Below are 55,035 nucleotides of genomic sequence, written 5' to 3'. Positions count from 1 at the left end.
TGCGCAGGACCCGCCACGGGTCGGTGTGGACGAACTGGCCCGGCCCCTTGGTATCAAGCAGGTGCTGGTCCGACATTTCCACGGCCGCCTGCTTGCGGCGCAGCTCAAGGGGCCCCTTACGGCGCGGCTGGGAATTCTTGGCCGGATCTGCGTTGATGCTCATTCCCCTAGGCTAACCTCCCAGTCCAGGTATCTCTTGAATCACGATCAGCAGGAACTTGGGGTGATTGGCGTCATAACGCAGTGTTGTTCGCTAGATTCGTTCCTATGACTACTCATGTGCCCGGCGATGCCCTCGTCTCCCTGAACGCCGTTAACAAGCATTACGGCCAGCTGCACGTTTTGAAGGACATCAACCTGCAGGTCCGCAAGGGCGAGGTTGTTGTGGTCATCGGACCCTCGGGCTCCGGTAAGTCCACCCTCTGCCGGGCGATCAACCGCCTGGAAACCATTGAGGGTGGAACCATCAGCATCGACGGGAAAGTCCTCCCCGAGGAAGGCAAGGAACTCGCCCAGCTCCGCGCCGACGTCGGAATGGTTTTCCAGTCCTTCAACCTCTTCGCCCACAAAACGATCCTGGAGAACGTGACCCTGGGACCCATCAAGGTCAAGGGCGCCTCCAAGGCAACCGCCGAAAAGGACGCCATGGCCCTCCTCGAACGCGTGGGCGTGGGACACCAGGCCCCCAAGCTGCCGGCCCAGCTCTCCGGCGGCCAGCAGCAGCGCGTTGCGATCGCCCGTGCCTTGGCAATGAAGCCGAAGGTCATGCTGTTCGACGAGCCCACATCCGCACTGGACCCCGAAATGATCAACGAGGTCCTGGATGTCATGGTCCAGCTGGCCAAGGAAGGCATGACCATGATCGTGGTCACGCACGAAATGGGCTTCGCCCGCAAGGCCGCGGACCGCGTGGTCTTCATGGCGGACGGCCAGATCGTGGAGGATGCCACCCCGGAGGAGTTCTTCACCAACCCGAAGAGCGACCGCGCCAAGGACTTCCTGTCCAAGCTGCTCACCCACTGAATTACCGAACCAACCACACGTCAGTTCGCATCCAGGCCGCAAAACCCACGGCCATCAATGAAAGGAATGTCATGAAGGCATTTATGTCCAGGCGGAAATCCTTCGTCGTGGCGGCTACAGCTGCCCTCGCCCTGTCCCTGAGCGCCTGCGGCGGAGGGGACTCCGGTGGCTCCAGCAACCCCAGCCCGGTCGAGAAGCCGTCGTTCGCTGCCGGAACCACCATGGCAAAGCTGTCCTCCGCCGGCACCATCAAGATCGGCACCAAATTCGACCAGCCGCTGTTCGGCCAGGTTGGCCTGGACGGCAAGCCCGTCGGTTTCGACGTTGAAATCGGCAAGCTGATCGCCGCCAAGCTGGGCATCCCCGCAGACAAGATCGAATGGTCCGAGACCGTTTCAGCCAACCGCGAACCCTTCATCGAGCAGGGCAAGGTGGATCTGGTCATCGCCACGTACACCATCAGCGACAAGCGCAAGCAGGTTGTCGACTTCGCCGGCCCGTACTACGAAGCCGGCCAGGCCCTCATGGTGAACAAGGACAACGACTCCATCAAGAAGCCCGAGGACGTCAAGGGCAAGAAGGTCTGCTCCGTGACGGGCTCCACCCCCGCCGCCACGATCGTTGACAAGTACGGCGCCGAACTGGTTCCGGCCGCCACCTACTCCGCCTGCCTGGAGCCGCTGCGCAACAAGCAGGTTGAAGCCGTGACCACCGACAACGTGATCCTCGCCGGCTTTGTTGACAAGGAACCGGATGCCTTCAAGCTCGCGTCCGAGGAAACCTTCACCAAGGAGCCTTACGGCATCGGCCTGAAGAAGGGCGACACCGAATTCCGCAACTGGATCAACGACCAGCTGGAATCCTTCGAGAAGGACGGCTCCTACAAGAAGGCCTGGGAAGCCACCGCCGGTTCGGTCATCAAGACCGCACCCAAGCTCCCGGCCATCAACCGTTACTAAGCAGCGTCCGCCAGCTGCCGGGGCCACCCAACGGCCCCGGCAGCACAGCCTTCAATCCGTCCACGCTTACAGCCGAAGGATCTTATGGACGTCATCTTTGAAAACCTGCCCCTGTACTGGGAGGGTTTTCTCCGCACTCTTTTCCTGTCCGTCGTCTCCGGTATCTTCGCGTTGATCCTTGGCACCCTGCTTGCCGCGGCACGCGTCTCCCCGGTCGCGGCGCTCCGCGGTTTCAGCACCGTGTACGTGGAAGTCCTCCGCAACACCCCGCTGACCATCGCCTTCTTCTTCGCAGCAGTCGTACTCCCCCGCATCGGGGTCAAGTTCGAGCAGTTCGAGATCGCCGCCATCATCGCCCTCAGCACCTACACCGCCGCATTCATCGCCGAAGCTGTCCGCTCAGGTGTCAACAGCGTGCCCGTCGGCCAGGCGGAGGCAGCACGCAGCATCGGCATGAAGTTCAGCCAGGTGCTCTCGCTCATCATCCTCCCCCAGGCATTGCGGACGGTGATCCCGCCGTTGATCAACATCCTGATCGCGCTCGTCAAGAACTCTTCGGTGGCCGGCGCCTTCTTCGTCCTGGAGTTGTTCGGCTACGGCCGGCAGCTGGCCAACGCCAACGGCGACGCCGTCATCACCGTCCTGCTGGGTACCGCATTCTTCTATCTGCTGCTCACCGTTCCGCTGGGAATCCTCGCCAACACGGTGGAACGAAAGGTGGCGATTGCCCGATGAGCTCCGTTCTCTACGATGTCCCCGGCCCCAAGGCGCGCCGGGTCTCCCTCATTGCGTCCATCATCGGAGGCCTGCTGATTCTGGGCCTGCTGGCCTGGGTGGTCCTGATTCTTGCCCAGCAGGGCATCTTCGAGGCCCGCCGCTGGCAGATCTTCACCCGCGCCGACGTCTGGCGCCTCCTCGGCAACGGCCTGGGGTCCACGCTTTCCGCGGCGGCACTCGCGGCAGTCATCGCGTTTCCGCTGGGACTTATGCTGTGCCTGCTGCGCATCTCGGACGCCGCCTTCATCCGGGTGCCCATGCGGGTCATCCTGGAATTCCTGCGCGGCATGCCCGTGGTCCTGATGATGCTCTTCATCCTGCTGGGCTTCGGCACCTCGGCATTTATCGCCGTCGTCACCGGCCTGGTGCTCTACAACGCCGCGGTCTTCGCCGAGATCATCCGCGCAGGCATCCAGTCCCTGCCCAAGGGGCAGCGGGAAGCCGGCCTGGCGATCGGCCTGACCAGCTACAAGTCCCGCATGCTGATCGAACTGCCGCAGGCGATCCGGCGCATGATGCCTTCGCTCGTGGCGCAGATGGTGGTGCTGCTCAAGGACACGTCGCTTGGCTACATCGTGGCGTACGGCGAGCTGCTGCGCGCGGTCCAGGTCATGGCGGACTTCCTGGGCACGCAGTACCTGTTCCCGATCTTCTTCGTGGCAGCGGCCATCTACATCGCCATCAACATCTCGGTGTCACGGATTGCCGTGTGGATCGAGCGCCGGGGCTCCAAGAAGGCCGCGGGCGGTGTGGCGAAGGCCGAACCTGAAAAGGCCAACGCCCCGGTTCCCTAACCCCCTGCAGGCTGTTTCATGAAGCGGATGGCCCGGACCTTCTGGTCCGGGCCATCCTGCTTTAAGAAATGGGGCGCCCTTAAGTTCAGGCTGCGAGCCAGCTCTCCAGCGCGGCAAGGCACTTGCGGATGGCGTCGGCGTGGACGTGTTCGTTGTCCTTGTGCGCCAGCAGCGCGTCCCCCGGGCCGAAGTTCACGGCCGGGATGCCCAGCTCACTGAAGCGGGCGACGTCGGTCCAGCCGTATTTGGGCTTCGGCTCGGCTCCCACGGCGGCAACAAAGGAGGCGGCAGCCGGGTGCTGCAGTCCCGGCCGTGCGCCGGCGGCGGCATCGGTGCGGACCACGTCGAAGCCCGCCAGCAGCTCCCGGACGTGGGCCTCGGCCTGGTCCGGGGTCTTGTCCGGGGCAAAGCGGTAGTTGATTTCCACCACGCAGCGGTCCGGGATGACATTGCCGGCCGTGCCGCCGTTGATCTTCACCGCGTTGAGGCTTTCCCGGTAGTCGAGTCCATCAACATTGATGGTCCGGGGCTCATAGGCCGCCAGGCGGGCCAGGATCGGTGCTGCCGCGTGGATGGCATTGCTGCCCATCCAGGCCCGGGCCGAGTGCGCGGCTTCCCCCGCAGTGCTTGCTTCGAACCGGCTGGTACCGTTGCAGCCGCCCTCCACCGTGCCGTCCGTCGGTTCAAGCAGGATGGCGAAGTCCCCCTGCAGCAGGCCGCCATGGTTCCGGACCAGGCGTCCCAGGCCGCTCTTCACGGCTTCCACTTCCTCGTGGTCGTAGAAGACAAAGGTGACATCCCGCTTGGGCTGCGTGCCGCCGTCGAACAATCCTGCCGCCAGCGCCAGCTGGACCGCCACCCCGCCCTTCATGTCCGTGGCGCCGCGGCCATACAGGACCCCCTCCCCCGGAACGCCGGATTCCCAGCTCGAGGGAACAGTGCCCCGGGAACCTTCGGTGAGCGGAAGGGGCACCGTGTCCAGGTGGCCGGCGAGGATCACACGCTCACCCAGGCCGAGTTCGGTCCGGGCGATGATGGCGTCGCCGTCACGCACCACGGTCAGCTGCGGGATCTCCAGCAAAGCAGCCTCCACAGCGTCGGCGAGCTGCTTCTCGTTGCCGGACACGCTGTTGATGTCCATCAGCGCCGCGGTCAGCAGCACCACGTCCTGGCGCAGGTCGAGGGTGGACACGGAAGAGTCAGGGGCGGTTTCGGCAGTCACGAAGCCAGTCTAGTTCGAACCCCATGCCCCACCGTCGATAGACTGGGGCACATGACTGAGACCGCTTCCTCTGCCGTGCCCGAAACCCTGACCTCCAATGCTGATGACCGTTCCGCCTATGGCTTTGGCGTTGCCACGATAGCCACCGCTGACGCCGCCGTCCTGGACGTCTGGTTTCCCGCGCCGGCCCTGGGTGTTGCAGCGGAGAACCTCCGCTCGGTGGACAATGCTGACGAGGTCCTGACCCGGATCGCCGAGGATGGCGCTGATGAGGACCGCGGCACCGAGCAAAAGGTGGTCTTTGTCCAGATCAACCTCGACGAAGCCCCGGCGGACACCGCGGACGCCTACCTCCGCCTGCACCTGCTCTCGCACCGCCTGGTCCAGCCCAACACCATCAACCTGGACGGAATTTTCGGCAAGCTCCCCAACGTGGTGTGGACCAACTTCGGTCCCGCCGCCGTCGAGGGCTTCGAGCTGACGCGCGCCCGCCTGCGCCGCCGGGGTGCCGTCACGGTCTACGGCATCGACAAGTTCCCGCGCATGGTGGACTACGTGGTGCCCACCGGCGTGAGGATTGCCGACGCCGACCGCGTGCGCCTGGGTGCCCACCTCGCCCCCGGCACCACCGTCATGCACGAAGGCTTCGTGAACTTCAACGCCGGCACCCTGGGCACCTCCATGGTTGAGGGCCGCATTTCCGCCGGCGTTGTCACCGGCGACGGCAGCGACGTGGGCGGCGGCGCCTCCATCATGGGCACCCTGTCAGGCGGCGGCAAGGAGAAGATCACCATCGGTGAGCGCGTCCTCCTCGGTGCCAACTCCGGCGTGGGCATCAGCATCGGTGACGATTCCGTGGTGGAAGCCGGGCTTTACGTCACGGCGGGCACCCGCGTCCGCGTTCCGGGCCCCAAGGACGAGGTTGGTGAGGACACCACCCGGATCGTCAAGGCTGCCGAGCTCTCCGGCGTGCCCAACCTGCTGTTCCGCCGCAACTCCACGACCGGCGCGGTGGAGGCCCTTCCCCGCAAGGGCCAGACCGTGGAACTGAACGACGCCCTGCACGCCAACTGATTCCTTCGTGGCACGCAGACGCGGCCTGCGCCGCCTGGCGGTGCTGCTGCTCACCCTCGCGCTGGCAGCGGGCGGCATCTACACCGCCGTGTTCTTTGTGCAGCGTTCCGAGACGCTTGTTTCGGAACGCTGCACCGCCACGGCCGGGAACCGGAGCGGTGAGCTTGCGCCGGACCAGGCGGCCAACGCAGCACTGATCACCGCGGCAGCTGTCCGGCGGGGACTGCCGCCCCGGGCCGCCACCATCGCCCTGGCCACCGCCATGCAGGAGTCCAAGCTGCGCAACATCGGGCACGGCGACCAGGCCGGCCCCGACTCGCGGGGGCTCTTCCAGCAGCGCCCCTCCCAGGGCTGGGGCACCGAGGCCCAGATCATGGACCCCTACTATGCCGTCAACGCCTTCTACGACGCACTGGTGAAGATCCCGGAATACGAGGCGCTGGACATCACCGAGGCAGCACAGCAGGTCCAGAAGTCCGCATACCCCAAGGCCTACGCGCAGCACGAGGACATGGGACGCGCCTTTGCCTCCGCGCTGACCGGGCAGACGCCGGCGGGAGTCCTGTGCACCCTGCGCTCCCCCGTAGCCGGCGGCGATACCGCATCCGTAGCCACAGAGCTGGAGCAGGCCTACGGGGGTATGGATTCGCAGGTGGACGGGGCCACCCTGGTGGTGGACGCCGACGGGCCGTTGGCGTGGTCTATTGCGGAATGGGCGGTCGCCAGCGCCAAGGACCTGGCCGTCACCCGGGTGGACGTGGACGGCCGCACCTGGAACCGTCCCAACGGGGACGGGTGGCAGGTGTCAGGGGTCCCGGACGGGCAGGTGCGCATCACCGTACGGGCGGACGACGGCGGCAGCTGAGCGCCGCCGTCGTCCTGCCCTGCTGAGGGCTGACCCGCGCGAAGGCTTAGACCAGGATCTCCAGCACGGGCTGGACGTAACTGCGGAAGAGTTCGGGCTGCCCCATCAGATGCCGGCTCATGATGATTTTGTCCGGCTCCAGGTACCAGGCCCGCTGCTCGTCCAAGGGAAGTTCGATGATGGTGAGCTTGAAGTCCCGCGAGTCCCGTCCCACTTCCATCAGCCTGTCGTCCACCATGTCCTCGAGCAACTGGTCCGTTCCCGAGGCCACGCGTTCGGCCTCCAGCTCGGCATATTCGCTCCTGCGCTCCCTGGCCCAGGTGAGGGCGGAGCCAAAATGCGCCTGCAGGAGCCGCTGGAGCGCCGGAGAGTTGCCGAACGCTTCGAAGCTGGGCGGGGAGAGCTCCGGGGAGGTATGCGGGTAGGCCTTCAGCAGCTGCTCCCACCAGGCCTCCCACTCGGTCTTGAGTGCGCCGAGCCCGCCCACGTCCGCCGTCAGGTGCGTGTGGTCGGCGGAACGGACTTTGGGCGACGCATGGGACAGCATGGGATGCCCCACTCCGTTCAGGCCGGCCGCGTCCCGGACGTAGAGCGCGATCATCATCGGCCCGGACGTGTCGGTGGTGATCTGCCACCCTGAACCGCTTGCGTGATGCATCCCAAGTCCTTCCCTGGCCTGCCCCTGCCGGACGGCGTGAGCCGGTGCGCTGTACCCGGCTATCAGTCTATTCCCGCAGCCAGTTCACGGTAGTGCAGGACAGGCTGCCGATGGCCGGATGCTTACCCTGCCAGCCCGTCCAGGTGCCGCTCAAGCACGTCCCGGCACATCTGCGCGGTCATCCAGCCGGGCTGCAGCAGGGCATGCATGCACAGCCCGTCCAGCGTGGCCAGCAGCCGTTCCGCCTCCACCACCAGGTTCTCCTGCGCCTCATCCTCAGGGAGCAGGGAGGCAACCACGGCCCCAACGATCACGGCGACATCACGGTGGCTCCGGTCGGCTTCCGCGGCAAGGAACGGCCTGATCCGCGCAGCGTTCTTGAAGGCCAGCCACGCGCAGGCCTCCACGGCTGTTTCCTCATCCAAGGGAAGCATGGCGCCCAGGAGTGTTAAAACGGCCTGCCGCTGTTCCGGACTGGCCTGGGCAGCGCCCCGTACCGCCGGCAGCAGGGCCTTGAGCCGGCCCACCACCCGGTCCACCACGGTGCCGAACGAGAACGCCAGGAGTTCCTCGCTGCCTTCGAAGTAGTGCCGAACGGAACCAACAGCGAGCCCGGCCTCGTCCGCCACTTCCCGCAGCGAGGCGCGCTCCAGCCCGTCGACGGCGATGATACGGAGAACAGCTTGGACTACATCCTGGCGCCGGGCATCAGCGTCTACTATTTTGGGCACCATTCTTATTAGCACACTTGTGCTTCCACTGCCGCTTCCGCCGCCCTGGCTGCCTGCCCGCCATCCGGAACGCCGGGGCGGGCACCGCTCCCCGTGGGATAGCGTTGAGGCATGAAAATCTTGGTTACAGGGGGCACCGGCTACATCGGTTCCCACACTGTTCTTTCCCTGCAGGAAGCCGGCCACGACGTGGTCGTCATCGACAACCTGGTCAACTCCAGCGAAGAGTCGCTGCGAAGGGTGGCCGAACTCAGCGGCAAGGCCGCGGAGTTCCACCACGTTGACCTGGTGGATGAGGCCGCCGTCGAAAAGGTCTTTGCCGGCAGCGGCATTGAAGCCGTCATCCACTTCGCCGGGCTCAAGGCCGTGGGGGAATCGGTGCAGGAGCCGTTGAAGTACTACTACAACAACCTGGTGGGAACCCTGAACCTGATCCGCGTGATGGACCGGCACGATGTCCGCTCCATTGTGTTCAGCTCCTCAGCAACCGTCTACGGCGAGCACAACCCCATCCCCTACGTGGAAAAGATGGAGATCGGTGCCAATAACCCCTACGGGCGCACCAAGGAACAGATCGAAGACATCCTCTCCGACCTCGGGGCGGCCGACTCCCGCTGGCACATAGCACTGCTGCGCTACTTCAACCCGGTGGGCGCGCACCCCTCCGGCCGGATCGGCGAAGACCCCCAGGGCATCCCCAACAACCTGGTTCCGTTCATCGCCCAGGTGGCAGTGGGCCGCCGCGAGAAGCTCATGGTCTTTGGCGGCGACTACGACACCCCGGACGGCACCTGCCTGCGCGACTACATCCACGTGGTGGACCTGGCCGGAGGGCACGTTGCGGCGCTGGACCACGTTGCCGGGCGTACCGGCGTTTTCCGCTGGAACCTGGGCTCCGGCAAGGGCTCCTCCGTCCTGGAGGTCCTGCGCTCCTTTGAGAAGGCAGTGGGCAAGCCGATCCCCTATGAGATCACCGGCCGCCGCGCAGGGGACCTTCCCGCGTTCTGGGCGGACGCCACCTCTGCGCTGGCGGACCTGAGCTGGTCCACCACCAAGACCGTGGACCAGATGTGCGAGGACCACTGGCGCTGGCAGAAGAACAACCCCCAGGGCTACGCCTCCTGACCCCGTCGATTGCTCCGTACTTGTCGTTTTCACGTCCCGAAACGACAAGTACGGAGCAATGGATGGTGATTAACGCAAAAACGGCCGCCCACCTGTGGAAGGTGGGCGGCCGCCGTCGTTGCTTGCCTTTTAGCGGGCCGGGTAGTCCCGCTCCGGCTCGCCGATGTAGAGCTGGCGCGGGCGGCCGATTTTGGTGTTGGGGTCGCTGATCATTTCGCGCCACTGGGCAATCCAGCCCGGGAGGCGGCCGATGGCGAACAGGACGGTGAACATCTTCTCGGGGAAACCCATCGCCTTGTAGATGAGGCCGGTGTAGAAGTCAACGTTGGGGTAGAGCTTGCGCTGAATGAAGTAGTCATCGCTGAGCGCCTTCTCTTCCAGCCGCATGGCGATGTCCAGCAGTTCGTCGTTGCCGCCGAGCTTGCTGAGGATCTCGTGCGCCGTGGCCTTGACGATCTTGGCGCGCGGATCGTAGTTCTTGTACACGCGGTGCCCGAAGCCCATGAGCCGGACGCCGTCTTCCTTGTTCTTGACCTTTTCCATGTAGTCCTCGGGCTTGAGGCCCTCGGCCTGGATCTGGCGCAGCATCTTCAGCACGGCTTCGTTGGCACCGCCGTGGGCCGGGCCGAAGAGCGCGTTGATGCCTGCGGAAACGGAAGCGAAGAGGTTGGCATTGGAGGAGCCCACCAGGCGCACCGTGGAGGTGGAGCAATTCTGCTCGTGGTCGGCGTGCAGGATGAGGAGCAGGTCCAGGGCCTTGACGATGACCGGGTCCAGCTCGTACTGCTCGGCGGGCAGGCCGAAGCTGAGGCGCAGGAAGTTCTCCACCAGGTTCATGGAGTTGTCCGGGTACAGCATGGGCTGGCCGATGGACTTCTTGTGCGCGTAGGCGGCGATGACCGGCAGCTTGGCCATGAGGCGGATGGTGGAGACCTCCACCTGTTCGGCGTTGAACGGGTCCAGCGAGTCCTGGTAGAACGTGGACAGCGCAGACACGGCCGAGGACAGCACCGGCATGGGGTGCGCGTCCCGGGGGAAGCCGCCGAAGAAGCCCTTGAGCTCCTCGTGCAGCAGCGTGTGGCGCCGGATCTTCTGGTCGAACTCGTCCAGCTCGGTGGGCGTGGGCAGGTTGCCGTAGATCAGCAGGTAGGACACCTCAAGGAAGCTGGAGTGCTGCGCCAGCTGCTCGATGGGGTATCCGCGGTAGCGCAGGATGCCCGCATCGCCATCGATGTAGGTGATTGCCGAGGTGGTTGCTGCGGTGTTCATGAAGCCGGGGTCAAAGGTCACGGCACCGGTCTGCTTCAGCAGCTTGGAGACGTCGTAACCTTCGTTCCCTTCAACAACCTGGATGCGCGGGAGCTTCAGCTCGCCACCTGCGTGGAGCAGGGTCGCAGCATTGTTGGTCTCAGTCATGGAGTCCCCTTCATGAGGCTTCTGGGCCTCTGTCGAAAGCTTGATCCAACATCAGGTGAGCCGCGCACGAAGCCTGAGAGGACAGGTTCCAACACCCGGGCTGCCTTCTTGTAGAAAGCCACCATTGATAGTCACTTAAAAAGTACCGCTCCTTGGCGGGTGTCACTAATCCGCAGCCTTCAAATCCAGCCTAAATGGCGCTGGATGTGGGGCGAGTCACATGATTATTACGTCCCCTTAGGAACGGGATCCGGCCATGCGTGCCACTGCAGCGTCAATCCGTTCGTCGGATCCGGTGAGGGCAACCCGGACGTACCCGTTGCCCGCGTCGCCATAGAAGACGCCCGGTCCCACCACAATGCCGAGGTCGGCCAGGCGTGCCACCGTGTCCCACGTGGCCTCCCCCGCCGTCGACCAAAGGTACAGGCCGGCGTCGGAATCCTTGATCTGCAGGCCGAAGTCCAACAGGGCCGGCACCAGCCGCTCCCGCCGGCCACGGTACAGGTCCTTCTGGGCCTCGACGTGCGAGTCGTCGCCCAGAGCCACGCGCATGGCCTCCTGGACCGGATAGGGGACGATCATCCCCGCGTGCTTGCGGCTGTTGACCAGGTTGGGCATCAGGTCAGGATCACCGGCAACGAACGCCGCGCGGTAGCCGGCCAGGTTGGACTGCTTGCTCAGCGAGTACACGGCCAGCAGGCCCTGGTGCGAGCCGCCCGCCACCTGCGGGTCCAGGATGCTGGGGACCCGCCGGCCGCCGCGCTGGACGTCCCAGTCCCCCCATCCGAGTTCTGCGTAGCATTCGTCGGAGGCCACTACGGCGCCCAGTTCACGGGCCTGCTCCACGAGCGCTTTCAGGGATTCGACGTTCCGGACGCTGCCGGTGGGATTTCCGGGGGAATTGACCCAGATGAGACGGACACGGGAGCGGGTGGCGTCGTCGAGTTCGTCCAGGTTGTCCGTTGCCACCGAGGTCACGCCTGCAAGGGTGGCGCCGATATCGTACGTAGGGTAAGCCACCTTGGGGCGTACGACGACGTCCCCCGGCTTGAGGCCCAGCAGCAGCGGGAGCCACGCGACGAGTTCCTTGGACCCCACCGTGGGCATGATGTTCCGGGGGTCAAGCCCGGCCACCCCGCGGCGCCGCTCAAACCAGCCGGCGATGGCTTCGCGGAGTGCCGGGGTGCCGTGGACTGTGGGATATCCCGGGGCGTTCGCGGCAGCTTTCAGTGCATCCTGCACGAGCTGGGGCGTAGGATCCACGGGCGTCCCGATGGACAGGTTCACGGCTCCGCCGGGATGCTCCGACGCCTTGGCCAGGTACGGGGCCATGGCCTCCCACGGGTAGTCAGGCAGGTCCAGGCCAAACGAATTCACTGCTGCGGTCACGGCGTGCGTCCGCGTCAGTGGTCTTGGTTCTGCGGCGGCAGGGCGGCGATCATGGGGTGGTCCTTGCCGGTGTTGCCGATCTTGGCCGCGCCGCCGGGGGAACCAAGGTCATCGAAGAACTCAACGTTGGCCTTGTAGTAGTCGGCCCATTCCTCCGGGGTGTCATCCTCGTAGTAAATGGCTTCCACCGGGCACACCGGTTCGCAGGCGCCGCAGTCCACGCATTCGTCCGGATGGATGTACAGCGAACGCTCGCCCTCATAGATGCAGTCGACCGGGCATTCCTCAATACATGCCTTGTCCTTGACATCCACACACGGCTGCGCGATTACGTACGTCACGTCCCTGGCCTCTCCACGTTGGGTTCCGGCTTCCCGCCGGCTATTGCATCCGGCAGCGTGGCCGGACTATTGACATCTGAGCCTATTATCTCCCAGCCCGTTCCCGCGAACCTAGCCGGCGCCCCTAGTATGAACTGGTGAGTCAGCCATTACCTGCGCCCGCCCGCTTCCTTGCCTCGGCTGAGCCCGGGATCCGCGTGGTGGTGCGCTACCGGATCGAAGGTGGCCTCACAGACGCCCTGGGCAACCTGCTGGCCTGCGACTCCGGTTCCTGCACGGTCAGAACCCGGCAGGCCGACGTCGTCATTCCCCTTGCACAGGTCGTGGCCGCCAAGGAGGTCCCGCCCGCTCCCCCGCGCCGTCCAGCCCGACAATCGCCGCCCTCACTACAGGACTAAGACTTAACGCAGAATGCCACCGGCCTGGAGCCGGTGGCATTCTGTTAGGTCAGGGCGTTGTTATGCCTTGGCGCGGGCGCGGTTGGCCTTGGCGCGCTCATTGGTGTCCAGGATGACCTTGCGGATGCGGATGGCTTCCGGGGTCACCTCGACGCACTCGTCTTCGCGGGCGAATTCCAGTGACTCTTCGAGGGTGAGCTCGCGCGGCGGCGTCAGGTTCTCGAAGGTGTCGGAGGAAGCGGCACGCATGTTGGTGAGCTTCTTTTCCTTGGTGATGTTGACGTCCATGTCGTCGGCGCGGGAGTTCTCGCCCACGATCATGCCCTCGTACACCTCGGAGGTGGGCTTCACGAAGAAGGAGCCGCGTTCCTGCAGGTTGATCATGGCGAACGGGGTAACAACACCGGCGCGGTCGGCGACCATGGAGCCGTTGGTGCGGTACTCAATAGGGCCGGCCCACGGCTCGTAGCCTTCGGAAATGGAGGCTGCGATGCCGGCGCCGCGGGTATCGGTCAGGAACCGGGTGCGGAAGCCGATGAGGCCACGGGCGGGAACGATGAATTCCATGCGGCACCAACCGGTGCCGTGGTTGGCCATGTTGGTCATGCGGCCCTTGCGGGCAGCCATGAGCTGCGTGACGGCGCCCAGGTATTCCTCGGGCACGTCGATGGTCATGTGCTCCATCGGCTCGTGGATCTTGCCGTCGACGGTCTTGGTGACAACCTGCGGCTTGCCGACGGTCAGTTCGAAGCCTTCGCGGCGCATCTGCTCAACCAGGATGGCCAGCGCCAGCTCGCCACGGCCCTGGACTTCCCAGGCATCCGGACGCTCGGTGGGGAGCACCTTGATGGACACGTTACCGATCAGTTCCTTGTCCAGGCGGTCCTTCACCTGGCGCGCGGTGACCTTTGCACCCTTGACCTTGCCGGCCAGCGGCGAGGTGTTGATACCGATGGTCATGGAGATCGCGGGATCGTCCACGGTGATCAGCGGCAGCGGCTGCGGGTTCTCGGCGTCGGTCAGGGTCTCACCAATGGTGATTTCCTCGATGCCGGCGACGGCGACGATCTCGCCCGGGCCGGCGGACTCAGCCGGGACGCGCTCCAGGGCCTTGGTGGCAAGCAATTCTGTGATCTTGACGTTCTTGAGCTCACCGTTGGCCCGCGCCCAAGCAACGGTCTGGCCCTTGCGCAGGGTGCCGTTGTAGATACGAAGCAAGGCGAGGCGGCCGAGGAACGGGGAGGCGTCCAGGTTGGTGACGTGCGCCTGCAGGACACCCTCCGGGTTGTAAGTGGGGGCGGGGATGTGCTCGATGATGGTCTGGAACAGGGGCTCCAGGTCTTCATTCTCCGGGGCGGCGCCGTTCGCGGGCTGCTCAAGGGAGGCGCGGCCAACCTTGGCTGCGGCGTATACGACGGGGACGTTGAGGATCTTGTCCAGGTCGAGGTCCGGAACTTCGTCGGCGAGGTCGGAGGCGAGGCCCAGGAGCAGGTCCATGGACTCGTGCACCACTTCGTCGATCCGCGCGTCGGGGCGGTCGGTCTTGTTGACCAACAGGATCACCGGCAGGTGCGCGGCGAGGGCCTTACGCAGCACGAAGCGGGTCTGGGGCAGCGGGCCTTCAGAAGCATCAACGAGGAGGACGACGCCGTCGACCATGGACAGGCCGCGCTCCACCTCGCCGCCGAAGTCGGCGTGGCCGGGGGTGTCGATGACGTTGATCGTGATGGTCTCGCCCTTGGAGGACGGACCGTTGTAGGCCACGGTGGTGTTCTTGGCCAGGATGGTGATGCCCTTTTCGCGTTCCAGGTCACCGGAGTCCATGACGCGGTCTTCGAGGTGGTTGTGCTCGGCAAAGGAATGGGTCTGCTTGAGCATGGCGTCGACCAGGGTGGTCTTGCCGTGGTCAACGTGGGCCACGATCGCGACGTTGCGCAGGTCACTGCGCGATGCAGTGGCTACCGCGGTGTTGGTGGTGGTTTCAGACATGCGTTATTGCTCGATTCAGTGGTGAAGTCAGCTGTTGTATCGCGACATTTCCAACTGGAACGCACGACGGACAAGGCCCTTGGCACAGGGCGCCTACCCCTATTCTAGCCGGTGAGCCATTTGTTGGCCTAAATTCCGCCGGATTTACCGCCTTCGGGATGCCGCGATTGCGCCGGACCCCTGCCCCCTGTGACTAAGTTCACTACCACTTCCACCTGCATGGCATGATTGCTGTGACACAGCCCACCTTTGAGCGCGCCGGAGACAACGATGCCCCCTGCTAAGGCCAGCACCCCTCGTGGTGCCGCCCGGGCTGCCACCGCCGCTGCATCCGGCCTCTTGGCGGTATCGGCGGCCCTGGGACTGGCCGCCTTTGGGCTTTCCGGCGACTCTGCTGCGGGCGGGTTGGCGCGGGCGGCAGCCGGGCAAACCGTCAGCGCAGGAGGGAATCCCGCTGTGGCGGCGACGTCCCGGATCATGAATCCCGGGAACGGAAGGCTCGAGGCAGTGGTTCCGGACATCAGCAGGACTGTCCTGCTGATCGGCGACTCACAGTCGGAGCCGGCGGACGGCTGGCCGCGCCTGGGCCTCGCCGCTGCCGGTTACAACGTGTACTTCTGCGGCCGCGGCGGCACAGGCTACGTGGCGGAGAACGGTGCCACAGGTAACTACATCGATGCCCTGCAGCGCGGGGACTGGCTGCTTCCCTCCGGCACCCCGCCACTGATCGTCATCGAGGGCGGCGGAAATGACGCCGCCAAAGGCGCAAGCGACACACAGATCGCAGGAAACGCCCAGCGGCTGATTGCCGAACTGCAGACCCGCTATCCCGGTACGCGGATTGCCCTGATCGGCACCCTGGCGCGGGGAGCAAACGACGGCGGCGGCCGCCGGAGCGAGGTGGACGCCCTGCTGGGTTCCGTGGCGGCCGCCAACGGGCTTCCCTTTGTTTCCGTGGGCGACTGGCTCACCAGGTATGGACTGGCAAAGGATCTTGCGGACGCCGTCCACATGAACACCGAAGGCCGTGCAGCGCTCGGCGGGATCCTTGAGCGCAGGCCGCGTGACCTGGGGCTGGACCGAAAGCCTGCGGTGGAGCAGTAAAACCGGGTAGTGCTGTTAAACAGCTGGAGCCGGGACCCGAAGGTCCCGGCTCCATCCGTTCAGGGCAAGCCTCCTGCTATGCCACCTCGGGCGGAAGCATCAGCTTCGCGCCGGGGATGGCGTTCAGCAGCGCCTTGGTGTAGTCCTGCTTGGGAGACTCGAAGACATCGTCCGTGGAACCGGTCTCCACCAGCCGGCCCTTTTCCATTACGCACACGTGGTCCGCGATCTGCCGCACCACGGCAAGGTCGTGCGTGATGAACAGGTACGTCAGCCCAAGGTTGGCCTGGAGGTCGGCGAGCAAGTTGAGCACCTGCGCCTGCACCAGTACGTCCAGCGCGGAGACCGCCTCATCACAGATGATGACTTCGGGGTCCAGGGCAAGCGCCCGGGCAATGGCAACACGCTGCCGCTGCCCGCCCGACAGCTCGTTCGGATACCGCTGCATGGCGGACTGGGGCAGTGCCACCTGGTCCAGCAGCGTCCGGACTTTCTTCTCCCGGCTGGCCTGGTCCCCGATCTTGTGGACGCGCAGGGGTTCCTCGATGGTGCGGTAGATGTTGTACATCGGATCGAGGGAGCCGTACGGGTCCTGGAAGATCGGCTGGACCCGCCTGCGGAACTTGAACAGCTCGGCAGGCTTCAGGGCGGAGGTATCGACCCCGTCGAACAGGATCCTGCCGTCCGTGGGCTTTTCCAGCTGGAGCACCATCTTGGCCACTGTAGACTTGCCGGACCCCGACTCCCCCACGATCGCCGTCGTGGTTCCGCGCCGCACGTCGAAGCTCACGCCGTCGACCGCCGCGAAGTCCGTTGCCTTGCCAAGCCCCTGGCGCAGCTTGTACACCTTCCGCAGGTCCTGGATCTGCAGGAAGGTATCGGACTTCACCGTTTCTGCGGCGGGTGCCAGAAGGTCCGTCGTCTCCACGCCCTGCTCCTTGGCCACCTGAATACGGCGGCTGGCCAGCGACGGAGCGGACTCAACGAGCCGCTTGGTGTACGGATGCTGCGGGTTCCGGAGCAATTCCAGCGACGGTCCCGATTCAACGACCCGGCCCTGGTACATGACCACGACTTTGTTTGCCCGCTCGGCTGCCAGGCCCAGGTCATGGGTGATCAGCAGGACCGAGGTGCCAAGCTCGTTGGTCATGGTCTCAAGGTGGTCCAGGATCTGCCGCTGGACGGTGACGTCGAGGGCCGACGTCGGCTCGTCCGCGATCAGCAGGCGCGGCTGGCAGGAGAGGCCAATGGCAATCAACGCGCGCTGGCGCATGCCGCCCGAAAACTCGTGCGGGTACTGGTTGGCCCGCCGCTTGGCATCCGGCAGCCCTGCCTGGGACAGCACCTTGGCGATGTCGTCCGGGCCGCTGGGACGGCCGTTCGCCTTCAGTGTTTCCCTGACCTGGTAGCCGATCTTCCAGACCGGGTTCAGGTTGGACATGGGGTCCTGCGGGACCATGCCGATGGTGTTGCCGCGCAGTTCGATCATGCGCTGCTCGCTGGCGTGGGCGATGTCCTCGCCGTCCAGCAGGATCTGCCCGCCGGACACCCTGCCGTTGTTCGGCAGGAGTCCGATGGCCGCCAGGGCCGTGGTGGACTTTCCGGAGCCGGACTCCCCCACGATTGCGACCGTTTCGCCCGGCATGATGGTCAGGTGGGCGTCCCGGACAGCCTGGACTTCACCGCCGCCGGTCTTGAAGGTGATGGCCAGGTCACGGATTTCGAGCAGCGGCCTGACGCCGGTGGTGCCGGCCTCATCGATGCGGACTTCTGGAGTTGTCATCTCTTTTTCTCTCATCGCTGACGGCTCTTCGGGTCAAGGGCGTCACGCACGGCGTCGCCCAGCATGATGAAGCTCAACACCGTAAGGGAGAGCGCGGCGGCCGGGTAGAGCATGATTTCCGGCCGGGTCCTGATCGATGCCTGGGCACCTGCAATGTCATTGCCCCAGGACATGATGCTCTGCGGAAGGCCAATGCCCAGGAAGGACAGGGTGGCTTCGGCCACGATGAACACGCCAAGTTCCAGCGTCGCCAGGACAATGATCGGAGCCAGGGCGTTCGGCAGGACGTGGCGGATCAGTGCGCCGAACTTCGAAACGCCCAGCGCGCGTGCAGCGGTGACGAAGTCCGCGTTGCGCACCTCGATCACCGCGCCGCGGGTGATGCGGGCCATTTGCGGCCACGCCAGGAGCGAGATGACGAACACCACGGTCCATACGCTCTTGTTCTCGCGGAACAGCGGGAGCTGCGTGATCACCAGTGCGCCGAGCACCAGCGGCAGGGCAAAGAAGATATCGCCCAGCCTGGCCAGCACGGCATCGATCCACCCGCCGTAGTATCCGGCGAGTGCGCCGAGGGTCACACCGATGACCAGGACGCAGAGTACGGAGAGCAGGCCGACGGAAAGGGAGGCCTGCGTGCCGTGGATGACCCTGGAGTAGACGTCGCAGCCCTGGAACGTGAAGCCGAACGGATGCCCCGCCGTGGGACCGGCCTCGGAATTGGCGAGTTCACAGCCCTCGTTGGGCGGGGTTGATGTGAAGAGGCCCGGGAACAGCGCGATCACGATCAGGGCAAGGATCAGGAGTGTCGAGATGATGAACAGCGGACGACGGCGGAGCTTGCGCCAGGCGTCTGCCCACAGGCTGAGCGGGGCCTGGTCCGTCTTGACGGCGTCCGTTGCCTGCAGCGGTGTCTCGTCGATGGGGGCCACAAAGTGGCTGTTATTACTGGTCATAGCGGATCCTCGGGTCAAGCCAGGCGTACAGGAGATCGACAAGCAGGTTGGCCACCACGAAGACCAGCACCAGCACGCTGACGATGGAGACGATGGTGGGACCCTCACTGCGAAGGACAGCCTGGTAAAGCTTGTTGCCTACGCCGGGAACGTTGAAGATGCCCTCGGTAACAATGGCGCCGCCCATCAGGCCGCCAAGGTTGGCGCCCAGGTAGGTGACCACCGGGATCAGCGAGTTGCGCAGGATGTGCGCCAGGACCACCCGGGGCCGGGAAAGACCCTTGGCGGTTGCCGTCCGCACGTAGTCGGCGTTCATGTTTTCGCTGACCGATGCGCGCGTCAGTCGGAGGACATAGGCAAAGGACACGAGGCCCAGGACCACTGCCGGCAGAAGCAGGGTCACCCAGTTCGCATTGGCACCGACAGTGGGTTTGGCCCAGCCGAGCTGTACGCCGAAAACGAGCTGGAAAACGAAGCCCAGCACAAAGGTAGGAACGGCGATAACCACCAGTGAGGCCACCAGGACCGTTGAATCGAACCAGCCGCCGCGGCGCAGACCCGCGAAGACGCCGAACGCCACGCCGAAGACGGCCTGGATGGCCAGTGCCTCGACGGCAAGCATCGCCGTCACGGGGAAGACCCGGGCAAGGCTGGCCGCGATGGGCTGGCCGGTGAAGTCATTACCCAGGTTGAAGGTGAAAAGGTTCTTGAGGAAAAGGCCGTACTGGACCCAGAACGGCTGGTCCAGGTTGTACTGACTGCGCAGGGTGTCGATGACTGCCTGCGGGGGCTGGCGGTCGCCGAACAGCGCGGCGATGGGATCGCCCGGCAGCGCGAACACCATGTAGTACACCAAAAGCGTAGTGCCGAGGAAAACAGGGATCACCTGAAGGAGTCGGCGCAGGATGAACCGGATCACAGGGTCACCTGCCTTCCGGTAAAGGGGAGAACACGTTCATGAATGCCTTCCTGCCGGTTGCAAGCCAATGGGGGCCCGGACGTGACCGGAACCCCCATCAGCTTGTCGGCAAGTTAGATCTGGGACTACTTGGCGGTGATGCCGTAGTACAGGATGCCGCCGTTCCAGCCGGTTTCGGCCTTCACGATGTTGTTGCTCCAAACGATCGGGCGTGCCTGGTCCCAGAGCGGCAGGCCGGGCAGGTCCTGGAACAGGATTTCCTGTGCCTGGTTGAACTTGCCGTTGGCTTCATCCGTGCTCTTGGCAGCCAGGCCGTCCTTGAGGAGCTTGTCGAACTCGGGGTTCGAGTACTTCTCGTAGTTGGAGGAGGCGTTGGTGGCCCAGACCGGTCCCAGGAAGTTGTACAGCGACGGGTAGTCGCCCTGCCAGCCCGCACGGGTCAGGCCGGGCAGCTGCTGGGACTTGCGGAGGTTCAGGACTTCAGCGAACTTGGCGAAGGGCTGGATTTCAGCCTGGATGCCGAGGTTGTTCTTGAAGCCGTTGGCTACGGCGTCGATCCATTCCTTGTTGCCACCATCGGTGTTGGAGGCGATCTGAAGCGGCTTGGAGTTGTCGTACGGCTGGATCTTCTCAGCCTGTGCCCACAGGTCCTTGGCCTTCGCGGCGTCGAACTTCAGGACTTCGCTGCCCTTGAGGCCTTCCTTGAACCCGTCGATGACCGGCGGGACGAATGCCTTGGCCGGGGTGCGGGTGCCGTTGAAGACAACCTTGGCGATTTCCTCGCGGTTGATGGCGTAGGACAGTGCCTGGCGGCGCAGCTTGCCTGCCTCACCCTGGAAGTTGGGGTTGTACGGCGGGATGTTCAGCGTGGAGTTGGTGGCAACCGGCTTGGTCGAGTTGCGGTCCGGGAAGTCGGAAACGTAGGTCTTCAGGGCGTTCGACGGAAGAACGTCCGTGATGTCCAGGTTGTCAGACTGAAGGTCCGTGTATGCGGGGCCCGGATCCGTGTAGAACTTGAAGCTTACGCCGCCGTTCTTGGCCTCGCGCGGTCCCTTGTAGTCGGCGTTCTTGACCAGCGAAATGGACTGGTCGTGGACCCAGGAACCCTGCTTCTCGAACTTGTAGGGACCGTTGCCCACGGGGTTTTCACCGAAGGTCTTGGGGTCAGCCAGTGCGGCCGACGGAAGCGGGAAGAAGGCGGAGTAGCCAAGGCGCAGGGACCAGTCGGCTTCAGGCTGGGCGAGCTTGACGGTGATGGTGGAATCATCGGTTGCCGCCAGGCCGGACATGGTGTCGGCCTTGGGAGCGGGCGTGGTGGTGGTCTTGCCGTCAGCACCCTTCTCCGAGTTCACAGCCGAGACATCTTCGTAACCGGCAATGGATTCGAAGAAGAATCCGTTGTTCTGCAGGTTCTTGGAGTTGGCGGCAAAGTTCCAGGAGTCAACGAAGGTCTTGGCCGTAATGGCTTCACCATTGGTGAACTTCTGGCCCTGCTTGACCTTGATGGTCCAGTTCTGGGCGTCGGACGACTCGATGGAATCAGCCAGGGCGTTGACAGGTTTGCCGCTGGCATCGTAGGTGCGCAGGCCCTCGAAGAGGAGCTCGACCACGCGGCCGCCGTAGACCTCATTGGTGTTCGCCGGCAGCAACGGGTTTTGTGGCTCGTTGCTGTAGGCGGTGATGACCTTGTTCGGATCCCCGGCAGCATTGCTGGACCCGTCAGTGCTGCCGCCGCCGCCGGCGCCGCACCCGGTCAGGGCAAGCGCGGCGATTGCCACGATGCCCAGTGCTTTGGAAGTGCGCGTAAAACGCATTCCGCCTCCTATGAGTTGTGGGAGAGATATATAGGGGAATCTTGTGCTTCCCCGCAGGCCGGACGCAGCTCACCGCTGTGACGAAACCTACATAATACGAGTTAGCCTAACCGCACGAAGTCCAGATACTGGTACTCCGTTGCCAAAACGTGACCGGCGCAGTGAAATGCCCCAGGCCACAGCAATTAGTTAGGCACGTCACATGCTACTCGCCGGTAGGCCGGACGGCGAATCGGCAGGCTGAAGTGTCCGCAAGGGCCGGAAGACCCTGCCGGAAGCTGGCTCGATCAGGCCAGCCGCCAGTCCCCTACGTTCCACCAGACGCCGAGGGGGCCGGGACTGGTCTTGATGCCGGCCACGCGTGAATTGAAGGCGGTTGCGCCCAGGGTCTGGTACAGCGGCAGGCCGTACGCGTCCTCCCACACATGCTTGTCGATGTCGGCCAGGAGCTCATCCTGCTTACCCAGGTCCGTTGTCGCGGCCAGTTGCTCCATGACCTTGTCCGCGTCGCCGTCGGAATATCCCGTGAAATTGCTGCCTGCCCCGGTCCGGAAGATCTGCGGCACCCGGCTGACGCCGGCCTCCGTGCCGATCCATCCTGACAAGGCGGCGTCATAGCCGCCGCGGCTGAGCGCGGCCGCCCAGTCGGCACTTCCCTGCCCGCCGTCGGACACGCGGAAGCCGGCCAGGGCAGCAGAGTCACGGATCAGGGCAAACGCCTTGGCGCGGTTGGGATTGTCCCGGTTGTAAAGGATCCGGATGGTGGGGGTTGCACCCTTCAGGAGCCTCTTTGCGGCGTCTACGTCCACCTTGGCGTAGTTCGACGAGCCGTTGTTCTTCACCGTTTCGTCGTATTTCGGCTGTCCCGGCAGGAAAACGTGGGAGTCCAGCGGCTTGCTGTCCGGGACCAGGCTTCCCACCACTGCGTCCACAATTGCCTGCCGTGGAACCGTCTTGAGGAACGCTTCCCGGACGTCCTTGTTGGCGAAGGGCCCGGCGAAGTTGAGGTCCAGGTGGTCGTAGCCGGACTGCTTGTACCGTTCCACGGTGATGCCCTGCCCGGACAGCCCCGTGAGCAGGTCGTCCGTGGCGGCTGACGGCTGGGGCGAGATGATGTCCGCCTGGCCATTGCGCAGGGCATCGACGGCGGCGGGCAATGCCCCGGTGAACCTGACATTAATCTCGTCCAGCCAGGGTTCCGTACCCCAGACATAGTCCCGGTTCCGGACAAGCTTCATGGAAACTTCCGGCACGATGTCGCGGACAATGAAGGGGCCGCTGGAGAGATAGATCGCCGGATCGTCGGGAATCGATTTGGCATCGAACCCGGTGTTCCAGAAGTCGCTGACTTTCTTGAGTTCAGGGTTTGATGCAGGCTTTTCCGGGTTGCCGCGAGGGGTGTCCCTAAGGAGTTGGACCAGGTCTTCCTCATCGTTCAGGCCGCTCTTGGCGGCAACGACGTGGGCCGGGAGTCCGACGTCGAATGCCACTTCCCAGTCTGCGTACGGTGCGGCGTACTCAATGGTGATGGACCGGCCGTCGGACCCGATTTCGGGAAACAGGGTGCCCGCGAGGCCGGTGGTGTCGGAGGCTACCGAGAAGTACTTGGTTCCCTTCCCGGCGGCTGGATCAAGGTCGTCGAAATAGCCCGACCCCGCGGCCCAGCTCAACAGGAGGTCGGCCGCGGCGATTGGCGCACCATCCGACCACTTGACGCCCTCGTTGACCGTGTACTTCACCTTGAGCGGCTCGTCTGAGACCTTCTCGAAGTGCCCGAACTTGTCGTTGCGCACCACCTTGGAGCTGTCATCGAGGTAGAAGAAACCCGAGTGGGTGATGGCACCGATTTTCGAATTGATGTCGGTATTGCCGTTGGAGCTGTACGGATTGAACGAGGAGAAGGCGTTGACCTCTGCCACCGTCACGCTGCCGCCGCGCTTCGCCTCCCCCACCACAACGGAGGGGGCACTGGTTCCCGAGCATCCCGAAAGAACCAGGGCAGCCACCACCGCGGAGATGAGCAATTGCATCAGACGCCGGACCGGCATGCCGCCTCCTTGTGTTTTCCCTCCCAGGAGGGGACTGGGGTCGCCACGATCACGCCCTACGGATTCAGGATAAGCCGTCCGGGCGGTCAGACGTTGAAGCGGAACTCCACCACGTCGCCGTCGGCCATGACGTATTCCTTGCCTTCGATGCGGACCTTGCCGCGGGACTTTGCCTCAGCCATGGAGCCGGCTTCCACCAGGTCCTCGAAGGAGACAACCTCGGCCTTGATGAACCCGCGCTGGAAGTCGGAGTGGATGACGCCGGCGGCCTGCGGTGCCGTGTCCCCCTGGCGGATGGTCCAGGCGCGTGCTTCCTTGGGCCCGGCGGTGAGGTAAGTCTGCAGCCCCAGCGTGTGGAAGCCGACGCGGGCCAGCTGGTCCAGGCCGGATTCGTCCTGGCCGTTCATCTCAAGCATCTCGCGCGCTTCTTCCTCGTCCAGTTCAACGAGGTCCGCTTCGAGCTTTGCGTCCAGGAAGATGCAGTCCGCCGGGGCAACCATGGCGCGCAGTTCCTCCTGCTTTTCCGGGCTGCCCAGGATGCCTTCGTCGGCATTGAAGACGTAGATGAAGGGCTTGGCCGTCAACAGGCCCAGTTCCTTGAGGTGCTCCATCTCCAGCTTGTCGCTCTTGATGGAGGAGTAAATGGTGTCACCGCGTTCCAGCACTGCCTGCGCGGCCTTGACGGCGGCAAGCTCGGCAGCCTCCCGCTTCTTGATCTTCACTTCCTTTTCGATCCGCGGGATGGCTTTTTCGATGGTCTGCAGGTCGGCGAGGATCAGCTCGGTGTTGATGGTTTCCATGTCCGAGCTGGGATCCACCTTGCCGTCGACGTGCACCACATCGGGGTCGTCGAAGACCCGGACAACCTGGGCAATGGCCTCTGCCTCGCGGATGTTGGCCAGGAACTGGTTGCCCAGTCCCTCCCCCTCGGACGCGCCCTTGACGATACCTGCGATGTCGACGAAGGACACGGCGGCAGGCAGGACGCGCTGCGAGCCGAAGATCCCGGCGAGCTTCTGGAGCCTGGGGTCCGGGAGGTTCACGACTCCGACGTTGGGTTCAATGGTGGCGAACGGGTAGTTCGCGGCCAGGACCTGGTTGCGGGTAAGCGCGTTGAAGAGGGTTGATTTGCCGACGTTGGGCAGTCCGACGATGCCAATAGTAAGAGCCACGAGCATTGATTCTACCCGCCGGGCCCCCGGAGGCAGTACCGGCGGATGTCATTGCCTGTGATTGTCAGAGGCCCGTGCAACAGTGAAGCCATGGATGCTTTTGCCTTGATTCTGGCCCTTCTCATGCTGCTGCTCGGTGCGCTTGCCGGTGCCGCGGCCACCTATTTCACCCTGCGCCGGAATTCGCATGCCTTGGAGGCCGACTTTGACCAGGTGTCGTCCCGCCTTTCGGAGGTCACGGCGCAGCTGGCAGCGGCCGACGCCGAGCGGCGGCTTTTGGCGGTACAGAACCGTGAGCTGGGCGAGGCCAGGACGCAGGACGGGAGCGTCCTTCGTGCCTTGGCTCCGGTGGCGGAGAAGCTGTCCGCGGTGCAGCAGCAGGTGGCCCTGCTGGAGCGGGACCGGGTGGAACAGTACGGCCAGTTGGCACAGCAACTGCAGGAGGCAAGGCTGTCCGATGAACAGCTCATCCGGTCCACGCACGCCCTGGAATCGGCCCTGCGTTCCAACAGCGCCAGGGGGCAGTGGGGCGAGGTGCAGTTGCGGCGTGTAGTGGAGGCGGCGGGCATGCTTCGCCATGTGGACTTTGTGGAGCAGGTGCACAGCGCCGGCCACGATTCGGCTGTCCGCCCCGACCTTGTGGTGCAGTTGCCGGGCGACAAGCAGCTGGTGGTGGATGCCAAAGTCCCGTTGTCGTCCTACCTTGAGGCGCAGGAACTGGGGGCGGTGGACCCGCGTCCGGGCCAGTCGTCCGGGCTGCAGTCGGCCAACGACGGGCGGAACCGGCAGGTCCTGCTGGCAGCGCACGCCAAGGCCCTGAGGGCGCACGTGGACGCGCTGGGCACAAAGAAGTACTGGGACATCCCGGGGAACTCCCCGGAACTGGTGGTCTGCTTCATTCCGGCCGAATCCATCCTCGCTGCAGCACTCACGGCCGACGCCGGGCTGCTGGACCACGCCTTGTCCCGCAACGTGGTCCTGGCCTCCCCCAGCACCCTGCTGGCCGTGCTGAAGTCCGTGGCCTTCACGTGGCGCCAGGACGTCCTGACGGACAGTGCACGCGAGCTGTTCGAGCTCGCGCGGCAGCTGTACGACCGGATGGGCACCCTGGGCGAAAACGTGAGCAAACTGGGCTCATCCCTGAAGTCGTCGGTGGACCGCTACAACGCGATGGTGGGCACCCTGGAAGCCCGGGTCCTCCCCACGGCGCGGAAGCTCAACTCCCTCGAGGAGACCGGTTTGGTGACACCTCCGGTGGTGGAGGTGACCCCCCGCGCACTGGTGGCGCCCGAACTTCAGGGCGACGAGGAAGCGGCCTGACAAGGGGCCGCGGATCCAGGACGGGCCGGGCAGTTGTTTAACTGCCCGGCCCGTCGTTTTACTTCCGATGATGCAGGCTGCCGCCTGCAGCCGGCGTTTTGTCAGCTGCGGGGCCTGCGCCCGCCCAGCGCGCGGCTGACGTCGCCGGCCTGCTTCAGGGTGGCGCGGAGTTCCTTGGGCAGCGAGAACAGGAGGTCCTCTTCTGCGGTGACCACTTCCTCCACCGCCCCGTAGCCGTAGTCGGCCAGAAGCCTCAGGACGTCCTGCACCAGTACCTCGGGAACGGAAGCCCCAGACGTGACGCCCACAGTGGCGACGCCCTCGAACCAGGCTTCGTCAACCTCGTTGGCGAAGTCCACCCGGTAGGATGCCTTGGCACCGTACTCGAGTGCCACCTCCACCAGCCGGACGGAGTTCGATGAGTTGGCCGAGCCGACCACGATCACCAGGTCCGCCTTGGGCGCAATCTTCTTGATGGCCACCTGGCGGTTGGTGGTGGCGTAGCAGATGTCGTCGCTGGGCGGGTCCTGCAGGGTGGGGAACCGCTCCTTGAGCAGCCGGACGGTCTCCATGGTCTCGTCCACGCTCAGCGTGGTCTGGGACAGCCAGATGACCTTCTCGGGGTCGCGGACAGTCACCTTATCCACTTCGTGGGGTCCGTTGATGATCTGGATGTGCTCCGGCGCTTCACCGGAGGTACCTTCCACTTCCTCGTGCCCGTCATGGCCGATCAGGAGGATGTCGAAGTCGTCTTTGGCGAAGCGGACGGCTTCCTTGTGCACCTTGGTAACCAGCGGGCAGGTCGCATCGATGGTGCGCAGGCCGCGGTTTTCGGCAGATTCGACCACTGCCGGGGACACTCCGTGGGCAGAGAAGATCACCAGGGCACCTTCGGGCACTTCGTCCGTCTCGTCGACGAAGATGGCGCCCTTTTCCTCCAGGGAGCTGACCACGTGGACGTTGTGCACGATCTGCTTGCGCACATAAACGGGCGGCCCGTAGTGTTCGAGCGCCTTTTCGACGGCGATCACGGCCCGGTCAACGCCTGCGCAGTAGCCGCGGGGAGCAGCCAGCAGCACCTTCTTGGCGCCGTTCACGGGGGCCGCTGCTGCTACGTCCTCAGGCGAGCGGCGCCTGCGCGGAATGGTTGGCATCGAGAGGGATACAGCCGAGGTGGTCATCCCTCCATGCTACCGGCTGGTCCGCGCCCGTTTCCGGGATGCGAACAACGTCACAACGGCTGCTGCCACCAGGACGCCGCCTGTTACCGCGGCCGTGGTGATCCACGTTTGGAAATCGGTACCTGCCGCGGCCAGGAACTCGTCACGGAACATGTTGGCCACACCGTTGCCGGTGTCTGTGGCCTGGGCGCGGGAGGTGCCCAGCTGTGAGCCCAGCCCCCACAGCCCGGCGAGGGCCAGGCCCCCAAGTCCGGCGGCCAGCAGCACTGTCCAGCGGCGGCGGGCCGCCACCAGGGCCAGCAGGAACGCCACGGCTGAACCGATGGCCAGAATGTAGCCCATGGGCGCATATGTCGCCAGCCGCTCGGTCCACTCCTTTTGTGCCGGCTGGCCCACGTTGATCAGCGTTTGCTCCGGCGGATCCAGCGGGAGCCGGGTGGTGCGCGAAATCTCCTCCGACCCCAGGGCAACCAACGGGGCGACGTCGAGGGTCAGCGAGGATGCCGAGGCGCCATCCTGTGTACCGGCAGGGTCAGCGAAGCTGAGGCGGTGGCTCTTGCGGAGTGTCTCCTCCCAGGCCGCCGGATACCCGGGCAGCCCGGTCAGCGACTCCGCTGCCTTCTCGAGCATCGGCTGGACCAGCCCGGATAGGAAACCGGGAACAGATCCGGTATCAATCGTTCCCACCGCCGCGGCGGCCAGCTTCCGCTGGAACTCCGAGTCCTTGCCGAGCGGTGCTGCAAGACGGACAAAACCATCTTCCTGGACCACGTTCCGGTCCACCCAGATGGCGGGAACGGCAACGGCGGCCAGGAGAATGCCCAGCACGGTGGCGATGGCAGAAACAAAAGTGCGCACAGCAGGTCCTTCGGGGTTGGGGGCCTTACCCATCCTAGGCAGGGTCGAAGGGCCATCCATGTCACTCCCCGGTGCTAGACCTTATGGATAAGGTTGATTGACCGCCAACAACAGATGAAGGACCGCATGCCCGCAGCACCAGCCTCCCACCGGCGTCCGCATGTCTGACCAGGCCTCCCTTCCGGGTGCAGCACCTACTACCCTGCCGGCCACTGCGGCGGAGACAAGCCCGGATAACCCCTGGCCGCTGCAGCTGCTGTCGCAGAAGCTCAAGGCCCATATCGACCGCACCCCGTCCGCATGGGTCGAAGGCCAGGTCATCGAGCTGAACCGCCGCGGCACCAACGCCTACCTCACGCTTCGCGACGTGGATGCGGAGGTCTCCCTTCCGGCGTCCGTCTGGACCAAGGTGCTGGAACGGCAAAACCTTCCGCTGGAGCGCGGGTCGCGGGTGGTGGCCCTGCTGAAACCGGAATTCTGGCTGAAGACGGGCCGGCTCAACATGCTGGTGCGGGACATCCGGCCTGTGGGCCTGGGCGACCTGCTGGCCAGGATTGAGCGGCTGCGCCAGGCACTGGCTGCTGAGGGCCTGTTTGCCGAGTCCAGGAAGAAACCCCTGCCCCTGCTGCCGCACCGGATCGGCCTCATCACGGGCCGCGACTCGGACGCAAAGAAGGACATCCTGCGGAACGCAGCCCTGCGCTGGCCTGCGGTGGAATTCGAGATCCGCGAGGTTGCCGTCCAGGGGAATACCGCGGTGGCCCAGGTGGTCCGCGCCCTGCGTGAACTGGATGCCCGGCCCGAGGTGGACGTCATTGTCATCGCCCGCGGCGGCGGGGCGCTGGAAGACCTGCTGCCCTTCAACAGCGAGGACCTGATCCGGGCCGTGGCTGCTGCCGCCACCCCGGTGGTGAGTGCCATCGGGCATGAGGCAGACCGCCCGCTGCTGGATGACGTTGCCGACCTTCGGGCTTCCACCCCCACTGATGCCGCCAAGCGGATCGTTCCCGAAGTCTCCGAAGAACTTGCGGGTGTGCGCCAGGCGCGGGAGCAGTTGCGGCGGTGCATGGAGCGGCTGGTGGACCGGGAGTCGGACCGGCTGGCGGCACTGCACTCCCGCCCGGTCATGGCCGCGCCGGAGGGCATGGTCTCAGTCCGGGCAGAGGAGATCGAGCGGCTGCTGCGGCGCTCCTCCGCTGCAGTGAGTTCCACGGTGGTGCGGGCGGCCGACCAGCTTGAGCACCTGAAGGCCCAGGTCCGGGCCCTCTCACCGCAGAAGACCCTCGACCGGGGATACGCCGTCGTCGAACTGGCAGGCGACCAGGCCGCCCGGATTGCCCAGGCGGGCCACGCTGTTGTCCGCCGTCCCACCGAAGCGCCATCTGGCGCGGCCCTGTCCATCCGTGTGGCGGAGGGCCGCTTCGGCGCAACATCAACCGGCGCAACATCCACCGGGCCGCACCCAGGAAACCCAGACCACCAGCAGGAATTGGAAGAGAAGGCATGAGCGAACAGAAACCAGAGCCGGATGTCGCAGCGCTGAGCTATGAGGAGGCGCGGGAGCAGCTCATCGCTGTGGTGGGCAGGCTGGAGGCAGGAGGGGCAAGCCTGGAGGAGTCCCTGGCCCTGTGGGAACGCGGCGAGGCGTTGGCCGCACGCTGCGAGGAGTGGCTGGAAGGCGCGCGGAAGCGGCTGGCAGCGGCCCGGGACCAGCCACTCTAACCACCGGAAAGAACTGGAACTGGCAGCACTCGGGCCAGGGGGCTGTCAGGAACGCGCCACGAGTTCCCGCTCGGCAGCGACGTCGAACTCGGCCTTGGGCCATTCCAGCAACATGTCTGACAAGGCGCTGAGCAGCAACTGCTGGACGGCAATCCGGGCAAACCACTTCTTGTTCGCCGGAACAACGTGCCACGGCGCATTCGGTGTGCTCGTTTCATCGATGGCCGCCTGGTACGCGGCCATATAGTCCTCCCAGTGGGCCCGCTCGTCCAGATCACCCCGGCTGTACTTCCAGTGCTTGGAGGGATCATCCAGCCGGGCCAGCAGCCTTTCCTTCTGCTCCGCACCACTGATGTGGAGCATTACCTTGATGACCTTCGTCCCCGAGTCCGACAGCCGGGCCTCGAACTCATTGATGGCCACATAGCGTCGCTTGATCTCGTCCGGGCTGGCCCAGCCGTGGACGCGGTGGATCAGGACGTCCTCATAGTGGGAGCGGTCGAACACGCCCACCATCCCGGCGGCCGGCACTTCCTTTTCGATCCGCCACAGGAAGTCGTAGGACTTTTCCTCGTCGGTGGGGGCCTTGAACGCCTTGAACTGGACGCCCTGCGGGTTCATGGCGGCCATGACGTGGTTGACGATGCCGCCCTTGCCGGCGGTGTCCATTGCCTGCAGGATCAGCAGGATCCGTTTGGTGCCGCCAAACCGTGATTCGGCGAAGAGCTTTTCCTGCAGTTGGGACAGTTCGTCGTCCATCTCCGTCAGCAGCAGCCGGCCGTCGGCCTTGTTGCCGCTGTACCCGGGTGTTGAGGCGGGGTCCACCGCGGCAAGGGAGAACCCCTTCCCTACCCGAAGGGTTTCGGCAGGATGCTGGTCGAAGCCGACGATGCGGGCCATGGAAGTCCTTTCCGCAGGTTGCAACGGACCGGCGGGCCCGTGAGCACAGGCTAGTTCCCCTGGTACCTGCTTAGGAAGTCCCCCATTCGGCCGATGGCCTCTTCAATGTCCTTGACGTTGGGCAGCGTTACCATGCGGAAGTGGTCCGGACGCACCCAGTTGAAGGCACGGCCGTGCGAGACCAGGATCTTCTGTTCCCTGAGGAGGTCGAGGACAAATTTTTCGTCGTCCCGGATGTGGTAGACCTCCGGGTCAAGCCTGGGAAAAAGGTACAGGGCTCCCCTGGCCTGCTGGGTGCTGACGCCGGGAATGGCGTTCAGCATGTCGTACGCCTTGTTGCGCTGCTCAAGGAGCCGGCCGCCGGGGAGGATCAGGTCGTTGATGCTCTGGTAACCACCCAGCGCCGTCTGGATGGCGTGCTGGGCCGGGACGTTGGCGCACAGGCGCATGTTGGCGAGAAGGTTGATGCCCTCCAGGTAGTCCGCAGCGTCCTTCTTGGGCCCGGAAATGGCCATCCATCCTGCCCGGTAACCGCAGACGCGGTACGCCTTGGACAGCCCGCTGAAGGTCAGGCACAGGACGTCGTCGCCGGTCAGCTTGGCGAGATTCACAAGTACGGCGTCCTCGTACAGGATTTTTTCGTAGATTTCGTCGGCGAAGATCACCAGGCCGTGCTTTTCGGCCAAGGCAACAATGCGTTTCAGCGTCTCTTCAGGGTAGACGGCGCCTGTGGGGTTGTTCGGGTTGATGACCACGATGCCCTTGGTGCGGGGCGTGATCTTTGCTTCCAGGTCATCGAGGTCGGGCTGCCAGCCGGATTCCTCGTCGCAGAGGTAATGCACCGGCTTGCCGCTGGCCAGCGCCACCGACGCCGTCCACAACGGGTAGTCCGGGGTGGGAATGAGGACCTCGTCGCCGTCGTCCAGAAGGGCCATGAGGGACATGGTGATGAGCTCGCTGACGCCGTTGCCCAGGTAGATGTCATCGACGTGGATGTTCTGGATGCCGCGGGTCTGGTAGTACTGCGAGACGGCGGTGCGCGCGGAGAAGATGCCGCGGGAATCGCTGTAGCCCTGGGCGTGCGGCAGGTGCCGGATCATGTCCACCAGGATGGCGTCCGGCGCTTCGAAGCCAAACGGGGCGGGGTTTCCGATGTTCAGTTTGAGGATCCGGTGGCCCTCCGCCTCCATCTGCTGGGCGGCCTGCAGGATGGGTCCACGGATGTCATAGAGGACGTTGTTGAGCTTCGTGGACTGCCTGAATTCTGCCATCCCTCAAATATGCCACAGGAAGGATGGACGGCCGTTGAGACGTCTGCCACATGGACGACGGCGGCTGCCGGGCCTTTGCAGGTCCGGCAGCCGCCGTCGTCATCACCAATGTGTTCCCTGCCCGCGCGGGCAGGGAACGTCCTACTTGACGATGCCCTTGTCCTTCAGCCAAGCGGTTGCCGCCGCCTTGGCGTCCTGCTTCTGGCTGCCGCTGACAGCTCGGTTGAGGTTGATCAGGTCATCGGTGGTCAGCGTGCTGGACACGGAGTTCAGCGCCTGCTTGGCCTTGTCCGTCATCTTCGCCTTGTTGTACAGCGGGAGGACCTGCTGGGCGATGAAGTTGTTCTTCGGGTCCTCCAGCACCACGAGGTCGTTGTCAGCGATGGACGGTGTGGTGGTGTAGATATCGGCCACCTGCACCTGGTCCTCCAGCAGCGCCTTGAGCGTCACCGGGCCGCCACCGTCACTGAAGGGCTCCAGCTTCTTGGGGACGCAGTTGTAGTTCTTCTTCAGTCCGGGCAGGCCGTAGGCGCGCTCGGCGAACGTGGCCGGGGCCCCCACCACGATCTCGCTGCAGACCTTGGCGAGGTCCGCGATGGACTTCAACTGGTACTTCTCGGCGGTTGCCTTGGTGACCACCATGGCGTCCTTGTCCTCGGCCTTGGACACGTCCAGGACGCCCAGGCTGTCCGGCAGTTTGCCGGGCAGCACCTTGGCGATATCGCCGGCGGAAACTTCCTTGGCTTCCTTGTCTACATAAAGGAGCAGGTTGCCGCTGTAATCGGGCACCACGTCAACGGACCCGTCCTGGACCGCCTTGAAGTAAACCTCACGGGAGCCGATGTTCGGTTTGGTGGTGGCGGTGATGCCATTGGCGTTCAAGGCACCGGCGTACAGCTCGGCGATGATCTGGCTCTCCGGGAAGTCGGCGGAACCCACCACAAGCGAGGTTGCTCCGCCCGATGCGCCGCCAGTGGCAGCGGGCGAGTTGCTCAGCGGGTCGGACGAACCACCGCAGGCGGACAGGGTGATGGCCAGGCCAAGTCCGGCGGCCAGGCCGCTGAACGCCCGCCTGCCAAGGCGCTGGGGACGGCTATCTTTCATGACTTACCTCCTTGTACAACAGTCTCCGCAACAACGGGGTCTGTGAGATCAACCGCAGCCTCCTGGCTGTGGTAGGACAACTTCAAGGCGCCCTGGGTCAGGAACAGCCTCTGGAACAGGGACAGGACGAGGTCGACGGCGATGGCCAGCACCGCGATGAGGAGGGAACCTCCCAGCATTTGGGGGAAGTCGCTCAGGACAAGGCCGTCGAAGAGATAGCGGCCCAGGCCGCCGAGATTGATGTAGGCGACGACGGAGACGGTGGCGATCACCTGCAGCACGCCGGTCCGGAACCCGCCGAACATGACGGTGAGTGCGTTGGGCAGCTCGGCCCGGAACAGGACCTGCAGTTCAGTCATCCCCATGGCCCGGGCCGCGTCCACCACGTTCCGGTCCACACTGGAGATGCCGGCGTACGTTCCGGCCAGCAGCGGGGGCACGGTAAGGATCACCAGCGCCCAGATGGGCGGCATCAGCCCGATGCCGGCCAGCAGCACGAACAGGATGAGCAGGCCAAGGGTGGGCAGGGCGCGCAGGGCTCCGGCCAGCGCGACGACGGCCACCCGGCCCCTGCCGGTATGTCCCACAAACAGCCCCACCGGGACGGCGATGGCAGTGGCGATCAGCATCACGAGTCCGGTGTACTGCAGATGCTCCCCCAGCCGGGTGGGGATGCCCATGCTTCCGGACCAGTGCAGCGGGTCGGCGAGCCACGCGAAAGTATCGGAGAAGACGTTGCTCACGCTGTTTCTCCTGCCATGGTGGTCGCCCGATTCGCAGCGGCCGGCCCACCGGTGTCCCCATGCCCGCGGTCCCGCCGCGTTCCTGCCCGCTCCCACGGGGTGAGGATGCGTTCCAGCAGGACGAGGACAGCATCCATCACCAGCGCGAGGACCAGGATGGCGACGATCCCCACCACCACCTCGGTGACGAAGTCACGCTGGAGTCCATCGGTGAAGAGCATTCCCAGGTTGCCGACACCCAGCAGGGCCGCAACGCTGACCAGCGAGATGTTGCTGACGGACACCACGCGCAGTCCGGCGAACATGACCGGCAGGGACAGTGGCAGGTCAACCTGAAGGAACCGGGCAAGAGGCTTGAACCCCATGGCCTGGGCGGCCTGGCTGACGTCCGCGTCGACGGAATCGAAGGCATCCAGGGCGGCCCGGACCAGCAGTGCCACCGCGTAAATGGTCAGTGCCACCACCACGTTGAGGGGATCCAGGATCCGGGTGCCCAGGATGGTGGGCAGGATGATGAACAGGGCCAGCGAGGGAATGGTGTAAAGGAGCGAGGAGGCCGTCAGCACCAGGGAGCGGAGGGCCCTGTTCTTCCGTGCCAACTGCGCCAGCGGGATGGAAATCAGCAGGCCCAGGACCATGGGAATGAGTGCCAGCACCAAGTGCTGGCCGCCACGCTCCAGGATCATGCCGGTGTTGGCCAGGAACCATTCCATCAGAGGGCAGCCTGCCGCACCTGGCGCGCTTCTTCGATCAGCGCCAGGACCTCACCGCCGCGGACCACGCCCAGGACCCTGCCGTCGGAATCCACGGCAACACCAAGGCCCGACGGCGAGGACAGGGCCGCGTCCAAGGCCCGCCGCAGGCTCTCCCCGGGACGGAACAGCGACCCGCCCGGAACGAGTTCGGTCTCGGTGCCCGGCGCGGACCATCCCAGGGGGTGCTTGTCAGCGTCCACCACCAGCTGCCAGTCACCTGCAGCGCCGGAATCCGACTCATAACCTGATGGCGAGCGGACAATGGTTGGCACGGGATGGATGGCCACGCCGTCGGAAGGGGTGAAGCCCAGGTGGCGGAAGCCACGGTCCCGTCCTACGAAGGACGCAACGAAATTGTTGGCCGGTGCCCGCAGGATTTCCTCCGGGGTGGCATATTGGGCGAGCTTGCCGCCAGTGGCGAAGACAGCCACCTTGTCGCCGAGGATGGTGGCCTCGTCGATGTCGTGGGTCACGAACACAATGGTCTTGGCCAGGTCCTTCTGCAGGCGCAGCAGTTCCTGCTGGAGTTCGTCGCGGACAACCGGGTCCACCGCACTGAAGGGCTCATCCATGAGCAGGACGGGCGGGTCGGCGGCGAGCGCGCGTGCCACGCCAACGCGCTGCTGCTGGCCGCCCGAGAGCTGGGACGGGTACCGCCTGCCCAGGGAATGCGCCAGGCCCACCACGTCCAGGAGCTCTTCCGCCCTCCTGCGGGCGTCGGCTTTGGAGACCCCGTTCAGCCGCGGAACGGTGGCGATGTTGTCCAGGACGGAGCGGTGCGGCAGCAGTCCCGCCGACTGCATCACGTACCCCATGGACCGGCGCAGTTCCGCCGCCGGTACCGTGGTGACATCCCGGCCGTCCACGGTGATGGTTCCGGAGGTGGGTTCCACCATGCGGTTGATCATCCTTAGGGACGTTGTTTTACCGCAGCCGGAGGGGCCCACGAAGACTGTGACGGCGCCTTTTGCGATGGACATGGTGAGCCCGTCCACCGCGGGCTGGCCACCCGGGTACTGCTTGGTGACGCTCTGGAACTCGATCATCGCCTGGTCCATGGTGCGGACTTACCTGTTCTCTTGGACGGGCTGTTGACAGCACCGTGACCTTGCCATCAGCACGCTGATAGTTACGCTAGCCCAAACGGGGGCAGGCTTCAGCAGGTGAAGCCCTAATCCCCGCAAAGGAATCCCTACTGTGACCATTCGGTACCCATATGCGTGCGGATGGGTAGCCAAAGCCGGGCAGGCCTAAAGTGGAGCCGTGACCAACTTGGAAGTTTCACCCCAGCAGGAAGTTTGCCCGCCCGCCCCTTCCGGAGGGACGGCGGGCCCCTGCCTCCAGCTGTGGCCGGAACGCGAGGTGCCCTTGGGCGGGGTCCGCGCCATGAACGTCAAGCGCACCCTGCCCCAGCGCGGACTGCCCACGATCGGGGCATGGTGCTTCCTGGACAGTTTTGGACCGGACCGGACCGCCATGTCCGTCCTCCCCCATCCCCATATCGGGCTGCAGACGGTGACGTGGCCGCTTGCGGGGCACATCCGGCACCGGGACAGCGTAGGCAGCGACGTGGTGGTGCGTCCCGGGGAGCTGAACATCATGACTGCAGGGCACGGCGTGTCGCACTCAGAGTTCGCGGTGCTTCCCGGCGGCGGGGAGCTGCCGCTGCAGCGGGGCCTGCAGCTCTGGGTTGCCCTTCCCGACGGGGACCGGCACCGTGAACCGGCATTTGAACAGCACCGGGAGCTGCCGCGCGCCGCCGGCCACGGCTTCACGGCTACCGTCATGGTGGGGGAACTTGCAGGCGTGGCGTCTCCCGCAACAATGTTTTCGCCAATTGTTGGCGCGGACGTTTCCTGTGAAGGGGATGCAGTGCTGCCGCTGAACCCCGGCTTTGAGCATGGCATCCTGGTGCTCGACGGCGGCCTGGCGGTGGACGGGCAGGACCTGCCGGCGGGTCCGCTGGGCTACTTGGGCACCGGCCGCAGCGAACTCCGGATGGAGGCCCGCCCCGGCACGCGATTCCTGCTGATTGGCGGTGAGCCGTTCGGTGAGGAACTGCTCATGTGGTGGAACTTCGTGGGCCGCACCCATGACGAAGTGGAACAGGCACGGGAGGATTGGGAAGCGCAGGCCGGGCTGCCGGATGCCGAAACGGCCGCCGCCCGTTACGGCCTGGTGCCCGGCCACGGTCCGGATGCCGGGGCGGAGGCCGGCCGTATTCCCGCTCCCCCGCTCCCTGGCGTCCGGTTGACCCCGCGAAAACGGGCTGTGGACTAAGCTGGTTGTCTTCCGGCCGGGCTGCCGGACAACCGGCTATGGATCGGCCGGCCAACCCGCCACCGGAAGCCGTGGCCAATCGCCTGCTGCCGTCAGGCCGGCTCTGCCAGGAGCTGCAGGACACCGAACACGGGTTCCTGGTCCAGGACCCGTACGTCCCTGATGCCGTCTGCTTCGAGGTTCCGGCGGAAGGACTCCTGCAGCGGTGCCACGTTCATGCCCAGCCCGCCGCCCAGGATCACGGGGCCCTGGATCTTCAGTTGGCCCAGCACCTGCCCGGCCAGCGCAGCAAGGTCCCGGCCGGCCTGGTCCAGCAGGTCCGTACTGTCGCGGTGACCGGCAGAGGCCGCTTCCACAACGTGCCGGGCCTGCTGCGCCCAGAAGCGCCGTCCCGTGTCCGGGGAGTGGAACAGCGCAATGAGTTTGTTGGGGTGGTCAAGCCCGCAGGATGCCAGGAGGGATGCAGTGAGCTGGTCAATCGGCAGGCCCTGGTTCATCCTCCGCAGGCTGTGCCGTACCGCTTCCCTGCCCAGCCAATATCCGCTGCCTTCATCCCCCAGCAGGTATCCCCATCCGCCTGCCCTGGCCTCGCCGCCGTCGGCATTGCGTCCCCAGGCGGCCGAGCCGGTACCGGCAATGACGGCCACTCCTGTGTTGGCACGTCCCGCGGCCAGCAGCAGGCGGGAGTCGTGGACAACGGTGATGCGGGCCTCCGGTGCCAGTGGCTGGATCAGGGCAGCCAGGGCGGCGGCGTCGTCGTCCGTGTCGATGCCGCCGGAGCCCGCATAGACCCGGTCCACGCGCCCGCCGCCGATCCTGCCGAAAAGCTCCGCCAGGTTGCGTGCTGCCTGGTCGCGGCTGACGTTCTGGACGTTGGAGCTCCCCGCAGAATCGTCAGCGACGGCGATTCCGTTCTCAAAGCGGACGCCGTGCGTCTTGGTGCCGCCGATGTCCAGCCCGATCGTGGTGCCGTGCAGTGGAGTGCCCGGCGCGCCCGCGACGTGCTGAACAGGAGGGGTTGAGGGGTTCTGGGTGTTCGTCACGTCACAAGGGTACTTGCGGCGTGGCTCGGGGGCGCGCCGCATACCCTTCGTGACAGCCGCACCCTTGCCGGCCGTCGCGGGGTATGGTCCGTTCAGCGGCCGGCCCTGGTCACCAGCCCGGCCAGCAACCCGGGCCCTTCGGCAACCACCAGTTCGCGGAAGAGCCTGGCCGGAACGGGTTCGGTGTCGGGTTTGCGGCGCCGCCAGCTGACTCCGACTTCCCGGAAGGCGAGCGCGGAGTCCAGCGGTACTTCCACCCAGCCCAGGTCTCCTGTCTCCGGGCGCAGCGTCCTGCCGGGGGCATCCCCGCCAGGCGGCAGGATGCTGACACCGAGGCCGGCCGAGACCAGCCCGCGGACGGTGTGCGAGTCCTGGCTTTCGAACGCGATCCGTGGCCGGTAGCCTGCTTCCCGGAACAGCGCATCGGTCAGCGAACGCAATCCGTATCCGGGGCCCAGCGCGACGAACGGTTCCGTCCTGATATCGGCCAGCCGCGCACTGCGCTGCCGGGCCAGGGGGTGCGCGTGATGCACCACCAGCCGGAGCGGCTCGCGGTACAGCGGCGCGGAATCGAGGTTTTTGCCTGCCGGCGCCACGGGAGCGGTGAGGGCCAGGTCCGCTTCCCCCGACGACAGCTCGTCAAGGCACGCGCTCCGGGCACCCTGGCTGAGCCGGAAGCCGGCCCCGGGGTGCCGGGCACGGAAGGCGCTGATCAGCAGCGGCAGGGTTGCTTCGCCGAAGGTGTGCTGGAAAGACACAGACACAGTGCCCCTGACCACCTGTGACTCATTCCGAACCAGGTCCAGGCCGGCCTGGAACTCCGCGAGCGCCTGCTCGATGTAGGGCAACAGCGTGCGGGCTGCGGGCGTCAGGCGGACGCCGCGGCCGTCCCGGACCAGGAGTTCGGTGCCGACGGCGGCGCTGGCCCTGGCCACTGCCCTGCTAACGGTTGATTGGGGTACTCCGAGGAGTTCCGCGGTCTCCGTCACGTGTTCAGTCCGGCCCAGTTCGGCGAGTACAGGCATGAGGGGCAGCAGCTGCACCAACTGCTTGCGGTCCGGTTCCATGTCCTCTCCCCTGCCTCACCACCGGACGCCTCCGCTACCGGAAGACTGTTCCGTTATTGCTATCAGTGTTGCACGAAACATGCATTGGAGGCATCCATTGCATGAGGGCTACGCTGGCTTGATGCCACAGAACGCGAGCTCCGGCACCCAGGCTTCCCCCGCCTGGAACGGCCATCCCAAAGGGTCCCGGGCTTATGGGCGGATCCTGGCCGGCCTGTCCTGTGCCGGCGTGGCCACGTTTGCGCAGCTCTACTCCACGCAGGCGGTCCTGCCCCTCCTGGCGACCGATCTCCAGGTCACCGCCGCCGAGGCTGCCCTTACCATCTCCCTGGCCACGGTCGGGCTGGCAGCCACCGTCATTCCCTGGTCCTTCCTGGCGGACAGGATCGGGCGGGTGAAGGCGATGATGTGGGGCATCTCGGCAGCCACCGTCCTGGGACTGCTGGTGCCGCTGTCCGCCAACTTCGGCATGCTGCTGGTGCTGCGGTTGCTGGAGGGCATGGCACTGGGCGGCATCCCCGCCATCGCCATTGCCTACCTCAACGAGGAAGTCAGCAAAGCCCACGCCGCGCTTGCAGCGGGAAGCTATGTTGCCGGCACCACGTTGGGAGGACTGTCCGGACGGCTCGTGGCCGGCCCCGCCGGCGAGCTCTGGGGCTGGCGGTCGGCAGCCCTGGCCGTTTCCCTGCTGGCCACCCTTGCCGCCGTCGCCTTCCTGGTCCTCGTGCCGAGGGCCCGGGGATTCGTCCCGGCCCGCGCCGGCTTCCGCGGCGCCATCCGGACGCTCGGAGGACACCTCCGGAACATCCGGCTGCTGGCCCTGTACACCCAGGCCTTCCTGATGATGGGCGGATTCGTGGCCGTCTACAACTATCTGGGCTTCCGGCTCTCCGGTGCCCCGTTCGGGCTGCCCGCTACGGTGATCAGCCTGATCTTCCTGGCCTATCTGTCCGGCACCTTCTCCTCCCGCTGGGCAGCGGGGATGACTTCCAAGTACGGACGCCGGAACGTACTGCTGGGTGGACTGGCCGTCGCCGCCGGCGGACTCGCCCTGACCCTCACCTCCTCACTGGTGCTGATCCTCACCGGCCTGGTGGTGTTCACCGGCGGCTTCTTCGCCGCCCACAGCATCGGGTCCGGCTGGACGGGAGCCATTGCCAGCACCGGCCGTGCCCAGGCGGCATCGCTGTACAACCTGGCCTACTACCTGGGCTCCAGCCTCCTGGGCTGGGCAGGCGGCCTGGTCTTCCAGGCCTGGGGCTGGAACGCCCTCGCCGGGGCCGTGATTGTCCTGGCGTGCGTCACGGCCGCAACTGTCGCCGTCGTGCATCCCCGTCCGGAAACTGCCGCTGCCTGATGCCCTGCACCCCGAATTAAGCGGCTTCAGCTGCAGGTGGCATGGTGTGGATGTTCGGCAGGACGCGGGCCTGTGGTGCCGTTGGCGGACATACCGCGGTCTAGGATGAACGAAGGACCGTGTGGAAGGAACCGCAGTGAGTACGAATGCCAGGAACACCAGGCCCGGAGCGCACCTGGAGCCGCTGGATGCCATTGACGAGCGCCTCCTGGCGGCCCTCGTGGCAGACGCCCGGATCTCCAACAAGCAGCTCGCCGAGATGGTGGGGATTGCGCCGTCCACCGCTTTGATGCGCACCCGGGCCCTGTCCGAGCGCGGCATTGTTCAAGGCTATGAGGCAAAGCTGAGCTTGTCGGCCATCGGCAGGTCGGTGCAGGCTCTGGTGGCCGTACGGCTCCGTGCCCATGACCGGGACCAGATCGACCGCTTCACTGCCAGGGTGCCGCACCTGCCCGCCGTGCTGTCCACCTTCCACACCTCAGGTTCCGTGGACTACCTGCTGCACATTGCCGTCGGAAGCACCGAAGACCTGCGGGACTGGGTCCTTGACAATCTGGCTACCGACCCCGTGGTGGGGCACACGGAAACAACGCTGGTTTTTGAACACATCCAGGGCAACCACGGCCCGCTTCCGGACTGACCCCGCCGCGGGACGGGCGCCTGCATCAGGCCCTGGCCGGCTCCTTTGCCTGCCGGGTGAAGGTGGCGGCAAGGGTTGCAGCGGACAGGGCGAGTGCCGCCGCCCCGCAGAGCAGGACGAAGCCCTGGACGGCCGCTGCCATGCCGAACACGGCGCTGGCCCAGCCCAGGCCCAGGACCGGCACCGCGCTGCCCAGGTAGGTAATGACGTAGACGGTGCTGATGATCTGCGCGTGGCGGGCCGGCTCCACCCTGGCTGCCACATCGTTGAAGACGGTCCGGAACGCTATGCCCTGCCCCAGGCCGGCGGCCACGGCAGCGGCAACTAACAGCGCTGGGCTGTGCCACGCGCCGGCGGCACCCAGCAGCATGACGGAGACGCCCAGGACAGCCAGCCCGGCGGGAACGGCCAGGCGGCCCCGAAGGGTCACCAGCTGGCTCAGTGCCGACGCCCCCAGCGGCAGGCCCGCCAGCACCCCAATCAGCGGCCGCGAATCCGTGCCCAGGACCTGCGCGAAGTAGCCCGGAGCCAGCGAGAGCGAGAAGCCAAACACGGCAAAGCTCAGGAAGCCGACGCCGGACGCCAGCCAGAAAGCACCTCTCGCCTGGCGGGATACGGAAGGGCGGCGCGGAGCCAGGGCGTGCAGCGGCCGGGACGCTGCCGGCACCATGATGGCCGGGCGTGCGCGGATAAGGTAGAGCGGGACCAGGAGTGCGGCTAGGAGAAGCGAGTGGACGACGTACGGGGCGGTGGTGGCACCGGGAAGCAGCGAGAGCAGCCCGCCGATGACCGGGCCGGCCGCCACTCCCCCGGAGGACGCCAGCAGCGTAAAGCGTGATGCCCACTCCGGCCGGGAGGGGAGCAGTTCGCGCAGGGCAGCCGCGCTGGCGCCGGTGGCAAGCGCAACAGCGGTTCCCTGCAGTGCCCGTCCGGCGCAGAGGGCGGCCAGGGTGTCCGCTTCGGCGAAGATCCAGCCACCTGCGAGTCCGGCGAGGACGGCGACCAGGAGGGCGGCGCGGCGGCCGATATGGTCCGACCAGTGCCCGGCCAGCAGCAGCGTCCCCACCAATGCCAGGACATAGCTGGCGAACGCCGCGGTTATCCCGAGGCTGGACAGGCCCAGGTTGGCCTGCAGCAGGGGGTACAGCGGCGTGGCAAGGTTGGCGCCTACCAGGAGCATGAAGATGACCGCCCCCGAAATCACCAGCCTGGCCGTTGTGGTGGCATTCCACCCGGCAGTGGCCGCTGCCGGGCGCATGCGCAGTTCGCTGAAGACCGTCATTGTGCCGCCTTAGGGTCGCCGCGGCAGGTGGTCCTTGTGGGAGCCCGGCGCGGATATAACTGTGATGGTTCAACAGTGCGGCACAGCTGCTACTTATCGCCGGGTTTGAAGGGATAATTGAGCAAAATTATCAAGTTATGGATGTCAGAGTGATGGAGAGTGACGATCTTGAACAAGTTGGACCCCACGGACCTGAAGATCCTCCTGGCCTTGATCCGGGATCCGCGGATCCAGATCGGCGAGCTCAGCGAGTCCCTTGGCATTGCCCGCAATACGGCCCAGTCGCGGGTGCGCCGGCTGCTGCGCACCGGGGTGCTGCGTCCCGGCGGCCGCGAGGTTGACCTGGAGGCCGTGGGCTACGACGTGGTGGCTTTCGTGACCATTGAGGTCTCGCACCGGGAACTCGACGGCGTCGTGGCAGCGCTGCGGCTCATCCCGCAGGTCCTTGAAGTCCATGAAATCTCCGGCCGCGGCGATGTCTGGTGCCGGGTGGTGGCCACGGACACCCACAACCTCCAGTCGTCCCTGCGGCAGGTCCTGAGGATCAAGGGCGTCATCCGCACCGAGACCGTTCTGGCCCTGCACACCCACATCCCGTACCGCACCGAGCCGCTGATCAGCGGCCTCAGCAGTGCGGCAGCTCCGGCGGCTAGGATTTCCTGAATGACCATCATCGATAACGCCGTCTACGTCAACGGCGTCCGTCACGCGGAGCCTGACAGTCTTGAGCAGACCTTTGAGACCCTGTCCCGGCACGGGGGTATGGCGTGGATTGGTCTTTACCGGCCCACCGCGGAGGAAATGGCTGCGGTGGCCAGCGAGTTCGGGCTCCACGCCCTTGCCGTGGAGGATGCCGTTTCGGCCCACCAGAGGCCCAAACTGGAGCGTTACGACCACAACCTGTTCACCGTCCTGCGGCCGGCGCGCTACGTGGATGCAAATGAAACCGTGGAATTCGGCGAACTCCACGTCTTCACCGGAAAGAACTTTGTGGTGACGGTACGGCATGCCGAAACCGCAGGTGTGGCACGCGTGCGGCAGCGGCTGGAAGGAAGGCCGGACCTCCTCAAGCATGGACCCGAAGCTGTGCTCTATGCCCTGCTGGACCGGGTGGTGGACGACTACGCGCCGGTGGTGGCGGGGCTGGAAAACGATATCGACGAGATTGAGGACCAGCTGTTCAGCGGCGATTCCTCTGTGTCCCGGCGGATTTACGAACTGGCGCGGGAAGTCATCCAGTTCCAGCGGGCCATCCATCCCCTGCCGGACATGCTGGACCAGTTGAAGCGCGGCTTTGAAAAGTACCAGGTGGAAAGCGAACTGCGGCACAGCCTGCGTGATGTGGAAGACCACGTTGAGCGGGTGATCTCCCGGGCGGACTCGTTCCGGGATTTGCTGCAGAACGCCCTGACCCTGGACGGGACACTGACCGCCAACCGGCAAAACGAGGCCAGCGCCGAGCAGAACGAACAGGTCAAGAAGATCTCATCCTGGGCGGCCATCCTGTTCGCGCCCTCATTCGTGGCCGGGATCTACGGGATGAACTTCGACAACATGCCCGAACTCCACTGGTCCTTCGGTTATCCCCTGGCGCTGGTCCTCATGGTGGCCGCAGGGGGCCTGATGTACGGCATCTTCAAGAAGAAGGGCTGGCTCTAGGGATTTCGGCCCGGGCAGTCTTTCCGGTTGCCAGCGCCACCCGCGCGTTGCCTGCCGCGTGCACCAGGAGCGAAACCACCAGGAAGGCGATGAGCACCTGTCCGGTGGCTCCCAGCACCCTCACCCAGCCGCCGTCGAGCGTTGGGTCGAGGAAGTCGTAGACGTACCACCCATCCAGCCCGCCGCGGATCCAAGAGAAGGCAAGGAACGCCACGGGGTAGCCCAGCCAGGCAAGTGGCCGCCACCAGGGACCGCGGGTAGTCCGGGTGACGAGGATCCAGTCAAGGGCCGCCGCCAGCGGGGCCAGGCGGTGGTGGACCATCTGCGGCCAGTACAGATCCCAGGTCCACCATGGCTCTTCCGGCGGGGCCACAAGCACGATGTAGATGATGCCCGTCATGACCAGGTACAGTACCAGCGCGCCGAACATCTGGTCCCACCACAGCGGCAGCCGGGTACGCCGCCGCGCCCCAGAAATGATCAGGACAACCCCAAACACGAGATTCCCCTGCACGGTGAATTCCGAATACAGCTGCGGAACGTCCACGTCGTTGCCGGGCAGGGTGGCGTCGAAGGTCTTCTGGACGATGGCGGCGAGCACGATAAACCCCACGAGGATCCGGATGGCGCGGATCCATGGGCGGTCCGGGTGCAGGGCCCGGTTGAAAGCGAAATTCTGCCGCACCGGCGGAACCAGTACTGGGAGACGGCCATCCTTCTCGGTGAGGCTCATGGAGCAAGCGTCATGCCGGATGTGGGAAAAAGACAGGGTCCTTTGGCAGTAAGCGGTCACCGCCTGCCGGGCCAGTGACAACCGGTTCGGCAGGCGGTTGTTGGTCAGGCGTTGGTTCTGCGCTTCAGCCAGCCCCATACGCCGGTTGCGACGAAGAGGACCAGGCCGATAATGGCGAGCCAGATAAGGCCCTTCACCACGAACCCGACGATGGACAGGATGAGCCAGATGACAAGAAGTCCGATGATGATTCCCATGGGCCCACTCTAAGCGGGCCTGGCTGGAATGGATTGGGCATCAACCAGCGTTTCGCGGACCCGTCTGCAGTTCGGGAGACACAAACTCCTGTGGCTTCTAGTGGCTGGCCGACAGTACAGTGCCGGCCCGCTCGCCGACCTTGCCCTCGGCCCTGACATTGGATGGCGGCGCGAGGGGGATGCCGTTGGGACCGGCGCCCCCGATACGGACTGCAGTCTTCAAGGTGTGAGTACTCCCGAGCGGGCTGGAGACGCGCAGGATCATTTGCCCTTCGAAGCGGGCCGTGTAGGTGTGCTTGAGAACGGGGTCAGCCGTGGTCTTGTCAAAGGTGCCGTCCCCGTCCACATCCCATTCGTACTTATCGATGATGCCCAGCGACGAGGAAGCGTCGTACGTAACCTCCTGGCCGGCGGCCGCCCAGTACCCGTTGATGGGCAGCTTCGCTTCGACGTCGATCCGGCTGCCACCCAGCGGCATGGTTCTTACCTTGAGACCTCCCGGCGTCTGCTCTTGCTCGGCGCCGGCAGCGGTGGAGGCCGGCGCCGGGCTGCCGGGGGCCTGCGTCCGGTCGGCGTGGGGTGTGGATGGGGCGGGTTGGGCCGGTCCTGCATTCTGTGCGCACCCGGCAACCAACATCAGTGATGCCGCTGCCGTGGTCCATCCCGTTGTCCTGCCCGATACCATGAACTCCCCCAATGATCGCTGCCGTCAGGGGTGTGCGTTGACCATCTTCGAACGGATAAAATCCTGGTCCTCGCGGGAAACCAACGCCTGGCCGTGCTGCCCGATCGCAAGGTCCTCTCCGCACTCCTTGGAGATTACCGAGGTGATAGTTCGGGGGAGCACCTGGCATCCAGGATTATCGAGCAGCCACTTCTGCGTGGCGTGGTCAAGGTTGTCCCAGCGATCTTTGAGGTTCATAAGCTGATGCAGTCTCCGTGATTGAGGCCGAGTGGCGCGGGCCCCTTTGCCCGCACCAAATGACCCAGTCAACTGGAACCCTGTCCCGGCCGACAGGGACTAAAGTCCCGGTTCCTGATTCCGCTGCGATTCCTTGTGTTCCTGCCTGGGTTGTGGACGACCTCGAGGAACTGGTGGGGGACCTCAAGGCTCCATCTGCCGACTGGCGGAACTTCGGCACGATTGTCAGGAGCCTATGTGACCCCATGCTGTCAGGAGATGTAGGAGCCGCTGGGGCTCCAGTGGATGACGCCGCCTTGGTAGTTCTGGGCAACACTCCCGTCATTTCCCGTGGCATACTCGTCGCTTGTCGGGTAGCCCAGGCGTCCCGATTCGAACCCCGTGGAGGCCCAGATGGAGCGTATGCCGCCGACGGACATGTGAGCTCCTGAGGCAGGCGACCAGATGATGGCGCCGCCCTGGTAGTTCTGGTAGACGCCGCCGTCACGGAGCCCTCCGACTTCGTCGCTGACCGGGTATCCCAGTCGGCCGCTCTCAAACCCGGAGGCCGCCCATTCGCCGCGAATAGCTCCTGTTGAGATGTGCGCTCCCGTGGTTGGCGACCAGATGATGGCTCCGCCCTGATAGTTCTGGTAGACGCCGCCACCACGGAGGCCGCCGACCTCGTTCGTTACGGGGTAGCCCAGGCGGCCGTTCTCGAAACCCGTGGCTGCCCAGAGGCCGCGGATGGACCCCACCGAGACATGCGCTCCGGTGGCCGGTGACCAGATGATGGCTCCGCCCTGATAGTTCTGATACACGCCCCCGTCCCGCAGCCCAGCGACTTCATCGGTCACCGGGTACCCGAGGCCACCGTTCTCAAATCCGGTCTCTGCCCAGACGCCGCGGATGGCGCCGGTTGAGACATGCGCCCCGGACGCCGGCGAGTAGAGGATGCATCCGTGCTCGAAGCACTTTACCCGCCGTTGTCCCTGAGCCCGTAGACCTCTCCGGTGGTAGCCGCCCCAAGGGCGCCATTCAGGGACGCTGCCTTGACGGCAATCGGCGTCTGCGGGGCCGGAAAGACGACGGCGGCCGAGGCATCGATCAGGCCGGCGCCGCAGCCTCCTGAGCAGGGTCCTGGAAGGGGCCTGGCCGTTGCCTTGAGCTTCGCTTCAATCCTGGCTGGTGTCAGGGAGGCATCAGCTGCCTTCATCAGGGCGCCAACCGACGCCGCCATCGGCGAGGCCATGGACGTACCCATCAGGTAGCCGTAGGCCTCTGCGCCGGGGACGGTTGTTCCGGCGTTGTAGGTGGAGAGGATCCCGGCTCCTGTGTCGCCTCCCGGGGCCACGACGTCGATCGCGGTGCCGAAATTTGAATACGAGGCCCTGGCGCCGGTCTGGCTGGTGGCGCCGACCGTGATGACGTTGTTGCAGTTGGCCGGTGCATTGTTTGCGGCGGGCTGGTTCTCGTTTCCGGCAGCCACGAAAACAGAGGAGCCGCGGCCGACAGCCCCGTCAATGGCAGCCTGCAGGGTGGACGGGCAGGCGGACGTTCCGCCGACGCTCAGGTTGATGGTTTTCGCGGGGTTGGCGTTGGCGGGAACGCCGCTGACGGTTCCTCCGGAAGCCCATGTGATTCCGTCGGACACGTCCGACAGGTAGCCGCCGCAGTCACCAAGTGCACGTATCGGCTCGATCTTCACGCCGGGAGCCGCTCCGCTGACTCCCTCAAGGTTATTGGCGATGGCGGCGATAATCCCTGCGACGTGGGTTCCGTGCCAGGAAGAGTTAATGGATGAGGTTGAACCGCAGGCACCTGGGGCCTGGTAGTCGCCAGGGTCGGAGGCGTCTGCGTCCCTGCCGTCGCCGTCACCCGAAGACGTCGCGTCGGCGATCATGTCGTAGCCCGCAATGACGTTCGCGTTGAGATCGCTGTGCGCCGTGATGCCGGTGTCGATCACCGCCACGATTTGCCCGGCCCCCGTGGTTTTATCCCATACCGACGGGACCCGGATCCCCACGTTGGGATCGGACAGAGCCCACTGCTTGGAGTAGTAGGTGTCGTTGGGTGTGAACGACGGATGCATGAGGACGTCGGGCTCCACAGATGCAACGGTGTCATCCGCGGCGATGCTGTCCAGCACGCGCCGGGACTCCTCCACGGAGAGCTTGCGGCCTGCTTTGACCACCCTGGCATCAGTAGCCGTTACTTTGATCTCCCTGACGCGGATGGAGGCAGCGCTGGAAACCTTCGCGTAGGTCTTCTCCCGTTCTGCGGTGCTGCCGGCGACGGAGGGCTTGAACTTCACGATGAACTGGTCGGTGGACAGCTGGGCGTCCGGCGATTTCGCTGCTGTCGAGGGGCCGGGCAGGACCGGCTTGTCTGCTGCCTCGGCGGCCGGCGCAGTGGCAGAGCCGGCAACCATGGCGGCCAGGACCAACCCTATGGCCCTGTTGTACGTGCGTCCTTTGGTCATGCCAGTCCTCATGCGCAGATTCACTTCCGTTGGCCTCCCAGATCCACCTGCGAGCTTACTAAGGCTTGTACCCGATTTCAGGACCACATAAGCAACAGGCGCCCGGGGCGCAGGATCAGGTTCTGCTGCGCCTCGCGTTCTGGGTCAACTCCGGCCAGCTATTCCCAAGTAGCAACTTCCGATTCGATCTGGACACTAACGCTCAGCCTACTTACCTTTAATCCGTGACCGTGATGCGCCTGTTGGCCCTCCTGGGACCCGGGGGCGAGGGGGCATACCAGAGGAACGGAAATCAACATAAGGAGAGCATCATGCCCAAAGTACGTGACATCATGACCGGCGGTGTTGAATGCATCGGGGAAAACGAAACGCTGGAGGCCGCCGCCCGGAAGATGAAGGATCTGGACGTTGGAGCCCTGCCAATCTGCGGTGAGGACAACCGGCTTAAGGGCATGGTCACTGACCGCGACATCGTCATCAAGTGCTTCGCCGAGGGTGGTGACCCGCGCACGGCAAAAGCCGGCGACTTTGGTCAAGGCAAGCCTGTGACCGTCGGAGCGGATGACTCAATCGAAGAAGCCATCAGGACAATGCAGGATCACCAGGTTCGCCGGCTGCCGGTTATCGACGGCCATGATCTGGTCGGCATCCTCACCCAGGCAGATGTCGCCAGGAACTACCCGGAAGACCGGGTTGGGGAACTCGTCGAACTCATCTCGTTCTACTAAGCCTTGCGGAGCGCAACCACGCAAACTGCCGCAGCTTACAAACCGTGGAGCTAAGGAGATTCGAACTCCTGACCTCTTCGATGCGAACGAAGCGCTCTACCAACTGAGCTATAGCCCCGGAAGCGGCCGAACCCTGCATTGTGTTCCAGGGTGCCTAACCGGTGTCCCTAGGCTACAAATTTTCCCGGCCCAATGCCAATTGACACACTGACCAGCCGCGCGGAAGCTGCGGGCCGCCGTCGGGCCTTTATGCGCGGCGGCGCTGAAGAACGTCGTCGAGGTTGCTCAGCGCGCTCTGCCCCTTGGCCAGCTGCTGGTCACTCAGCTGCTGTGCTTCCGCGGCCTCTGCTGCCTGGACCCCGGCAGCCCCCTTCTTCAGGGACGGCTTGCCAACCGCCTTGGGCGCGTCAGGAAGTTCCAGCGGCTGGGGCTCAGGGCGCTTCGCCTTGGCGGCCTCCACGTAAACGGGCTTGGGGACTTCCACGGGCTCCCAGGGGGTTCCCGCCGGAGTGGCCGGAGCCGCCTGTGCAGCACTGGTGTCACCGGCAGCCACAGCGACGGCGAGGGCCGCTTCACGGAGCTCAACAGCAGTCAGCCGCTTGATTTTGGCCTCGCCTGCCTCGGCGTCGAAAAGCGGGCTCTCCGGCCTGGCCGGCGCAGCCTCAGGCTTCGGCGGAATCGCTTCACCCATCTCCGGACGGCGTGCAGGTGCACTCATGGCGGAGCGGAACGCCGCATCGACTTTTGCTTTACGGTCCCGGACGGCGAGGAAACGCAGCAACGCCACAGAACCAACGGTCAGCACCGTACACAGGAGCGGAAGGGCGGCAGTACCAATGCCGAACGCTGCCAGGACACCCGAGATGAACGCAGTCACCAGGGAGAGCAGCCCCACAAGGGCCAACGCGGTCCGCCCATAGCGGATGCGGAACTGGGCCGGAGGCTGGGTGCTGGCAGTGCCGGCACCGGATGCCGGGCTCTTCCTGGTTTCCATGGCTTTCTCCTGCTGGGCGGCGACGTTCAAGACCAGGCCGGTGGGCGGTTCCGGCCCCTCATCGGCGGGGGCGTCTGCCCGGAATTCGCCGGCGGGCTGGAACTGGTGCCTGCGGTTCCGGAGGACGTAAGGGGCAACCCAAACAATCCAGAGCGCGACGGCAACCACAAGGATCACTGAGCTGCTAAGGGGGAAGTCCACACTCAAAACCGTATGAGCATCATGCCTGCTCAGGCCGCATTACCGGCGGTGTGTCGTCCCGCCACCGGCAAACCGTTTGATTTATGACCGGCGCGAGGCCAGCCAGGGACTCAACAAGCCCTCCGGGACTTCTTCGGCGGTGAGGGCGAACGATCGGTGGTCCGCCCATTGGCCATTTATGTGCAGGAAGCGGGGCCGGTACCCCTCGTCCCGGAAACCCAGCTTCTCCACCACCCGCAGGCTGGGCCCGTTTTCAGGCCGGATGTTGATTTCCATCCGGTGCAGGCCAAGGGCACGGAAGCAGTGGTCGGTCACCAGCGCCACGGATGTGGGGGCTATCCCCCGCCCTGCCCGCGCCTGGTCCACCCAGTATCCAAGGGTCGCCATCATGGCCGAACCCCAGACAATCGAGGACACGGTCAGCTGGCCCACAATGGCGGGGCTCCTGAGCCCCGGCCGCCACTCGGTAATGAGGAAGGGCAGTGCCGTGGCCTGGGCGGCCTGCGCTTTGAGCGACCGGACCATGTGCCGGTAATCCGGCAGCCCCCCGGAAGGATCGGGGTTGGAGGCCTCCCAAGGCTGCAGCCACTCGCTGTTCCGAGAGCGCACCTCCATCCATTCCTGTTTGTCGCGGTACCGGATTGGCCGCAGGACCAGATCGCCGCACTCGAGCGTGACCGGCCAGATGGGACCACTGCGCATGGCGCTACCGGGAAAGGTCCGCGGTGAAACCCGGCAGCCATTCGCGCAGGCCCGGGCCCAGGTCGTCGCTGTCGATGGCGAGCTGTATGCAGGCCTTGAGGTAGCTGAGTTTGTCGCCGGTGTCGTAGCGGCGCCCCCGGAAGACGACGCCGTACACCCCATGCCCCGCACCGTCACCGGACGCAAGTTCCTGGAGGGCATCCGTCAACTGGATCTCCCCGCCCCGCCCCGGCTCTGTGTGTTCAAGGACTCCGAACACGGCTGGGTGCAGGACGTAGCGCCCAATCAGGGCCAGGTTGGACGGCGCTTCCTCCGGGGAAGGCTTCTCCACCAGGCGGTTGACGCGGACGTAGTCTTCCCCGTCGATCTCCTGGATGTCGGCGCATCCGTAGGCACTGATCTGCGAGGGTTCCACTTCAATGAGGGCGACGACGGACCCTCCCGTTTTCGCCTGCACGTCGACCATGGTGCTGAGCAGTTCGTCGCGGGCGTCAATCAGATCATCGCCCAGCAGGACGGCGAACGCTTCGTCGCCCACGTGCTGTTTTGCGCGGAGCACCGCATGGCCCAGACCGTGAGGGTCGCCTTGCCGGACATAGTGGATGTCGCCAAGCTGGCTGGCTGCCTGGATGGACGCAAGCTTCTCCGTGTCCCCTTTGTCCTGGAGGGTGGACTCAAGGGACGGAACACGGTCAAAGTGGTCTTCCAGGGCCCGCTTGTTCCGGCCCGTAATCATCAGTACGTCGTGGAGGCCCACGTGGACAGCTTCCTCCACCACGTACTGGATGGCAGGCTTGTCAACGACGGGAAGCATTTCCTTGGGCATGGCTTTGGTGGCAGGCAGGAACCTGGTGCCCAGGCCCGCGGCGGGAATGACGGCTTTGCGGACTCTGGGGTTACTGGTGTTCACCGGACTAATCTAACGTCAGTCAAGCATTTCAGTAACCACCGGCGCGGCAGGCCCGCATGCGGGGCTTGAAAAGTCCCCGGAACACCGGCCAATGCAGGAAGGACACCATGCTGCAGGAGACCGACGCGGTCAAGGACGACATCAGGGCGGCACACCGGCGACGACGGGCAGCCCTTACGCCGGCGCAGCTGGAAGCGGCGGGGGCGGCGCTGGCTGCCCATGGGAAAGAATGGGCAAGGACGGTCACTGGAGATCGCCCGGGTATTGCCTGCGTCTACCTGGGCGTGGGACACGAACCGCCCACACTGCCCCTGATTAACGCCCTGCATCACAGCGGGCACCAGGTGCTGCTTCCCGTGTGCGAGCCCGGCCGGGAATTGAGCTGGGTGTTTTGGACGCCGGACACCGGCTTCGAACGCAGCAAATATGCACCAATACTGGAACCCGCTGGGCAGCGGCACGGGCCGGACACAGCCGGCGGTGCAGCAATGCTTTTCATTCCGGCCACCGCGGTGGACCTCGCGGGCAACAGGATCGGCCAGGGCGGCGGGTACTACGACAAGTTCTTGGGGCACCTCGCCACGGCAGGGAAGGAAATTCCACTGGCCGCTGTTATCTACGACGATGAACTGCTGCCCGCCGGCCGGATTCCGGCCGAGGAGTTCGACCGGCCGGTCCCGGCCGTCCTGGCTCCGTCCGGCTACCGGCCCTTGGCGGGCAGCGCCTAAGCCCGGGCCGTCCGGACGCAGTGATAGAATTAGCACTCAGGCCCTGCGACTGCTAACGGTTTACCCATGGCAGCACGGGACCTCTCGTTTGCCCAAGAGGAGGAGCACCAGTGCCAACATATGCTTACGCCTGCAAGGATTGCGGCCACGCCTTCGACATTGTCCAGTCGTTCTCGGACAGCAGCCTGACGTCCTGCCCTGAATGCCAGGGCACGCTGCGCAAAAAGTTCAACAGCGTCGGTGTCGTCTTCAAGGGCTCGGGCTTCTACCGCACCGACTCGCGCGATTCCAAGGGCAGCTCCGTTTCGCCCGCACCGGCCGCGGCTCCGGCCACGCCTGCTGCCGCCCCCGCCGCTTCGGCGCCGGCAGCAGCTGCCGCCAGCTAAGCAACCAAGTCTTTACGACGACGGTCTTTACGACGGCGGCCGGGCGCTTGCCACGCGGGTTCAAGCAGCGTCCGGCCGCCTTTGTCCACATAGCAGCCGTCCTGGCTCCCCTGCCGGGGCGGCAGCAATTAGCGTGGGCGCATGCCCATACTCCCCCGCCGCCGTGACAGCCTCCGGTTTCCCGGGAACACCCACAGTGCCGGCAGCGCGCATCAGCTCGGGCGCCGGCCCGGAAACCGCCCCCTGCATTCCCGGTTTGCCGGCTGGCTAAGCCGCAACCGGCGCCTCGCGGCGGCACTGCTTTTATGCGCCGCTGCAGCAATCGCGGTCCAGCAGCTCACTCCTGCCCCGCTCTCCACTGTGACTGCGCTGGCCGCTGCCCGGGACCTGGCCGCCGGAACCGCTGTAACAGCGGCCGATCTGGACCGTGTCCAGGTGCCTCCCGGAATGGTGGCCGACGGCTTCCTCCGGGACGGCGCCGCAGCCACGGGCAAGCAGCTCGCGGCTCCGCTCCGGAAGGGCCAGCTCCTCACCGATGCCCAGCTGCTGGGCCCCGGGCTCCTGGCAGGGACGCCGCCCGGTTCGGCGGCGGTTCCCCTGCGCATGGCGGATGCCTCGTCCATCCAGCTGGTCTCCCCCGGCCAGCTGGTCAACGTGGTGCTGACATCCGCCAATGGGTTCGACCAGCAGGGCCCCTCCGAAGTGTTGGCGTCGGCCGTCCCCGTGCTGTGGACCTCGAATAAGGGCGGCCAGACCGGACAATGGCTGGGCACCACAGAGACGGATGGACTGATCGTGGTGGCAGCCACAGCGGAACAGTCATCACGCCTGGCCGGGGCCTCCACCCAAGGCAGGCTGTTCTTCGTTCTGGTGGGGCAGCCATGATCCGCGGCGCCGCTGGAATGCGGTGGTCAGCCCCAGTGCGGCGGCTTCTGTTCCTTCAGCCAGGTGTCGTGGTCGTCCTCGCGGTCACCCCAGCTGCGCGCGTCGTCCTCTGCCGCCTTGCTGGGGAGAATCTCCCCGTTACCGCCCGACCCTGCCTTGGCGGCGGTGGGATCAGCGGGAACGGCAGCTGCTGCTCCGGTCCCGGGCTTGCCCTGGCTGTCGGTCCCGGTCTGGTCATTTTCGTTCTGGTCGTTTTCGTTCCGGTCGTTTTCGTTCTGGCGCATATCTTCCTCGGGCCTCTTGTTCCCAGGCCTGTCTTCTGTTGTCATCGCATCTGTTTCCCGCGGATCCTGGACCCGCCTGCCTTGGCTGCCCTCTTCCTGCCGGCGGCTTCCATCGCTGTTTCGGTTTCCACCGGCCTCGGATGGCAGGTAGGAGACACCGGCAGAGGGCGTCCCGTCGATTCCATGGAGCGCGTGGTTGAAGTCGTCGTCCAGGAACCCGGTGGAGGACGGACTCCGTCCCGGGAGCACCATCTTCTCAAGGCCAAGGTACCCCGCAATGCGGTCGGCGCAGGAGGAGGGGTCTGTGAAAACCTCAATGGTCCACAACGGCATGTACCGCCATCCCAGGCGTTCAAGCAGTTGCGGCCGCAGCCTGCTGCGCTCACGCACGCTCATGGTGCGGTACTGCGCAGTGCCATCGGACTCGATGGCTACGGGCCGCGGGAGGTCGATGTCGTCCTGGCCCATGGTGTTCAGGGGGTCCGCCGCGGCAACCACGTCGATGGCGCCGTCGTACTGGTGCCAGACCCTGGCGCCACGGGCCCGCAGCCTGTCCCCCAGGTCGGCCACCAGCGGATCCGCTCCCAGCGCCTGTTCACTGGCCGCGGCACGGGATGCGGGCGTGCCCAGATCTGTGTTGCCGGAAATTTCCCGGTCCAGCAGCGTGTAGAGGTCAACCGCCCCGTGCGTGAGCCGGGTCTGGTCCAGGTCCTCCGACCGGAAGCAGGTGAGGACGTGCATGGAACGCCGCGCCCGGGTCATCGCCAGGGCAAATTTCTCCCGGCCGCCCTCGGCGGACAGCGGTCCGAAGTTGTGCAGTGCCCGGCCGTGCGGGGTCCGCCCGAAACCCGGCGAGAAAATGACGTGATCGCGGACCAGTCCCTGCGCTCGTTCCAGGTCCACCACCCGGAAGGACTCCGGGCCGGCGCCAAAGAAACCGGCCAGGCCCGGCTGGTTGGACAGCTGGAGCCTGATGGATTCACCAATCCTGGCAGCGTGCCGGAGGCTGGCGGTAACCACGGCCAGCGAGGTCCGGGGACGGAGGCGGGCATGTTCGAAGACCAGTTCCACCACGCGGTTGACTTCGGCAACCACGGACTCGACA

The 55,035-nt window shown here is 65.4% G+C and carries 56 protein-coding genes and 1 tRNA gene (2 of these 57 only partly in view); 21 read left to right on the top strand and 36 right to left on the bottom strand.

What is annotated here, in order from left to right; all coding sequences use genetic code 11:
* Positions 1-163, bottom strand: partial view of a TIGR00730 family Rossman fold protein gene (locus tag QFZ60_RS05965; protein ID WP_056334622.1) — the start only. The gene continues 620 nt to the left of window position 1, outside the view; the window shows 163 of its 783 coding nt (coding positions 1-163); its start codon is at positions 161-163; the stop codon falls past the left edge of the window.
* Between the two features lie 104 nt (positions 164-267).
* On the opposite strand from QFZ60_RS05965, the gene QFZ60_RS05960 reads away from it, so the two are divergent.
* The 4 genes from QFZ60_RS05960 to QFZ60_RS05945 all read left to right on the top strand — a co-directional run bounded on the left by QFZ60_RS05960 (position 268) and on the right by QFZ60_RS05945 (position 3,553).
* The gene (locus tag QFZ60_RS05960) at positions 268-1,023 is read left to right on the top strand and encodes an amino acid ABC transporter ATP-binding protein (protein WP_142117082.1); all 756 of its coding nucleotides are present in this window, start codon (positions 268-270) and stop codon (positions 1,021-1,023) included.
* Between the two features lie 71 nt (positions 1,024-1,094).
* Complete coding sequence (locus QFZ60_RS05955; RefSeq protein ID WP_307088985.1) at positions 1,095-1,982, top strand: glutamate ABC transporter substrate-binding protein; 888 nt, start codon at positions 1,095-1,097, stop codon at positions 1,980-1,982.
* Between the two features lie 84 nt (positions 1,983-2,066).
* Complete coding sequence (locus tag QFZ60_RS05950) at positions 2,067-2,717, top strand: amino acid ABC transporter permease (protein ID WP_142117084.1); 651 nt, start codon at positions 2,067-2,069, stop codon at positions 2,715-2,717.
* Complete coding sequence (locus tag QFZ60_RS05945) at positions 2,714-3,553, top strand: amino acid ABC transporter permease (protein ID WP_142117085.1); 840 nt, start codon at positions 2,714-2,716, stop codon at positions 3,551-3,553. Before QFZ60_RS05950 ends, QFZ60_RS05945 begins: the two co-directional genes overlap by 4 nt.
* A gap of 85 nt (positions 3,554-3,638) precedes the next feature.
* Here the strand turns inward: QFZ60_RS05945 and dapE are convergent, their stop codons facing one another.
* Complete coding sequence (gene dapE / locus QFZ60_RS05940) at positions 3,639-4,775, bottom strand: succinyl-diaminopimelate desuccinylase (RefSeq protein WP_307088981.1); 1,137 nt, start codon at positions 4,773-4,775, stop codon at positions 3,639-3,641.
* 51 nt (positions 4,776-4,826) lie between these two features.
* Between dapE and dapD the strand changes: the two genes are divergently transcribed.
* Positions 4,827-5,849, top strand: coding sequence for a 2,3,4,5-tetrahydropyridine-2,6-dicarboxylate N-succinyltransferase (dapD, locus tag QFZ60_RS05935; protein WP_307088979.1), 1,023 nt, complete (start codon positions 4,827-4,829; stop codon positions 5,847-5,849).
* A 7-nt stretch (positions 5,850-5,856) separates the two neighbouring features.
* Positions 5,857-6,714: a hypothetical protein gene (locus QFZ60_RS05930; protein WP_307088977.1), complete on the top strand. Its 858-nt coding sequence runs from the start codon at positions 5,857-5,859 to the stop codon at positions 6,712-6,714.
* Between the two features lie 46 nt (positions 6,715-6,760).
* Here the strand turns inward: QFZ60_RS05930 and QFZ60_RS05925 are convergent, their stop codons facing one another.
* Both QFZ60_RS05925 and QFZ60_RS05920 read right to left on the bottom strand, forming a co-directional pair.
* Positions 6,761-7,372: a hypothetical protein gene (locus QFZ60_RS05925; protein WP_307088975.1), complete on the bottom strand. Its 612-nt coding sequence runs from the start codon at positions 7,370-7,372 to the stop codon at positions 6,761-6,763.
* Between the two features lie 122 nt (positions 7,373-7,494).
* A complete protein-coding gene (locus QFZ60_RS05920) occupies positions 7,495-8,103 on the bottom strand; it encodes a TetR/AcrR family transcriptional regulator (protein WP_307093218.1) in 609 nt (202 codons plus the stop codon).
* 111 nt (positions 8,104-8,214) lie between these two features.
* Between QFZ60_RS05920 and galE the strand changes: the two genes are divergently transcribed.
* Positions 8,215-9,228 carry a UDP-glucose 4-epimerase GalE gene (galE, locus tag QFZ60_RS05915; RefSeq protein WP_142117091.1) on the top strand — a complete coding sequence of 338 codons (1,014 nt, stop codon included), beginning with the start codon at positions 8,215-8,217 and terminating at the stop codon, positions 9,226-9,228.
* 129 nt (positions 9,229-9,357) lie between these two features.
* Here the strand turns inward: galE and QFZ60_RS05910 are convergent, their stop codons facing one another.
* The 3 genes from QFZ60_RS05910 to fdxA all read right to left on the bottom strand — a co-directional run bounded on the left by QFZ60_RS05910 (position 9,358) and on the right by fdxA (position 12,374).
* Positions 9,358-10,644 (bottom strand): citrate synthase, encoded by a 1,287-nt coding sequence (locus tag QFZ60_RS05910; protein ID WP_056334606.1) that lies wholly within the window; start codon positions 10,642-10,644, stop codon positions 9,358-9,360.
* A 237-nt stretch (positions 10,645-10,881) separates the two neighbouring features.
* Positions 10,882-12,033 (bottom strand): succinyldiaminopimelate transaminase, encoded by a 1,152-nt coding sequence (gene dapC / locus QFZ60_RS05905; RefSeq protein ID WP_307088972.1) that lies wholly within the window; start codon positions 12,031-12,033, stop codon positions 10,882-10,884.
* Positions 12,034-12,047: 14 nt separating this feature from the next.
* The gene (gene fdxA, locus QFZ60_RS05900) at positions 12,048-12,374 is read right to left on the bottom strand and encodes a ferredoxin (protein ID WP_013601705.1); all 327 of its coding nucleotides are present in this window, start codon (positions 12,372-12,374) and stop codon (positions 12,048-12,050) included.
* 137 nt (positions 12,375-12,511) lie between these two features.
* Here fdxA and QFZ60_RS05895 point away from each other — a divergent pair, with 137 nt between their 5' ends.
* On the top strand, positions 12,512-12,772 hold the full coding sequence (locus QFZ60_RS05895) for a hypothetical protein (RefSeq protein WP_307088971.1): 261 nt from the start codon (positions 12,512-12,514) through the stop codon (positions 12,770-12,772).
* 60 nt (positions 12,773-12,832) lie between these two features.
* On the opposite strand, the gene typA is transcribed toward QFZ60_RS05895, so the two are convergent.
* Positions 12,833-14,761, bottom strand: a complete 1,929-nt coding sequence (typA, locus tag QFZ60_RS05890) for a translational GTPase TypA (protein ID WP_142117095.1) — start codon at positions 14,759-14,761, stop codon at positions 12,833-12,835.
* Positions 14,762-15,031: 270 nt separating this feature from the next.
* Here typA and QFZ60_RS05885 point away from each other — a divergent pair, with 270 nt between their 5' ends.
* Positions 15,032-15,865 (top strand): SGNH/GDSL hydrolase family protein, encoded by an 834-nt coding sequence (locus QFZ60_RS05885; protein ID WP_307088966.1) that lies wholly within the window; start codon positions 15,032-15,034, stop codon positions 15,863-15,865.
* Positions 15,866-15,941: 76 nt separating this feature from the next.
* On the opposite strand, the gene QFZ60_RS05880 is transcribed toward QFZ60_RS05885, so the two are convergent.
* The 6 genes from QFZ60_RS05880 to ychF form a co-directional block, all read right to left on the bottom strand.
* The gene (locus tag QFZ60_RS05880; protein ID WP_307088965.1) at positions 15,942-17,648 is read right to left on the bottom strand and encodes an ABC transporter ATP-binding protein; all 1,707 of its coding nucleotides are present in this window, start codon (positions 17,646-17,648) and stop codon (positions 15,942-15,944) included.
* 11 nt (positions 17,649-17,659) lie between these two features.
* Positions 17,660-18,604, bottom strand: a complete 945-nt coding sequence (locus tag QFZ60_RS05875; protein WP_307088963.1) for an ABC transporter permease — start codon at positions 18,602-18,604, stop codon at positions 17,660-17,662.
* Entirely contained in the window at positions 18,594-19,523 is a 930-nt protein-coding gene (locus QFZ60_RS05870) for an ABC transporter permease (RefSeq protein WP_307088961.1), read from the bottom strand. The genes QFZ60_RS05875 and QFZ60_RS05870 overlap by 11 nt, the downstream gene beginning before the upstream one ends.
* Before the next feature lie 125 nt (positions 19,524-19,648).
* Positions 19,649-21,337, bottom strand: coding sequence for an ABC transporter substrate-binding protein (locus QFZ60_RS05865; RefSeq protein ID WP_307088959.1), 1,689 nt, complete (start codon positions 21,335-21,337; stop codon positions 19,649-19,651).
* 287 nt (positions 21,338-21,624) lie between these two features.
* Positions 21,625-23,385, bottom strand: a complete 1,761-nt coding sequence (locus tag QFZ60_RS05860; RefSeq protein WP_307088957.1) for an ABC transporter family substrate-binding protein — start codon at positions 23,383-23,385, stop codon at positions 21,625-21,627.
* Between the two features lie 86 nt (positions 23,386-23,471).
* A complete protein-coding gene (ychF, locus tag QFZ60_RS05855) occupies positions 23,472-24,557 on the bottom strand; it encodes a redox-regulated ATPase YchF (protein ID WP_307088954.1) in 1,086 nt (361 codons plus the stop codon).
* Between the two features lie 90 nt (positions 24,558-24,647).
* Between ychF and QFZ60_RS05850 the strand changes: the two genes are divergently transcribed.
* Positions 24,648-25,877: a DNA recombination protein RmuC gene (locus QFZ60_RS05850; protein WP_307088952.1), complete on the top strand. Its 1,230-nt coding sequence runs from the start codon at positions 24,648-24,650 to the stop codon at positions 25,875-25,877.
* A gap of 101 nt (positions 25,878-25,978) precedes the next feature.
* Here the strand turns inward: QFZ60_RS05850 and QFZ60_RS05845 are convergent, their stop codons facing one another.
* Complete coding sequence (locus tag QFZ60_RS05845; protein ID WP_056334578.1) at positions 25,979-27,058, bottom strand: 4-hydroxy-3-methylbut-2-enyl diphosphate reductase; 1,080 nt, start codon at positions 27,056-27,058, stop codon at positions 25,979-25,981.
* 9 nt (positions 27,059-27,067) lie between these two features.
* Positions 27,068-27,916 (bottom strand): hypothetical protein, encoded by an 849-nt coding sequence (locus QFZ60_RS05840; protein ID WP_142117104.1) that lies wholly within the window; start codon positions 27,914-27,916, stop codon positions 27,068-27,070.
* Positions 27,917-28,076: 160 nt separating this feature from the next.
* Here QFZ60_RS05840 and xseA point away from each other — a divergent pair, with 160 nt between their 5' ends.
* Both xseA and QFZ60_RS05830 read left to right on the top strand, forming a co-directional pair.
* Positions 28,077-29,423 carry an exodeoxyribonuclease VII large subunit gene (xseA, locus tag QFZ60_RS05835; RefSeq protein ID WP_307088948.1) on the top strand — a complete coding sequence of 449 codons (1,347 nt, stop codon included), beginning with the start codon at positions 28,077-28,079 and terminating at the stop codon, positions 29,421-29,423.
* Positions 29,420-29,638, top strand: a complete 219-nt coding sequence (locus tag QFZ60_RS05830; RefSeq protein ID WP_142117106.1) for an exodeoxyribonuclease VII small subunit — start codon at positions 29,420-29,422, stop codon at positions 29,636-29,638. The genes xseA and QFZ60_RS05830 overlap by 4 nt, the downstream gene beginning before the upstream one ends.
* Positions 29,639-29,683: 45 nt before the next feature.
* Here the strand turns inward: QFZ60_RS05830 and QFZ60_RS05825 are convergent, their stop codons facing one another.
* The 6 genes from QFZ60_RS05825 to QFZ60_RS05800 all read right to left on the bottom strand — a co-directional run bounded on the left by QFZ60_RS05825 (position 29,684) and on the right by QFZ60_RS05800 (position 35,469).
* Positions 29,684-30,538: a polyphosphate kinase 2 family protein gene (locus tag QFZ60_RS05825; RefSeq protein WP_307088946.1), complete on the bottom strand. Its 855-nt coding sequence runs from the start codon at positions 30,536-30,538 to the stop codon at positions 29,684-29,686.
* A 50-nt stretch (positions 30,539-30,588) separates the two neighbouring features.
* Positions 30,589-31,809, bottom strand: a complete 1,221-nt coding sequence (locus QFZ60_RS05820; protein ID WP_142117108.1) for a pyridoxal phosphate-dependent aminotransferase — start codon at positions 31,807-31,809, stop codon at positions 30,589-30,591.
* 141 nt (positions 31,810-31,950) lie between these two features.
* A complete protein-coding gene (locus QFZ60_RS05815) occupies positions 31,951-32,913 on the bottom strand; it encodes an ABC transporter substrate-binding protein (RefSeq protein WP_307088943.1) in 963 nt (320 codons plus the stop codon).
* On the bottom strand, positions 32,910-33,656 hold the full coding sequence (locus tag QFZ60_RS05810) for an ABC transporter permease (protein WP_307088941.1): 747 nt from the start codon (positions 33,654-33,656) through the stop codon (positions 32,910-32,912). Before QFZ60_RS05810 ends, QFZ60_RS05815 begins: the two co-directional genes overlap by 4 nt.
* On the bottom strand, positions 33,653-34,369 hold the full coding sequence (locus QFZ60_RS05805; RefSeq protein WP_142117111.1) for an ABC transporter permease: 717 nt from the start codon (positions 34,367-34,369) through the stop codon (positions 33,653-33,655). Before QFZ60_RS05805 ends, QFZ60_RS05810 begins: the two co-directional genes overlap by 4 nt.
* A complete protein-coding gene (locus QFZ60_RS05800) occupies positions 34,369-35,469 on the bottom strand; it encodes an ABC transporter ATP-binding protein (protein ID WP_307088939.1) in 1,101 nt (366 codons plus the stop codon). The genes QFZ60_RS05805 and QFZ60_RS05800 overlap by 1 nt, the downstream gene beginning before the upstream one ends.
* A gap of 205 nt (positions 35,470-35,674) precedes the next feature.
* On the opposite strand from QFZ60_RS05800, the gene QFZ60_RS05795 reads away from it, so the two are divergent.
* Complete coding sequence (locus tag QFZ60_RS05795) at positions 35,675-36,691, top strand: pirin family protein (protein WP_307088937.1); 1,017 nt, start codon at positions 35,675-35,677, stop codon at positions 36,689-36,691.
* Between the two features lie 92 nt (positions 36,692-36,783).
* Here the strand turns inward: QFZ60_RS05795 and QFZ60_RS05790 are convergent, their stop codons facing one another.
* Positions 36,784-37,734 (bottom strand): N-acetylglucosamine kinase, encoded by a 951-nt coding sequence (locus tag QFZ60_RS05790; protein ID WP_307088934.1) that lies wholly within the window; start codon positions 37,732-37,734, stop codon positions 36,784-36,786.
* 92 nt (positions 37,735-37,826) lie between these two features.
* Positions 37,827-38,801: a LysR family transcriptional regulator gene (locus QFZ60_RS05785; protein WP_307088932.1), complete on the bottom strand. Its 975-nt coding sequence runs from the start codon at positions 38,799-38,801 to the stop codon at positions 37,827-37,829.
* A 121-nt stretch (positions 38,802-38,922) separates the two neighbouring features.
* Between QFZ60_RS05785 and QFZ60_RS05780 the strand changes: the two genes are divergently transcribed.
* Together QFZ60_RS05780 and QFZ60_RS05775 are read left to right on the top strand one after the other, a co-directional pair.
* Complete coding sequence (locus QFZ60_RS05780; RefSeq protein WP_307088929.1) at positions 38,923-40,158, top strand: MFS transporter; 1,236 nt, start codon at positions 38,923-38,925, stop codon at positions 40,156-40,158.
* 136 nt (positions 40,159-40,294) lie between these two features.
* A complete protein-coding gene (locus QFZ60_RS05775) occupies positions 40,295-40,798 on the top strand; it encodes an Lrp/AsnC family transcriptional regulator (RefSeq protein WP_026265760.1) in 504 nt (167 codons plus the stop codon).
* Between the two features lie 25 nt (positions 40,799-40,823).
* On the opposite strand, the gene QFZ60_RS05770 is transcribed toward QFZ60_RS05775, so the two are convergent.
* Positions 40,824-42,080 (bottom strand): MFS transporter, encoded by a 1,257-nt coding sequence (locus QFZ60_RS05770; RefSeq protein ID WP_307088927.1) that lies wholly within the window; start codon positions 42,078-42,080, stop codon positions 40,824-40,826.
* A 168-nt stretch (positions 42,081-42,248) separates the two neighbouring features.
* On the opposite strand from QFZ60_RS05770, the gene QFZ60_RS05765 reads away from it, so the two are divergent.
* Positions 42,249-42,743 carry an Lrp/AsnC family transcriptional regulator gene (locus QFZ60_RS05765; RefSeq protein WP_307088925.1) on the top strand — a complete coding sequence of 165 codons (495 nt, stop codon included), beginning with the start codon at positions 42,249-42,251 and terminating at the stop codon, positions 42,741-42,743.
* Positions 42,744-43,739 carry a magnesium/cobalt transporter CorA gene (gene corA, locus QFZ60_RS05760; RefSeq protein WP_307088923.1) on the top strand — a complete coding sequence of 332 codons (996 nt, stop codon included), beginning with the start codon at positions 42,744-42,746 and terminating at the stop codon, positions 43,737-43,739.
* On the opposite strand, the gene QFZ60_RS05755 is transcribed toward corA, so the two are convergent.
* The 6 genes from QFZ60_RS05755 to QFZ60_RS05730 all read right to left on the bottom strand — a co-directional run bounded on the left by QFZ60_RS05755 (position 43,717) and on the right by QFZ60_RS05730 (position 48,112).
* Positions 43,717-44,472 (bottom strand): Pr6Pr family membrane protein, encoded by a 756-nt coding sequence (locus QFZ60_RS05755; protein WP_307088922.1) that lies wholly within the window; start codon positions 44,470-44,472, stop codon positions 43,717-43,719. The two genes, corA and QFZ60_RS05755, sit on opposite strands and share 23 nt — an antisense overlap.
* A 104-nt stretch (positions 44,473-44,576) precedes the next feature.
* Positions 44,577-44,729, bottom strand: a complete 153-nt coding sequence (locus QFZ60_RS05750; RefSeq protein WP_110541234.1) for an LPXTG cell wall anchor domain-containing protein — start codon at positions 44,727-44,729, stop codon at positions 44,577-44,579.
* Positions 44,730-44,826: 97 nt separating this feature from the next.
* Positions 44,827-45,207, bottom strand: coding sequence for a hypothetical protein (locus QFZ60_RS05745; RefSeq protein ID WP_307088919.1), 381 nt, complete (start codon positions 45,205-45,207; stop codon positions 44,827-44,829).
* 231 nt (positions 45,208-45,438) lie between these two features.
* Complete coding sequence (locus QFZ60_RS05740) at positions 45,439-45,651, bottom strand: hypothetical protein (protein WP_307088917.1); 213 nt, start codon at positions 45,649-45,651, stop codon at positions 45,439-45,441.
* 251 nt (positions 45,652-45,902) lie between these two features.
* Complete coding sequence (locus QFZ60_RS05735; RefSeq protein ID WP_307088915.1) at positions 45,903-46,451, bottom strand: LGFP repeat-containing protein; 549 nt, start codon at positions 46,449-46,451, stop codon at positions 45,903-45,905.
* Between the two features lie 155 nt (positions 46,452-46,606).
* Complete coding sequence (locus QFZ60_RS05730) at positions 46,607-48,112, bottom strand: S8 family peptidase (protein ID WP_307088913.1); 1,506 nt, start codon at positions 48,110-48,112, stop codon at positions 46,607-46,609.
* Between the two features lie 311 nt (positions 48,113-48,423).
* Between QFZ60_RS05730 and QFZ60_RS05725 the strand changes: the two genes are divergently transcribed.
* Positions 48,424-48,840: a CBS domain-containing protein gene (locus QFZ60_RS05725; protein ID WP_307088911.1), complete on the top strand. Its 417-nt coding sequence runs from the start codon at positions 48,424-48,426 to the stop codon at positions 48,838-48,840.
* Positions 48,841-48,885: 45 nt separating this feature from the next.
* Here QFZ60_RS05725 and QFZ60_RS05720 read toward each other — a convergent pair.
* The 4 genes from QFZ60_RS05720 to galU form a co-directional block, all read right to left on the bottom strand.
* Positions 48,886-48,958: transfer RNA gene (locus tag QFZ60_RS05720), tRNA-Ala, on the bottom strand.
* A 129-nt stretch (positions 48,959-49,087) separates the two neighbouring features.
* On the bottom strand, positions 49,088-50,011 hold the full coding sequence (locus tag QFZ60_RS05715) for a hypothetical protein (protein WP_307093215.1): 924 nt from the start codon (positions 50,009-50,011) through the stop codon (positions 49,088-49,090).
* A 105-nt stretch (positions 50,012-50,116) separates the two neighbouring features.
* Positions 50,117-50,737 carry a GNAT family N-acetyltransferase gene (locus QFZ60_RS05710; RefSeq protein ID WP_307088909.1) on the bottom strand — a complete coding sequence of 207 codons (621 nt, stop codon included), beginning with the start codon at positions 50,735-50,737 and terminating at the stop codon, positions 50,117-50,119.
* Between the two features lie 4 nt (positions 50,738-50,741).
* Complete coding sequence (galU, locus tag QFZ60_RS05705; protein ID WP_307088907.1) at positions 50,742-51,647, bottom strand: UTP--glucose-1-phosphate uridylyltransferase GalU; 906 nt, start codon at positions 51,645-51,647, stop codon at positions 50,742-50,744.
* A 107-nt stretch (positions 51,648-51,754) separates the two neighbouring features.
* On the opposite strand from galU, the gene QFZ60_RS05700 reads away from it, so the two are divergent.
* The 3 genes from QFZ60_RS05700 (at position 51,755) to QFZ60_RS05690 (ending at position 53,646) form a co-directional block, all read left to right on the top strand.
* A complete protein-coding gene (locus QFZ60_RS05700) occupies positions 51,755-52,375 on the top strand; it encodes a 5-formyltetrahydrofolate cyclo-ligase (RefSeq protein WP_142117127.1) in 621 nt (206 codons plus the stop codon).
* 110 nt (positions 52,376-52,485) lie between these two features.
* Positions 52,486-52,761, top strand: coding sequence for an FmdB family zinc ribbon protein (locus QFZ60_RS05695; protein WP_142117128.1), 276 nt, complete (start codon positions 52,486-52,488; stop codon positions 52,759-52,761).
* A gap of 141 nt (positions 52,762-52,902) precedes the next feature.
* Entirely contained in the window at positions 52,903-53,646 is a 744-nt protein-coding gene (locus QFZ60_RS05690; RefSeq protein ID WP_307088902.1) for an RcpC/CpaB family pilus assembly protein, read from the top strand.
* 26 nt (positions 53,647-53,672) lie between these two features.
* On the opposite strand, the gene QFZ60_RS05685 is transcribed toward QFZ60_RS05690, so the two are convergent.
* On the bottom strand, positions 53,673-55,035 hold the 3' portion of the coding sequence (locus QFZ60_RS05685; RefSeq protein ID WP_307088900.1) for a DUF4011 domain-containing protein. It continues 2,900 nt past the right edge of the window; 1,363 of the gene's 4,263 nt are visible here — the last part of the coding sequence; its start codon lies off the right edge, out of view; its stop codon occupies positions 53,673-53,675.

It is taken from the genome of Arthrobacter sp. B2I5 (assembly GCF_030816735.1).
Taxonomy (GTDB): Bacteria; Actinomycetota; Actinomycetes; order Actinomycetales; family Micrococcaceae; genus Arthrobacter.
Note: the sequence above shows the minus strand (reverse complement) of the source record. Positions and strands in the feature narration are given on the sequence as shown.

What these genes read in the sequence shown, in the direction of transcription:
- QFZ60_RS05910 (WP_056334606.1), bottom strand. Translation starts at nt 10,644, where the DNA reads ATGACTGAGACCAACAATGCTGCGACCCTGCTCCACGCAGGTGGCGAG.
- QFZ60_RS05825 (WP_307088946.1), bottom strand. Translation starts at nt 30,538, where the DNA reads ATGGCCCGCATCGTCGGCTTCGACCAGCATCCTGCCGAAACCCTTCGG.
- QFZ60_RS05730 (WP_307088913.1), bottom strand. Translation starts at nt 48,112, where the DNA reads ATGACCAAAGGACGCACGTACAACAGGGCCATAGGGTTGGTCCTGGCC.
- QFZ60_RS05950 (WP_142117084.1), top strand. Translation starts at nt 2,067, where the DNA reads ATGGACGTCATCTTTGAAAACCTGCCCCTGTACTGGGAGGGTTTTCTC.
- xseA (WP_307088948.1), top strand. Translation starts at nt 28,077, where the DNA reads ATGTCTGACCAGGCCTCCCTTCCGGGTGCAGCACCTACTACCCTGCCG.
- dapD (WP_307088979.1), top strand. Translation starts at nt 4,827, where the DNA reads ATGACTGAGACCGCTTCCTCTGCCGTGCCCGAAACCCTGACCTCCAAT.
- QFZ60_RS05945 (WP_142117085.1), top strand. Translation starts at nt 2,714, where the DNA reads ATGAGCTCCGTTCTCTACGATGTCCCCGGCCCCAAGGCGCGCCGGGTC.
- QFZ60_RS05845 (WP_056334578.1), bottom strand. Translation starts at nt 27,058, where the DNA reads ATGACCACCTCGGCTGTATCCCTCTCGATGCCAACCATTCCGCGCAGG.
- QFZ60_RS05725 (WP_307088911.1), top strand. Translation starts at nt 48,424, where the DNA reads ATGCCCAAAGTACGTGACATCATGACCGGCGGTGTTGAATGCATCGGG.
- typA (WP_142117095.1), bottom strand. Translation starts at nt 14,761, where the DNA reads ATGTCTGAAACCACCACCAACACCGCGGTAGCCACTGCATCGCGCAGT.
- QFZ60_RS05785 (WP_307088932.1), bottom strand. Translation starts at nt 38,801, where the DNA reads ATGGAACCGGACCGCAAGCAGTTGGTGCAGCTGCTGCCCCTCATGCCT.
- QFZ60_RS05740 (WP_307088917.1), bottom strand. Translation starts at nt 45,651, where the DNA reads ATGAACCTCAAAGATCGCTGGGACAACCTTGACCACGCCACGCAGAAG.
- QFZ60_RS05690 (WP_307088902.1), top strand. Translation starts at nt 52,903, where the DNA reads ATGCCCATACTCCCCCGCCGCCGTGACAGCCTCCGGTTTCCCGGGAAC.
- QFZ60_RS05885 (WP_307088966.1), top strand. Translation starts at nt 15,032, where the DNA reads ATGCCCCCTGCTAAGGCCAGCACCCCTCGTGGTGCCGCCCGGGCTGCC.
- QFZ60_RS05780 (WP_307088929.1), top strand. Translation starts at nt 38,923, where the DNA reads ATGCCACAGAACGCGAGCTCCGGCACCCAGGCTTCCCCCGCCTGGAAC.
- QFZ60_RS05820 (WP_142117108.1), bottom strand. Translation starts at nt 31,809, where the DNA reads ATGGCAGAATTCAGGCAGTCCACGAAGCTCAACAACGTCCTCTATGAC.
- QFZ60_RS05700 (WP_142117127.1), top strand. Translation starts at nt 51,755, where the DNA reads ATGCTGCAGGAGACCGACGCGGTCAAGGACGACATCAGGGCGGCACAC.
- QFZ60_RS05755 (WP_307088922.1), bottom strand. Translation starts at nt 44,472, where the DNA reads ATGAGCCTCACCGAGAAGGATGGCCGTCTCCCAGTACTGGTTCCGCCG.
- galE (WP_142117091.1), top strand. Translation starts at nt 8,215, where the DNA reads ATGAAAATCTTGGTTACAGGGGGCACCGGCTACATCGGTTCCCACACT.
- QFZ60_RS05805 (WP_142117111.1), bottom strand. Translation starts at nt 34,369, where the DNA reads ATGGAATGGTTCCTGGCCAACACCGGCATGATCCTGGAGCGTGGCGGC.
- QFZ60_RS05745 (WP_307088919.1), bottom strand. Translation starts at nt 45,207, where the DNA reads ATGCCGCTGGGTGGCAGCCGGATCGACGTCGAAGCGAAGCTGCCCATC.
- QFZ60_RS05865 (WP_307088959.1), bottom strand. Translation starts at nt 21,337, where the DNA reads ATGCGTTTTACGCGCACTTCCAAAGCACTGGGCATCGTGGCAATCGCC.
- QFZ60_RS05770 (WP_307088927.1), bottom strand. Translation starts at nt 42,080, where the DNA reads ATGACGGTCTTCAGCGAACTGCGCATGCGCCCGGCAGCGGCCACTGCC.
- QFZ60_RS05960 (WP_142117082.1), top strand. Translation starts at nt 268, where the DNA reads ATGACTACTCATGTGCCCGGCGATGCCCTCGTCTCCCTGAACGCCGTT.
- QFZ60_RS05850 (WP_307088952.1), top strand. Translation starts at nt 24,648, where the DNA reads ATGGATGCTTTTGCCTTGATTCTGGCCCTTCTCATGCTGCTGCTCGGT.
- QFZ60_RS05860 (WP_307088957.1), bottom strand. Translation starts at nt 23,385, where the DNA reads ATGCCGGTCCGGCGTCTGATGCAATTGCTCATCTCCGCGGTGGTGGCT.
- QFZ60_RS05875 (WP_307088963.1), bottom strand. Translation starts at nt 18,604, where the DNA reads ATGACCAGTAATAACAGCCACTTTGTGGCCCCCATCGACGAGACACCG.
- QFZ60_RS05880 (WP_307088965.1), bottom strand. Translation starts at nt 17,648, where the DNA reads ATGACAACTCCAGAAGTCCGCATCGATGAGGCCGGCACCACCGGCGTC.
- QFZ60_RS05830 (WP_142117106.1), top strand. Translation starts at nt 29,420, where the DNA reads ATGAGCGAACAGAAACCAGAGCCGGATGTCGCAGCGCTGAGCTATGAG.
- QFZ60_RS05800 (WP_307088939.1), bottom strand. Translation starts at nt 35,469, where the DNA reads ATGGACCAGGCGATGATCGAGTTCCAGAGCGTCACCAAGCAGTACCCG.
- corA (WP_307088923.1), top strand. Translation starts at nt 42,744, where the DNA reads ATGACCATCATCGATAACGCCGTCTACGTCAACGGCGTCCGTCACGCG.
- QFZ60_RS05955 (WP_307088985.1), top strand. Translation starts at nt 1,095, where the DNA reads ATGAAGGCATTTATGTCCAGGCGGAAATCCTTCGTCGTGGCGGCTACA.
- QFZ60_RS05925 (WP_307088975.1), bottom strand. Translation starts at nt 7,372, where the DNA reads ATGCATCACGCAAGCGGTTCAGGGTGGCAGATCACCACCGACACGTCC.
- QFZ60_RS05750 (WP_110541234.1), bottom strand. Translation starts at nt 44,729, where the DNA reads ATGGGAATCATCATCGGACTTCTTGTCATCTGGCTCATCCTGTCCATC.
- QFZ60_RS05710 (WP_307088909.1), bottom strand. Translation starts at nt 50,737, where the DNA reads ATGCGCAGTGGTCCCATCTGGCCGGTCACGCTCGAGTGCGGCGATCTG.
- QFZ60_RS05815 (WP_307088943.1), bottom strand. Translation starts at nt 32,913, where the DNA reads ATGAAAGATAGCCGTCCCCAGCGCCTTGGCAGGCGGGCGTTCAGCGGC.